Origin of the sequence: Gordonia sp. UBA5067, from assembly GCF_002414845.1 — a bacterium.
In the GTDB taxonomy this organism is placed as follows: Bacteria; Actinomycetota; Actinomycetes; order Mycobacteriales; family Mycobacteriaceae; genus Gordonia; species Gordonia defluvii.
Window position 1 is genome coordinate 1 of record NZ_DIAX01000048.1, and the last position, 45,128, is coordinate 45,128.

The 45,128-nt window shown below is 66.9% G+C and carries 43 protein-coding genes and 1 pseudogene; 20 read left to right on the top strand and 24 right to left on the bottom strand.

Annotated elements, in window-relative coordinates; all coding sequences use genetic code 11:
* Positions 1-246: 246 nt before the first annotated feature.
* Positions 247-330, bottom strand: a pseudogene (locus tag B4M62_RS07840) (hypothetical protein); the annotation flags it as partial.
* 124 nt (positions 331-454) lie between these two features.
* On the opposite strand from B4M62_RS07840, the gene B4M62_RS07845 reads away from it, so the two are divergent.
* Complete coding sequence (locus B4M62_RS07845) at positions 455-1,456, top strand: NAD-dependent epimerase/dehydratase family protein (RefSeq protein ID WP_290706429.1); 1,002 nt, start codon at positions 455-457, stop codon at positions 1,454-1,456.
* A gap of 56 nt (positions 1,457-1,512) precedes the next feature.
* Here B4M62_RS07845 and B4M62_RS07850 read toward each other — a convergent pair whose 3' ends face one another.
* Positions 1,513-1,827: a hypothetical protein gene (locus tag B4M62_RS07850; RefSeq protein ID WP_290706430.1), complete on the bottom strand. Its 315-nt coding sequence runs from the start codon at positions 1,825-1,827 to the stop codon at positions 1,513-1,515.
* 245 nt (positions 1,828-2,072) lie between these two features.
* On the opposite strand from B4M62_RS07850, the gene B4M62_RS07855 reads away from it, so the two are divergent.
* The gene (locus B4M62_RS07855) at positions 2,073-2,861 is read left to right on the top strand and encodes an SDR family oxidoreductase (RefSeq protein ID WP_290706431.1); all 789 of its coding nucleotides are present in this window, start codon (positions 2,073-2,075) and stop codon (positions 2,859-2,861) included.
* Positions 2,862-2,869: 8 nt separating this feature from the next.
* Positions 2,870-3,355 carry a nuclear transport factor 2 family protein gene (locus B4M62_RS07860; protein WP_290706432.1) on the top strand — a complete coding sequence of 162 codons (486 nt, stop codon included), beginning with the start codon at positions 2,870-2,872 and terminating at the stop codon, positions 3,353-3,355.
* On the opposite strand, the gene B4M62_RS07865 is transcribed toward B4M62_RS07860, so the two are convergent.
* Together B4M62_RS07865 and B4M62_RS07870 are read right to left on the bottom strand one after the other, a co-directional pair.
* Positions 3,349-4,383: a TIGR03617 family F420-dependent LLM class oxidoreductase gene (locus B4M62_RS07865; RefSeq protein ID WP_290706433.1), complete on the bottom strand. Its 1,035-nt coding sequence runs from the start codon at positions 4,381-4,383 to the stop codon at positions 3,349-3,351. The two genes, B4M62_RS07860 and B4M62_RS07865, sit on opposite strands and share 7 nt — an antisense overlap.
* Positions 4,384-4,396: 13 nt before the next feature.
* Positions 4,397-4,891, bottom strand: a complete 495-nt coding sequence (locus B4M62_RS07870; protein ID WP_290706434.1) for a hypothetical protein — start codon at positions 4,889-4,891, stop codon at positions 4,397-4,399.
* 290 nt (positions 4,892-5,181) lie between these two features.
* On the opposite strand from B4M62_RS07870, the gene B4M62_RS07875 reads away from it, so the two are divergent.
* Positions 5,182-6,828 (top strand): acyl-CoA synthetase, encoded by a 1,647-nt coding sequence (locus B4M62_RS07875; protein WP_290706435.1) that lies wholly within the window; start codon positions 5,182-5,184, stop codon positions 6,826-6,828.
* Between the two features lie 23 nt (positions 6,829-6,851).
* On the opposite strand, the gene B4M62_RS07880 is transcribed toward B4M62_RS07875, so the two are convergent.
* Together B4M62_RS07880 and B4M62_RS07885 are read right to left on the bottom strand one after the other, a co-directional pair.
* The gene (locus tag B4M62_RS07880) at positions 6,852-7,937 is read right to left on the bottom strand and encodes a dihydrodipicolinate reductase (RefSeq protein ID WP_290706436.1); all 1,086 of its coding nucleotides are present in this window, start codon (positions 7,935-7,937) and stop codon (positions 6,852-6,854) included.
* On the bottom strand, positions 7,934-8,977 hold the full coding sequence (locus B4M62_RS07885; protein WP_290706437.1) for a Rieske 2Fe-2S domain-containing protein: 1,044 nt from the start codon (positions 8,975-8,977) through the stop codon (positions 7,934-7,936). The genes B4M62_RS07880 and B4M62_RS07885 overlap by 4 nt, the downstream gene beginning before the upstream one ends.
* Positions 8,978-9,048: 71 nt before the next feature.
* On the opposite strand from B4M62_RS07885, the gene B4M62_RS07890 reads away from it, so the two are divergent.
* Positions 9,049-9,699: a TetR/AcrR family transcriptional regulator gene (locus B4M62_RS07890; protein ID WP_290706438.1), complete on the top strand. Its 651-nt coding sequence runs from the start codon at positions 9,049-9,051 to the stop codon at positions 9,697-9,699.
* Here B4M62_RS07890 and B4M62_RS07895 read toward each other — a convergent pair.
* Positions 9,683-11,098: a DUF1254 domain-containing protein gene (locus B4M62_RS07895; protein WP_290706439.1), complete on the bottom strand. Its 1,416-nt coding sequence runs from the start codon at positions 11,096-11,098 to the stop codon at positions 9,683-9,685. The genes B4M62_RS07890 and B4M62_RS07895 overlap by 17 nt on opposite strands.
* 122 nt (positions 11,099-11,220) lie before the next feature.
* Between B4M62_RS07895 and B4M62_RS07900 the strand changes: the two genes are divergently transcribed.
* Positions 11,221-12,234, top strand: a complete 1,014-nt coding sequence (locus B4M62_RS07900; RefSeq protein ID WP_290706441.1) for an AraC family transcriptional regulator — start codon at positions 11,221-11,223, stop codon at positions 12,232-12,234.
* A 13-nt stretch (positions 12,235-12,247) separates the two neighbouring features.
* A complete protein-coding gene (locus tag B4M62_RS07905) occupies positions 12,248-13,288 on the top strand; it encodes an LLM class F420-dependent oxidoreductase (protein ID WP_290706445.1) in 1,041 nt (346 codons plus the stop codon).
* Here the strand turns inward: B4M62_RS07905 and B4M62_RS07910 are convergent.
* Together B4M62_RS07910 and B4M62_RS07915 are read right to left on the bottom strand one after the other, a co-directional pair.
* Positions 13,285-14,745: a WS/DGAT/MGAT family O-acyltransferase gene (locus tag B4M62_RS07910; RefSeq protein ID WP_290706446.1), complete on the bottom strand. Its 1,461-nt coding sequence runs from the start codon at positions 14,743-14,745 to the stop codon at positions 13,285-13,287. The two genes, B4M62_RS07905 and B4M62_RS07910, sit on opposite strands and share 4 nt — an antisense overlap.
* Before the next feature lie 24 nt (positions 14,746-14,769).
* Positions 14,770-15,063 (bottom strand): hypothetical protein, encoded by a 294-nt coding sequence (locus tag B4M62_RS07915; RefSeq protein ID WP_290706447.1) that lies wholly within the window; start codon positions 15,061-15,063, stop codon positions 14,770-14,772.
* A gap of 49 nt (positions 15,064-15,112) precedes the next feature.
* Here B4M62_RS07915 and B4M62_RS07920 point away from each other — a divergent pair, with 49 nt between their 5' ends.
* Both B4M62_RS07920 and B4M62_RS07925 read left to right on the top strand, forming a co-directional pair.
* Positions 15,113-15,826 carry a CPBP family intramembrane glutamic endopeptidase gene (locus tag B4M62_RS07920; protein ID WP_290706448.1) on the top strand — a complete coding sequence of 238 codons (714 nt, stop codon included), beginning with the start codon at positions 15,113-15,115 and terminating at the stop codon, positions 15,824-15,826.
* 36 nt (positions 15,827-15,862) lie between these two features.
* Positions 15,863-16,492, top strand: a complete 630-nt coding sequence (locus B4M62_RS07925; protein ID WP_290706449.1) for a hypothetical protein — start codon at positions 15,863-15,865, stop codon at positions 16,490-16,492.
* Positions 16,493-16,496: 4 nt separating this feature from the next.
* On the opposite strand, the gene B4M62_RS07930 is transcribed toward B4M62_RS07925, so the two are convergent.
* Positions 16,497-16,841: a hypothetical protein gene (locus B4M62_RS07930; RefSeq protein ID WP_290706450.1), complete on the bottom strand. Its 345-nt coding sequence runs from the start codon at positions 16,839-16,841 to the stop codon at positions 16,497-16,499.
* 139 nt (positions 16,842-16,980) lie between these two features.
* Here B4M62_RS07930 and B4M62_RS07935 point away from each other — a divergent pair, with 139 nt between their 5' ends.
* Positions 16,981-17,316 carry an RNA polymerase-binding protein RbpA gene (locus B4M62_RS07935; protein WP_290706451.1) on the top strand — a complete coding sequence of 112 codons (336 nt, stop codon included), beginning with the start codon at positions 16,981-16,983 and terminating at the stop codon, positions 17,314-17,316.
* A 39-nt stretch (positions 17,317-17,355) separates the two neighbouring features.
* On the opposite strand, the gene B4M62_RS07940 is transcribed toward B4M62_RS07935, so the two are convergent.
* From B4M62_RS07940 to B4M62_RS07955, 4 genes are read right to left on the bottom strand one after another with little or no spacing between them, the layout of a single operon-like run.
* A complete protein-coding gene (locus B4M62_RS07940) occupies positions 17,356-18,111 on the bottom strand; it encodes a polyprenol monophosphomannose synthase (protein ID WP_290706452.1) in 756 nt (251 codons plus the stop codon).
* Positions 18,104-19,729 (bottom strand): apolipoprotein N-acyltransferase, encoded by a 1,626-nt coding sequence (gene lnt / locus B4M62_RS07945; protein WP_290706453.1) that lies wholly within the window; start codon positions 19,727-19,729, stop codon positions 18,104-18,106. The genes B4M62_RS07940 and lnt overlap by 8 nt, the downstream gene beginning before the upstream one ends.
* The gene (locus B4M62_RS07950) at positions 19,726-21,369 is read right to left on the bottom strand and encodes an amidohydrolase (protein WP_290706454.1); all 1,644 of its coding nucleotides are present in this window, start codon (positions 21,367-21,369) and stop codon (positions 19,726-19,728) included. Before B4M62_RS07950 ends, lnt begins: the two co-directional genes overlap by 4 nt.
* 31 nt (positions 21,370-21,400) lie before the next feature.
* Positions 21,401-21,880 (bottom strand): FxsA family protein, encoded by a 480-nt coding sequence (locus B4M62_RS07955; protein ID WP_290706455.1) that lies wholly within the window; start codon positions 21,878-21,880, stop codon positions 21,401-21,403.
* 76 nt (positions 21,881-21,956) lie between these two features.
* Between B4M62_RS07955 and B4M62_RS07960 the strand changes: the two genes are divergently transcribed.
* Positions 21,957-22,793, top strand: a complete 837-nt coding sequence (locus tag B4M62_RS07960) for an alpha/beta fold hydrolase (protein WP_290706457.1) — start codon at positions 21,957-21,959, stop codon at positions 22,791-22,793.
* A gap of 28 nt (positions 22,794-22,821) precedes the next feature.
* Here the strand turns inward: B4M62_RS07960 and cobN are convergent, their stop codons facing one another.
* Positions 22,822-26,448, bottom strand: coding sequence for a cobaltochelatase subunit CobN (cobN, locus tag B4M62_RS07965; RefSeq protein ID WP_290706459.1), 3,627 nt, complete (start codon positions 26,446-26,448; stop codon positions 22,822-22,824).
* Between the two features lie 81 nt (positions 26,449-26,529).
* Between cobN and cobG the strand changes: the two genes are divergently transcribed.
* The 3 genes from cobG to B4M62_RS07980 are packed head-to-tail and all read left to right on the top strand — an operon-like array spanning position 26,530 to position 29,843.
* Positions 26,530-27,702, top strand: a complete 1,173-nt coding sequence (cobG, locus tag B4M62_RS07970; protein ID WP_290706461.1) for a precorrin-3B synthase — start codon at positions 26,530-26,532, stop codon at positions 27,700-27,702.
* A gap of 21 nt (positions 27,703-27,723) precedes the next feature.
* A complete protein-coding gene (locus tag B4M62_RS07975) occupies positions 27,724-28,356 on the top strand; it encodes a precorrin-8X methylmutase (RefSeq protein WP_290706463.1) in 633 nt (210 codons plus the stop codon).
* Positions 28,353-29,843: a precorrin-2 C(20)-methyltransferase gene (locus B4M62_RS07980; RefSeq protein ID WP_290706465.1), complete on the top strand. Its 1,491-nt coding sequence runs from the start codon at positions 28,353-28,355 to the stop codon at positions 29,841-29,843. The genes B4M62_RS07975 and B4M62_RS07980 overlap by 4 nt, the downstream gene beginning before the upstream one ends.
* Here B4M62_RS07980 and B4M62_RS07985 read toward each other — a convergent pair.
* From B4M62_RS07985 to B4M62_RS08000, 4 genes are read right to left on the bottom strand one after another with little or no spacing between them, the layout of a single operon-like run.
* The gene (locus B4M62_RS07985; protein ID WP_290706467.1) at positions 29,818-30,594 is read right to left on the bottom strand and encodes a cobalt-precorrin-6A reductase; all 777 of its coding nucleotides are present in this window, start codon (positions 30,592-30,594) and stop codon (positions 29,818-29,820) included. The two genes, B4M62_RS07980 and B4M62_RS07985, sit on opposite strands and share 26 nt — an antisense overlap.
* A complete protein-coding gene (locus B4M62_RS07990; protein WP_290706469.1) occupies positions 30,591-31,382 on the bottom strand; it encodes a cobalt-precorrin-4/precorrin-4 C(11)-methyltransferase in 792 nt (263 codons plus the stop codon). Before B4M62_RS07990 ends, B4M62_RS07985 begins: the two co-directional genes overlap by 4 nt.
* On the bottom strand, positions 31,379-32,578 hold the full coding sequence (gene cbiE / locus B4M62_RS07995; RefSeq protein WP_290706470.1) for a precorrin-6y C5,15-methyltransferase (decarboxylating) subunit CbiE: 1,200 nt from the start codon (positions 32,576-32,578) through the stop codon (positions 31,379-31,381). Before cbiE ends, B4M62_RS07990 begins: the two co-directional genes overlap by 4 nt.
* Positions 32,575-33,324: a decaprenylphospho-beta-D-erythro-pentofuranosid-2-ulose 2-reductase gene (locus B4M62_RS08000; RefSeq protein ID WP_290706472.1), complete on the bottom strand. Its 750-nt coding sequence runs from the start codon at positions 33,322-33,324 to the stop codon at positions 32,575-32,577. The genes cbiE and B4M62_RS08000 overlap by 4 nt, the downstream gene beginning before the upstream one ends.
* A 54-nt stretch (positions 33,325-33,378) precedes the next feature.
* Between B4M62_RS08000 and B4M62_RS08005 the strand changes: the two genes are divergently transcribed.
* From B4M62_RS08005 to B4M62_RS08020, 4 genes are all read left to right on the top strand, one after another.
* On the top strand, positions 33,379-33,798 hold the full coding sequence (locus tag B4M62_RS08005; protein ID WP_290706474.1) for a pyridoxamine 5'-phosphate oxidase family protein: 420 nt from the start codon (positions 33,379-33,381) through the stop codon (positions 33,796-33,798).
* Positions 33,799-33,808: 10 nt separating this feature from the next.
* Positions 33,809-34,930, top strand: a complete 1,122-nt coding sequence (locus tag B4M62_RS08010; RefSeq protein ID WP_290706476.1) for a M24 family metallopeptidase — start codon at positions 33,809-33,811, stop codon at positions 34,928-34,930.
* 15 nt (positions 34,931-34,945) lie between these two features.
* Positions 34,946-35,593: a hypothetical protein gene (locus B4M62_RS08015; protein ID WP_290706478.1), complete on the top strand. Its 648-nt coding sequence runs from the start codon at positions 34,946-34,948 to the stop codon at positions 35,591-35,593.
* Between the two features lie 93 nt (positions 35,594-35,686).
* Positions 35,687-36,265, top strand: coding sequence for an SHOCT domain-containing protein (locus B4M62_RS08020; RefSeq protein ID WP_290706480.1), 579 nt, complete (start codon positions 35,687-35,689; stop codon positions 36,263-36,265).
* Between the two features lie 89 nt (positions 36,266-36,354).
* On the opposite strand, the gene B4M62_RS08025 is transcribed toward B4M62_RS08020, so the two are convergent.
* Complete coding sequence (locus tag B4M62_RS08025) at positions 36,355-36,519, bottom strand: hypothetical protein (protein WP_290706482.1); 165 nt, start codon at positions 36,517-36,519, stop codon at positions 36,355-36,357.
* A gap of 10 nt (positions 36,520-36,529) precedes the next feature.
* Between B4M62_RS08025 and B4M62_RS08030 the strand changes: the two genes are divergently transcribed.
* Positions 36,530-36,700, top strand: coding sequence for a hypothetical protein (locus B4M62_RS08030; protein WP_290706484.1), 171 nt, complete (start codon positions 36,530-36,532; stop codon positions 36,698-36,700).
* Positions 36,701-37,084: 384 nt separating this feature from the next.
* Here the strand turns inward: B4M62_RS08030 and B4M62_RS08035 are convergent, their stop codons facing one another.
* Positions 37,085-37,672 (bottom strand): RES family NAD+ phosphorylase, encoded by a 588-nt coding sequence (locus B4M62_RS08035; protein ID WP_414651809.1) that lies wholly within the window; start codon positions 37,670-37,672, stop codon positions 37,085-37,087.
* A 38-nt stretch (positions 37,673-37,710) separates the two neighbouring features.
* Positions 37,711-38,343, bottom strand: a complete 633-nt coding sequence (locus tag B4M62_RS08040; RefSeq protein WP_290706490.1) for a hypothetical protein — start codon at positions 38,341-38,343, stop codon at positions 37,711-37,713.
* Between the two features lie 174 nt (positions 38,344-38,517).
* On the opposite strand from B4M62_RS08040, the gene eccA reads away from it, so the two are divergent.
* On the top strand, positions 38,518-40,293 hold the full coding sequence (gene eccA / locus B4M62_RS08045) for a type VII secretion AAA-ATPase EccA (RefSeq protein ID WP_290706492.1): 1,776 nt from the start codon (positions 38,518-38,520) through the stop codon (positions 40,291-40,293).
* A 54-nt stretch (positions 40,294-40,347) separates the two neighbouring features.
* On the opposite strand, the gene recD is transcribed toward eccA, so the two are convergent.
* Together recD and B4M62_RS08055 are read right to left on the bottom strand one after the other, a co-directional pair.
* A complete protein-coding gene (recD, locus tag B4M62_RS08050; protein WP_290706494.1) occupies positions 40,348-42,207 on the bottom strand; it encodes an exodeoxyribonuclease V subunit alpha in 1,860 nt (619 codons plus the stop codon).
* A partial coding sequence (locus B4M62_RS08055; protein ID WP_290706496.1) for a UvrD-helicase domain-containing protein occupies positions 42,204-45,128 on the bottom strand: 2,925 nt, incomplete at its 5' end. The genes recD and B4M62_RS08055, both read right to left, overlap by 4 nt.

The following is a 45,128-nucleotide window of genomic DNA, read 5'->3' on the forward strand; positions in this document are numbered from 1 at the left end:
CGGCATCACTGTCGGATTGGTCATCGGATACACCTCCCCTGAACTGCGAGAACAACCTGTTATTCGAACTAGTGTTCACTCTACGTCGACCCTCTGACAACCACCACACCAGATTTCGGTTGATTCACAACCTGGCTTGATGGTCGCGAAACACCAGCATGAACACGGAGCCGCCGAACGACGGCGCCATGCCCGATGAAGGAGATCTACTCATGAGTCTTTGGGTCGCCAATGACTTAGGTTGGGTCAGAGCATGCTCGCAGCGGACCGACCGGCCGTGCGTCCGGTGAACAGGCACCCACCGAGGAAGGTCCCTTCCAGCGCTCGATACCAGCCGTGCCTCCGGTCAATGCGTGGCGGCGCGTAATCGCCTGCCGCGGTGTATCTGTCACGTTCGCGGTACACCCTTCATCCCCGAGAACCGTAGCCGATGCCTGCGACCTACGATGGCGAGATGTTGACGAGCGGCACGAACGTGGTCATCGGCGCGAGCGGGTTTCTCGGCGCACATGTGGTGGCGGATCTAGTCGGTCGAGGCCAGAAAGTGCGCGCGGTAGTTCGGGAGACGAGCGATACCCGTGGAATCGACGGACTCGACATCGAGCGCGTCACTGGCGATATCTTCGATGTCGAGTCGATTCGCGCGGCTATCCGCGGCGCCGACGTCGTCTACTACTGTGTCGTCGATGCCCGTCCGTGGCTTCGCGATTCGACGCCGATGTGGCGGACCAACGTCGACGGATTGCGGGGCGTTCTCGACGTCGTCGCGGAGGCAGATCTCGACCGGTTCGTGTTTACCAGTTCGGTGGTCACCATCGGCATTCCGGAGTCCGGGCTCGCCACTGAGGAAATGCAGAACAACTGGGCGCGCAAAGGGGGCGAGTACGCCCGAACACGGGTCGCTGCCGAGGATCTGGTGATGTCGTACGCGCGGACGAAGGGCCTACCCGCCGTCGCCATGTGTGTCGCGAACACCTATGGCGCTGGCGACTACCTGCCGACTCCACATGGCGGCATGGTCAAGGCAGCGGTGCGCGGGAAGATGCCGTTCTATGTCAAGGGCATCGGCGCTGAAGTCGTCGGCATCGACGATGCGGCCCGAGCGATGACGTTGGCTGGCACTCGCGGTCGAATCGGCGAGCGGTACATCGTCGCGGAGCGGTTCATGTCTCCGCGCGAGATCTTTGCGGTGGCATGTGGTGCGGTCGGCGTCGAACCGCCCGCCCGAGCGATGTCGCGTCAAGCGCTCACCAGGATGGCAGTCCTGTCTAGCCTGGGTGCCCGGCTGCGTCGCACCGACGCATTGCTGACTCCGACGACGGTGCGCCTCATGCACCTCATGCCAGCCATGGACCACGGCAAGGCCACTCGCGAACTGGGCTGGAATCCCTCCCCTACCCCCGATGCCATTGCCGAGGCCGCTCGCTTTTTCGCCGCTGACCGTCGGCGTCGATAGCGGCAGCGGTAACGGGTATCAGCGGCGACAACGATGGACCGCGGTCCACCGACTAGTTAGGCCGAACCGCCTGCCCCCTGCGTCTTGCGTAGCGCCACTTGTTCCCAAAGCCCGAACGCGGCAACGACCATCGCCGCAGCGAATGCTAGCGGCCGGAGCGTGGTATCGGGCGTCGCCAGCCCCCCCACAATGAACAGCGCGATCACGACGAGCAAGTTGACCGCGATGACGACCGTAAGCACGGCGCGCAAGGGCCAGCGCCGCGGGGCCAACCAAAGCCCGATGCCCCAGCCGGCGATCAGCACGCCGAGTACCACCTGCAGGACCGCTGGCATCACCGTGTGCACAAAGCCGAGAACGACCAGCGCCAAGCCGACCAGGACGCAGACCACAGCGTCGGCTTGAACAGCTAATCGCCCTGACCGGAAGCCGCCACATCGACCAGGCCGATGCGTGGGTAGCGCTGGGGTAATCACCTTTGTCCCGCAGTGTTCGCAGTCCGCGCAGCAGGCCATGACGTGATGAATCGACGGATCTCGGTGGCACGGGCAGACACATTCGTCGCCGGCGACAGCATCAAGACTGGCGGTCATACGCTAAGCGTAATGTGTGACCGGTGATACTCGACCTGTTCCGCCTTGACGGAAGAACCGCCATCGTCACCGGCGCCGGCCGCGGCTTGGGAGCCGCCATCGCCATCGGATTTGCCGAGGCCGGCGCCGACGTCGTCATCTCCGCCCGTACCGCCGACGACCTCGAGTCCGTCGCCGAAGCTATCGCCAAAGCCGGCCGACGCGCGATCGTCGTGCCCGCCGACCTGTCGGCCGCCGAGCCCGACCTGTTGGTGAACGCCGCGATGAACGAACTCGGCCGGGTCGACATTCTGGTCAACAATGTTGGTGGCGCCTACCCCAAGGCGTTGATGGAAACCCGCGGCAAAGACCTCGACCGCGCATTCAACTTCAACGTGACGGTCGCGCACGAGATTCTGGTGGCCGCGGTACCAGCGCTGGTGAAGAGTCCTCACGGCGGCTCGGTCATCAACATCACCTCTGCGGTGGGCCGGTTGCCGGGCCGTGGCTTCGGGGTCTATGGCACTGTCAAGGCCGCGCTCGCCCACTACACCCGGGTCGCCGCACTCGACCTGAACCCGCGCATCCGAGTGAACGCCATCGCCCCGGGCGCGATCCTGACCTCGGCCCTGGAGATGGTGGCCGCCGACGATGCGATGCGCAAGCCCATCGAGGACCGCACCCCGCTGCACCGCCTCGGACGGCCCGAGGAGATCGCTGCCGCGGCCCTGTTCCTCGCCTCTGACGCTGGGGCGTACCTGACGGGCAAGATCCTCGAGGTCGACGGCGGCCTGCTCGCACCCAACTTCGATCTACCCCTGCCAGACCTGTGAGGACAACCGTGACCATCACCCCCGAAACCCTCCTCGACATCCACGAGATCACCACCCTCAAGTACCGCTATGGCCGTTGCCTGGACAATCGGTTGTGGGAGGAATTCGGGGCGACGCTCAGCGTGGACGCCACGGCCCGATACGGCACCGTGACGCAGGGTGAGCACCTGCACTTCGACGGCCGTGACGCCATCGTCGGCTACATGAGCGAGTCGCTGGCGGGCAGCATTGTCAGTACCCACACGTTCAGCAATCCGGAGATCACCGTCGACGGTGACACGGCGACCGGCAGCTGGTCGATGTCCGATATTGTCATCGCCCCCGAGTACGACACGGTGATTACCGGGACGTCGTATTACTCCGATCGGTATCGCAAGATCGAGGGTCGCTGGCATATCAGTCACACCGAGTACTACCGCCTCTACGAAGCGGTATCTCCGATGAGTGCGAGCGGGATGCAGCTCATCGCAAACCGCTGGACCAATCCTCACTGAGGAGGATGCTTGGCCGCCTGCGGCGCATGTAATTCCTGAACCAGCGCGGCCACCGTGGCCGCGTCTGGCTCATACGCCGGGAAGTAGCAGCACACCTCGTCGGCGACGTCACCAAAGCGGCGGCCGATCTCGGCGGCGCATTCGGAGGGGCTGCCTACGACACCGATCCGTTCCACCATTTCGTCGGTGATCAGTGCCCGCATCCCCGCGAAATCACCGATCTTCGATAGCCGGTTCAATTCGTGATGCGCCCCGCCCCACCCCTCAGCGTCGAGGACAGGGCGATAGGCCGGCGTCGAACCGTAGAACGCAATCAGGAACGCGACCCCGTCGACGGCGGCGCGCAGCTGTTGGTCAGTGTGGCCGACGGCCACCATCATCTGCGGGATGATCGGGAACTGCGCCATGGTGCGATCGGAGCGGCGCAGTCCCTCCTCGATCGCCGGCAGTGTCCGATCGGTGAAGTGGCGGACGGTGTTGAAGGGCATGACCAACAAACCGTCGGCGACCTCGGCTGCGGTTCGTGTCATTATCGGCCCCAGTGCGCCCATCAGTACCGGTGGTGGACCAAACGGGTTGGGTCCCGGATTGAAGTTCGGTGGCATCAGCGTGTGCGTGTGGAACTCCCCGCGAAAGTCCAACGGGGACTGGCCTTCCCACGCAGCGAAGATCGCCTTCACTGCGCGGACGGTCTCGCCCAGGAACTTGGCCGGCGGATGCCACACCGCCCCGTACCGATTCTCTATATGGGGTCTGATCTGCGACCCTAAGCCCAGCCGGAAGCGGCCCCGCGAGTAGGCCTGCAGATCGTAGGCGGCATGGGCCAGGTGCAGCGGGCTGCGCGGGCCGGCAATCGCGACGTTTGTCATCAGCTCGAGGTCGGTCTCCTGAGCTGCCACCAGCAGCGGAAGCATGACGTCGTACTGCCCTTCGAAAGTGAATGCGCCATCCGCCCCGATCGAGACCGCCTCTTGTGCGCTGGCTGCAGCCAACGCGGGATCGCCCTCGAGCGCGACATGGACCTTCAACCGGCGATGAGCCTCAGTGTCCGCGGCAGATGCTGATCGGGCCGGTCGGGCCGACGTTGTACGGGTTGAAGAAGTTGTACCGGGTCACCTGGACGAAGCGTGAACCCATGACTCCGCCGCCCAGCCGATGGAACTCGACGCCATAGCCAAGCGAGACGTTACTGCGCCAATTGCCGGTCGCCGTCCCGCCGCCGAACACTGTCGGGCTGCCCGGTGAAACGCGTTGGAAGCGCGACCAGGCCGACTGAGCAACGAGCTGACCGTTGGTCACATTCTGTGTCCTGATGCGAACGTTGGCCGCGGTGCGGCCCGGCGCAGTCACCGTGACCGGTCCGCTGCTCGCGGTGACGTTGCCGCCAGTGTCATGCTTGCACCGGGCGGGCTCTGGCACCGAGACCCCGCCGGCCTGCCCCACCGAGCGGCCGACGAGGGCCTGCGCCGGTGGCGGTGAAACCAGCCCGGTAGTGCCTACCAGTGCCAAACCGACAAGTGCGACTCGCGCGTGCATGTTTCTCCCGATCACCCGGCAGGATGTTCTTCGATGCTACCCAACGGGAGTGCCCTACCGGGCGCGGTTCGGCGGCGCCGATGTCAGAGCTTGAACCGTCCGGCGAACGCTCGTGAACGCGCCGTCGATGCCTGCGGCCGCCATTTCGTGGGCGTGACTGGCGGCGCGCGGCAATGGGCCATCGAGTTGCAGGTGCGCCTTCATCAATCCATCTCGACCCCTTGACACCTCCCCTAGGCTAGAGGAAACCAAGCAAATGCTTGGGCAAACAATGAGGACTCCGTCGCCCGATGCCTGCACAACTGTTCAACCTGTCGTCCGTCTTTCACGGCATTGCCGAGGCCATTCCCGATGTCCCGTTGCTCACCTGGCGGGGGCGCCAGTACAGGTACCGCGACGTCGATACTCGCGCCGACGGGATTGCCCATTACCTTGCCTCGGTCGGCATGGGTTGCCACCGCGAACGCGCCGACCTGGCCACCCACGAGTCCGGGCAAGATCATCTGGCCCTCTACCTGCTCAACGGCAACGAATACGTCGAGTCGATGATTGGCGCCTACCGGGCCCGCGTCGCACCGTTCAACTGCAGCTACCGGTACATCGAAGCCGAACTCGTCCACATGCTGTCGGACTCCCGGGCCACCGGCATCGTCTACCACGCCCGCTTCGCACCGGTCCTGGCCGCGGTCCGCGACCAACTCCCCGATCTGCGGGTACTCATCCAGGTCGCCGATGAATCCAGCAATGATCTCTTGCCCGGTGCCGTCGACTACGAATCGATTGTCACCACGGCGGCCCCCGCCGAACCGCTGCCCACTCCGCAGGGCGAGGACCTCTACCTGCTGTATACCGGCGGTACCACCGGCATGCCGAAGGGCGTGATGTGGCGCCAGCACGACATCTTCGTCTCCTCGATGGGTGGGCGTCCCTTCGGCAGTGAGCAGCCGTACGAGTCGATTGATGCCATCGCCGACGTCGCCCGCCAGGCCGCCGGCGGCGTTGCGTCCATGTTGCTCGCGCCGCTGATCCACGGTGCCGCCCAATGGGCCATGTTCAACCTGATGACGATGGGTGGGCGCCTCGTGCTGCCCGACACGGTCGACACGCTGCAACCCGCGGAGGTGTTGCGCCTGGTCGAGAAGGAGAAAGTGATCAACATCCCGGTCGTCGGTGATGCGATGGCCCGGCCCATCGTCGACGAGATCGAGCGTGGCGACTATGACTTGTCGTCGCTGTCGATGATCAGCAACGGTGGCGCAGCGGTCTCCCACGGCGTCCGTGAGCGCCTCCGGGCTGCCGTGCCGGGGATTTTCATCCTCGACGTGATGGGATCCTCCGAGGGAGGTCTCCAGATGTCAGCCGCCGCAGACGCCGACGACGCCCCTACCTTCGCGCCGCAGTCGGACACCGCCGTGCTGTCCGACGACCTCGATCGCATCTTGGCGCCCGGGGAGGGCGAGGGCTGGCTGGCCCGGCGCAGCCTGGTCCCGCTGGGATACCTCGGCGATCCGGACAAGACCGCGCGCACCTTCCCCACCATCGACGGAGTCCGCTGGTCGGTGCCCGGCGATCGTGCGGTCATTCGGGACCAGGGCCACCTCCAGATGCTCGGCCGCAGTTCCTCGACGATCAACAGCGGTGGGGAGAAAGTCTTCGCCGAGGAGGTTGAGCGGGCGGTGTTGACGCACCCAGACGTCACTGATGCCGTTGTCGTCGGCCGGCCGTCAGAGCGGTGGGGCTCGGAGGTGGTCGCGATCATCACCACCGCCGCCGGGACCGACCCGTCGCACAGCGAACTCGTCGCGGCCTGCCGTCAGCACATTGCGGGCTATAAGGTGCCCAAAGGGTTCATCAGGGCCGAGTCGCTGGTGCGCTCACCGGCCGGCAAGATCGATCTGCGCTGGGCCAAGTCGGTCGCCGCCGCCAACGACAGCTGATGGCGCGACCCGGGCGGGTTTGATCAGAGTTTGAATCGCCCGGCGAAGGCCCGCAACGGAAGATCGTTGCTGGTAATGATGCCCGGCCGCGCCGCGCGGACCGCTCGCAGCGCGTTCAGCGCCGGCAGACCGGTGACGGTCATCCCGATGGCGGCGAAGCTCGCCGGATTGGACAGATCCACCCCCTTGGCGGGGAACACCATGTGTTTGTTGTAGATCATCGGGTCGCCGATGATCTGCGTGATGTAGCAGCCCCGGATCTTCCACGCCGGATCGGTGTACGGAGTCATCTGCCACTCCAGATGGGATTCGACGCGCGGCACGCCGTCGACCATCCCCTGGTATTTGATGTAGTTGGCGCCGAGTGATCCCTTCGGCAGGAAATACCATCCCAGGTCGACATCCTGGGTGCAGGCGCCCAACTCGTAGCTGAAGGCCACCTCGTCAAGCGCCAGGTCGAAGGCGTCGGCCATGAGATACACCGAGTCGGCGAAGACCGCGGTGTACTTGTGCAGCGAGTCGGGAATAGTCGGATCGTCAACCGGGCGTCCATATCCGACCGCCTTCCACGTATCGACCGAGTGGTGGCAGGACACATCCACCGACTCGGTCACGGTCACATTCTCGATGTCGGCGACGTCGGCGGAGTTGGCAATCGCAAGGATCTGATTCAGCCCGGGATTCATCCCGGTGCCGTAGAACGTGGCCTGCCCGCGTTCGCAGGCGTCCGCGATCACCTCGCTGACCTGGCGTCCCGATGGGTGTGGGTGGTTGGTGTCGCGATGATAGCCGGTGATCCAGTCGGCGGTGGTGACGACGTTGATCCCGGCTTCGAGCACCGCAACGTAGAGGTCCTCGTCGGGAAAGACGCCGTGGAAGGTCAGCACGTCGGGTTTGGCCGCGATGATCTCGGCGACGGTTCCGGTCGCGGTCACGCCGATGGGATCGATTCCGACGATCTCGCCGGCGTCGCGCCCGACCTTATCGGCGGTATAGCAGTGCAGTCCGACCAACTCGAGATCCGGGTGCGCGACGATGCGTCCGATCATCTCGGTCCCCAGGTTGCCGGTCGCAACTTGGAATACGCGGACCTGGTCGGTCGAGGTCATGGTTGTCCTTTCACAATGGCGCCACTGTGCGGGCGCGCGGGATCGAGACCGACGGTCTGGCCGTCGGGGTAGAACTGCTGGGCCCACCGTCGTAGGGCGGTGAATCCGGCAAACTCTTTGGGCGAGAGTGCGGGTGGATCGGAATAGCGTTGATGTGACCAGATCTCGATGTCGGCCTCGAACTGCTCGATGATGAGCCCGGCCATCGTCGTCCCGTACTCGGTGATCGGCCCCGACTCCTCCCCCGGTTTGCGGCCGATCCACACGGTGAAGCGGACGTCGCAGGTGTACTGGTCCACCGGGGTGACCGCGGGCATCGTCCGGTTGTCGATCATTCCGAAACTCTTGGTCACCGAGCAGCCGAGTCCGGCGTTGATCGACTCAACTCGGCTGCTGGTGGATTCCAGCGTGGCGCCCTCCTCAAAGGCGATGGTGAAGTCGACGTAGGACACCGGTCCGCTGAAGTCATGCCGGGTGAACTCCGGCATGAACGGTGTCTGATGGACGAAGGTGAAGTGCGCAAAATCCACGCCATTCTCCAGGACATACTGCGGATGCAATTCCAACCCGGGTCGGTACAGGGTCGCCACCGGGACGGGTGGATAATAGTTCGCCGCCGTCTGGTCGTCGTCGAAGTCCGCGAAAATATCGGGAACCTCGAAATACGGTTCGCGTCCCTCGGTGTCGAACCAGATCCACACCGCCTCGTTGCACTCGACGGACTGATAGCTGCGGATCCGTCGCCCCTTGTTGGGGCGCTTCTCATAGGGGATGCAGACGTTGCGGCCGTCCTGGTTCCACTCCCAGCCGTGAAACGGGCAGACGAGGTTCTCGCCGTCGACCCGGCCGCCGTACCCCAGGTGGGCGCCGAGGTGCTCGCAGTAGGCGTCGAAGACCGATATCCTCCCCGACGCGGAGCGCCAGGCGACCAGGTCGCGGTTGAAGTACTTCATGGTGTGGACCGCACCGGTGGCGATCTCGGTGGACCAGGCGACCTGGAACCACCCGGTGGGCTCCATCGATAGCGGTGTTCGTGCCATGACGCGAAGAATACAAGAACCCTCTATGAAACTGGCCGGAATCGGCGACCCCTGCCGATACGATGGTGACCATGACCGAAGTCGCCGGTGGCCGTCGCGCAAACAAGCGCGGCCTGGCCACCCGCGAGAACATGATCACCGCCGCCATCACTTCCCTGGCGACCGGCGATCCGGCGGCCGTATCGGGCAACCGGATCGCCCGCGACATCGGCGTGACCTGGGGTGCGATCAAGTACCAGTTCGGCGACATCGACGGCCTATGGGCCGCGGTACTCCGGCACACCGCGGAACTGCGCGGCGATCTGCCGGCCAATGCCCCCCCGGGCGGCACGCTGCGTCAACGGGTCACCGGCCTCGTCGACCTCATGCTGGTTGGGTTGCGGACCCCCGAGTCGCTGGCGATCGAGACGCTGCGCGCCGCGCTCCCCCGCGAACTCGACGAACTCGAACGCGAATTTCCGCTGACCGCAGCAGAATTCGCGTCCTGGAAGCCGACATGGGATGAGTCGTGCGCCCGCGCCTTCGCCGATCTCGATGTCCCGCCGGCACGGATCAGGCAGATGGCGGCCCTGATCCCCGCGGCGATGCGCGGACTCACCTCCGAGCGAATGCTGGGCACCTATGGAAATCTCGCGGATGCCCGACAGGGCCTGATCGACGCCATCGTGGCATTGCTGAGCGTCGATCAGGCCCCCGATCGGCCCCCTACTGCACCTGCTTGACCGCGGGGATCTGCCACGATCCGTCCAGGATCGTCGGTGCTGTCGGACTCGGCCAGTACATCCGCAGCATCAGGACAAAGTCGCCCTCCGGTGCGGGCAGCCAGTTCGACTCCTTGTCCTTGCCCGGCGAATTCGCCTGCAGGTAGAGGTCGACCGACCCGTCCGCGTTCTTCTTCAGTTCGTTGCGCTCACTGAGCGTGTACCGGTTGAGGGGGTTGTCGACGAAGAAGTAGTCCTTGTCGTACATGGTCAGCGACCAGAAGCCCTTGACCGGCGGCATGACAGCGAACCGCAGGACGTACTTGTTTGCGCCGCTGTACTTCTGTTGCAGCGCAGGACCTTCAGAGGTCGGATAGACCGCGTCCTGCGGAAGGTTGGCACCGAGCCCGATCCAGGTGACATAGGCGCGCTGGAGATACTCGGTGCCGTACGTCCCGGTCTTGGTGGTGAAGAGCCAGCCGTTCTCATTCTTGTTGGTCCCGGCTTTCACTCCGCCCTCCTGCCAGGCGAGGATGCGATCCTGTCCGGCTTTCGGGGCCGCTGCGATCGCCGCCGCACCGTCCTTGGTTGGCGCGAAGTCACGGCCGGGGACCAGTCCGAGCCGGGCCATCTTCGCAACCATCGGTGCGTCCGCGGCACTGGGCGGATTGGCCTTCCACAACGCGGCGAGCCGCTGGAAGTACGCGGTGCCGTCGAGCGCGTTGACCTGCTCACGGACTGCTGTCTTCGTGTCCACCGCGGGATCGACCCGGCCGGGCTGCGGGGTGTAGGGCTTTCCATAGTTTGAGAGTGGGACGGCGTTGATCTTGTCCTGAATTGCGTGGACCGCCGCATAGTCGGCCGGCGTCCCAGTGCTGTAGATGCGGCCCAGCAGCCAGACCATCGACGTCGGCGACTTGTACTCGGTGACCCCGGCGGGCAGCGTCCCCTTCCAGCCCGGCCCCGTGATCGCGAAAGTCTGCGCCTTGCCGCCGGTGGTGCGACTGCCCGGAGACGCGATGACGTTGGTCCACCCGTCCAGGATCGGCAGCAGGAAGTAGCGGCTACCCATGTCGGGCACGCTGATAACCCACGGCTGCTGCGAGACATCGAACCAGCCGGTGGTGTAGAGGGTATCGGCGTTCGGCGCGGTCACCGCACGGAACTGTGCATTGGGATACTGCCGCATGCGGACGAACTGCCCCTCGGGAGCCATATTTCCCTGCGGAGCGACCGTATTGGTGAGCGACTTCCGCGTGTAGTCCATGGTGACCAGCGGATAACCGTAGACGTATGCATCGACGGCGGCACCGGCGAGATCGCCGTGGTCTTCGGGTGTGGCCTGGTCCTTCCCGCAGCCCACTGCGGAAACGACCAGTAGTAGCGTTGCGGCGGCCAAGCCGGCTCTTCGCAATCTCATCAAGGGATACCCTTCGGTGTGGTGGGAAAGTAGTTGGTAGCGAAAGCATTCGCGGTCGAGTCAACTCCAGTCGAGGCCCAGCAGTCTTGACTCGGCGGGACATCTCCTTGACTCTGTAGGACGTGCATCTGATCCGCGCCACCTCCCTGATCCAATTCCCTGAATTGGTTGCCGAACTCGGCGGGAATCCGGCGAACCTCCTTCGCCCGGCCGGGATCCGCGTCGAGGACATTGGCCATTTCGAGACCTTCATCGTGCTACGCGGCGCGATCGCCGCACTGGAGGCGGCCGCCACCGCCACGTCCACCCCCGATATCGGCCGACGACTGTCCTGCCGACAAGGAATCGAGATCCTCGGCCCGGTCGGGGTCGCCGCACGCAATGCCGGCACCTTCGGCGAGGCGCTCACCACCTTCAACCGATTCATGGCCGCCTACAGCCCGGGCCTGTCCGTGGCCGTGCACCCGCTTCCCGACCCGGAAATCGTGTTCTTCGAGCATCGGATTGAGCTTTCTCCGACGCCCCCCCATGGACAGACCGTCGAACTGTCCCTCGGAATCATGCTGCGGGTCCTGCGCATGCTCCTGCAGCCCGACTACGCGCCGGTCGAGGTCCATCTGCCCCATCGGCCACTAGCCCCCGAGTCCGACTATCGACGCTTCTTCGGGACCCGGGTCCTATTCGGGCGACCGGCCGCGGGTCTGGTGATCCGCAGCGACGATCTCGAGCGGGAGTTGCGCTGCGACACCCTGACGCACGAGACCGCAACAAGCTATCTTCAGACCATTGTTTCGCAGCGGCCGCCAACGACGGCCCGTGCCGTCGCCGACATGGCCCGGCACCTGCTGCCGGCCCGCATGGCGTCCATCGAGATGATCGCCGAACAGTTCGGCCTTCACCCGAAGGCACTGCAGCGCAGGCTCGCCACCGAGGGCACGAGTTTCTCCTCGGTCATCGACGGCCTTCGGCGCGAGATGGCTGAGCAGTATCTTCGCGATCCCGCCATCACGCTGGTCCACCTATCGCATCAATTGGGGTTCGCCGAGCAAAGTGTGCTGAGCAGGGCCGCACACCGCTGGTTCGGCATGAGTCCGATGCAATATCGCCGACAGCAGGGGCAGTCAGCCAGGAGTTGATACGTTTTCAGCCATGAAGCTGGGACTGCAACTGGGGTACTGGGGCACGGGTCCGGTGGCTGATCACGGCCAACTGGTAGCGGCGGCGGAGGCGGCCGGCTTCGATGGGGTCTTTACCGCGGAGGCCTGGGGCTCAGACGCGTACACGCCCCTGGCCTGGTGGGGTTCGCAGACGCAGCGCGTCCGCCTGGGTACGTCGGTGTTGCAATTGTCGGCCCGTACCCCCACCGCCTGCGCCATGGCTGCCCTGACCCTCGACCATTTGTCCGGCGGCCGCCACGTCGTCGGGCTGGGGGTGTCGGGCCCGCAGGTCGTCGAAGGCTGGTATGGCCAGCCCTTTCCCAAGCCGCTCGCGCGCACGCGCGAATATGTCGACATCATGCGCAAAGTCTGGGCCCGGCAGGCCCCGGTCACCAACGACGGCCCGCACTACCCGCTGCCGCTGACCGGAGCGGGTACCACGGGATTGGGTAAGCCGCTCAAGCCGATCACGCACCCTCGGCGAGCCGACATCCCGATCTTCCTCGGCGCCGAAGGACCCAAGAACATCGCACTGACCGCCGAGATCGCCGACGGTTGGCTGCCCATCTTCTACACTCCCCGCTTGGCCGACATGTACAACGAATGGCTCGACGAAGGGTTCGCCCGACCCGGCGCCCGCCGCAGTCGCGCGGACTTCGAAATCTGCGCCACCGCCCAAATCGTCATCACCGACGACCGGGCCGCATCGATGAGCGCAATCAAACCGTTCATCGCGCTCTATATGGGCGGCATGGGCAGCGAGGATACCAACTTCCATGCCGAGGTATACCGCCGAATGGGGTACGCCGACGTCGTCGACGAGGTGACCAGCCTCTTCCGAAGCAACCGCAAGGACGAGGCCGCCGCCATCATTCCGGACGCCGTCGTCGACGACGCCGCGATCGTCGGCGACGTCGACTACGTTCGCGGAAAGATCCGCGAGTGGGAGGCCGCCGGCGTGACGACGATGCTGGTCACCGCGAAGTCGGTTGCGGAGATCAGCGAACTCGCCGACATCGTGCTCGCCGTCTAGGTGATCTGATCGGCCTCCGCCCGAAGCCGGTCGAGTTCCTTCGGGAAGTAGTCCACCAGCCGATCCGGGTCGGGGAGGGCATCGGGGCACGCGATAATGCCCACGTGGACGACGCCGTTGTTGGACAGCACGGTGATATTGAGCCCCGCGCCGTGGAAGATTGGGCCGAGCGGGTACATCGCGTCGACCTTCGCGCCCATGAAGTACAGCGGCATCTGTGGACCCGGGACATTGGAGATCACCAGGTTGTGCACCACGGGGCCCCGTTCGGACAGGCGCAGCCCCGCATATGTCCGCATGGCCAACCCGAAGGTGCGCGGCGGGGCGAACTCGGCCCAGTCCTGCAACGCGTCGGCCGGAATCGCCCGCTGGTGGTCCTTGGCGTTGCGATTCGCCTCGGCCATCGCGATCAGCCGCTCCCACGGGTCGTCGATATCGGTGCCCAGTCGAGCGAATAGGGCCGACACCTTGTTCATCCCTTCGGTCCGCTTGCTTTCCTCGCGAACCGAGACCGGCACCGTCGCCAGCAACGGCGTGTCGGGCAGCTCGTCATGATCGTTCAGGTAGGCCCGCAGCGCACCGCCGGCGACAGCGAGCACCACGTCGTTGACCGTCGCCCCGCTGGCCCGGCGGATCACCTTGAAGTCCTCGAGCAGCATGTCGGCAAAGGCGATGGACCGTTGCCCGGTGATATTGCCGTTGAAACGCGTGCGCGGCGCCTTGAAGGGAGGTGGCATCGCCGTTCCCGCGATGGCGCGCTGAACAGTCTTGACCACCAGGTCGACCGACGGCTGAACAATCCGGGTCAACGCCAACGGCCGCGTGATGCTGGCCACCACTCCGCGACCGAAGATCTCCAGCGAACCCGGTTCCTGCTCCTCGATGCCGACGGGATCGTTGTCCATGGTTGGCGAACCTGGCAGCGCGTCGGGTTCGAGCGAGCACAGATGGGCCAAAATGCCCGCCCCGGACGCGCCGTCAACCGTCGCATGGTGCATTTTGGCGAAGACAACGATCTTCTCCCGCGCCGACTGCGTCTGGGCCGCCTTCCCGCCATCTGCCCCACGGCCGGTGTCCTTGTACCCTTCGACGACCCACATCTCCCACAGGGGGTGGCGGCGGTTCACCGGCAACGAGGCCAGGTGGCTGCAAAGCTCGGTCAACTCGCGGTAGCCGCCATCGCCGGGCAGCGCGACGCGGTGCACATGGCGATTGATGTCGAAATGGTTGTCCCGGACCCACACCGGATGCGCGATATCGAGCGGAACCCGGCGCACCTTCTGTCGGAACTGCGGAATCCCGGAGGCGGCGACGTCTAGCGCATCACGAAACCTGTTGAACGAATAGCCGCCCGGGATCGTCTTCGGGTCTAGCACGAAAACAGCACAGACGTGCATCAACTGTTCGGGAGTCTCAAGGTAGAGGAAGGTGGCGTCAAGTCCACTCAGGCGTTCCATGATTGTGAGCCTAGTGCCCGTCGATCAGTTCGGCCCGCGACTGGTGATATGCCACCAGCCGCAGCGGCAGCGGTACACGTCGAGGCCGGGTTTGCGCAGGGTTCCCGCACGCAGAACCGCGACGGCCAACCACGCGTCGTACTCGTTGATGTGGGCCGATTTGTCCGGTGTCGGGCAATCGCCGCCTATCCGCGGTTGATCCCGGGACCGATTGTCGCGGGCCCGCCGCACTTGCCCCTGCGGGCCCGGACCGCCGCTGGTCCGGGCCTCGATCCGCTGGTAGAACCGCTCCAGCTCGGCATCGTCGAAGGGCTGCATCGTACTGCCAGTCTGCCACCGGCCGCACCGTGCCGATAGCATCGGCGAGATGGCCCAGCTGACGGCGATCGACCGCCTTCATCCCGCACTGATCGCAACGATCATCTTCGTCATCGCCAGCGCGAATCTCATCGCCCACTATGCGCACGGCCGGGCCATCTTCCTCGTCATTCCGACGACGGCACTGCTCCTTGGTGCGGCCGCGCTGATCAGTGGCCTGAAATGGCGTGATCTGGGTATCACGCTGCCCCAACTGCGCGCCGGGCTGCCGTGGGCGGTCGCGGTGGTCGCGGTGGTGGTCCTGGTCATCGCTGTCGCAGTGGCGATTCCGCCCCTGCGGGAGTTCTTCCTCGACGAACGTTTCCGCTCGGCGCGCACGGCGTTGTTCGCGGCCTTTGTCGTCATCCCGTTCCAGACAGTGCTGCCCGAGGAACTGCTGTTCCGCGGCGTGCTGCAGGGGGCGCTGATACGGACGTGGTCGATTCCGGTCGCGCTCACCGTCGGTGCCGTGCTTTTCGGGCTGTGGCACATCACCTCGTCGATGAACCTCGCCGGCGGCAACCAAGGGCTCCGCGATGTCGTCGGAAGCGGTGATGCGGGAAAGATTGCCGGTGTCCTCCTCGCAGTGGTGGCGACAACGGCCGCCGGCCTGGTCTTCGGCTGGCTGCGCTACCAGACCGACAGCCTGCTGACTCCGATCGCGCTGCACTGGGCCCTCAATGCGACGGGAGCACTCGGCGCGGCCGTGGCCTGGCGGCTTTGACGCCCCAGCCACAGCAAGATATGCAACAGTATCGGCATGACCAATGACGACTCGGCGCATCTCCCGCCCAGCGCCGACCCCGCGACTGTCGCACCGATCGACGAGCACCAGGCGCCTGTCGCCGAGCCACACCGAAGGAGCTTCGGCGACCGGGCCAACAGCGTCGTCAAGCGCACCCTGCTGGCCCTGATCGGGGTCGCGATTCTGGTGATCCTGTACTTCGTCTTCCGCACGGTGGTCCCGCGCCAGTGGGCAGACTACTTAGAGGGCCTGGTCGGTGCGCATGCGAGTCTCACGCGCGGAATCATCTTCGGGCTGGCCTTTGGCATTGTCTTCACCCTCGTGCCCGTCGTCTGCTTCGCGTTGGCGGTCGCTTCGTGGGATCGGCTCAGGCATGCTTTTGGCATCCTGTTCCTGCTGCTGGGCGTGGCATTCGCGATCCCCAACGTGCTGACCCTCGCAATCAATACCAGCCATCCGACCGAACCCGGACCGATCTGGCAGGCGAAGAACACCCTCAACGGCATTATCGGCTTCCAGGGCGCGACCCTGGTCGGAGCCGTCATCGGTGGCCTGATCGGACTGGTCATCGTCTACTTCATCGTCACTTACAAAGTGCGCGGGCGAAAGCTCAAGGCGGCGGCACTCTCCGCCGATGAGGACTAGGCGCTCATCGAACACGGTCCGCGGCGACGGCCAGATCAACGACGGACTGGGCCAGCTCGCCGAGCGTCGCCGAGTCAGCACCTTCAGCCACCGCCGTCTGCAGGTCCTCCGCGGCGCAGCGCAATTCGAAGAGCCGGTCGGCCAGCTCGCGCACGTCGGCGGGGCGCAGGATCACCGCGTCGTCGGGAATATTGGTACCGGCGGTGAGCGTTCGCTGCTCATAGGCGCGTTGCCGACAGGACTGACAGCAATACTTGCGCCGCCGACCGAGCGTCGAGCCGACGATTTCGCGCCCGCACCAGGTGCAGGCGACTGGGCGGTCGCGTCGTCGCGCTGTGTCGGCCGTCATGGCCGAAAACGCTACCCGATACCGCGACACCGGCGTTGCTCGCCGACACGGCACCCTCGCGTAGAATGGGTGGTCGCACGGCGCTGGGAGCGCAAGCGAGCGGGGCCGGGTTCGGCCCAAACTGGGAGAGGACACCACCATGGCAGATCGAGTGCTTCGCGGAAGCCGACTCGGAGCGGTCAGCTACGAGACTGATCGCGATCACGATCTGGCTCCACGCCGCATCGTCCAGTACAAGACCGACAATGGCGAGATCTTCGACGTGCCGTTCGCCGACGACGCGGAGATCCCGTCGAAATGGCCGTGCAAGAACGGCATGGAGGGCACTCTGCTCGAGGGTGCCGCCCCAGAGGAGAAGAAGGCCAAGCCGCCGCGCACCCATTGGGACATGTTGCTTGAGCGCCGCAGTGAAGAAGAACTCGAGGTTCTCCTCAACGAACGGCTGGACCTACTGAAGAAGCGCCGGCGCGGATAGCGTCGGACTCCACTTACCGCCCCTGGGGCGCACTGCGTGTTACGACGTGGTGCGCCCCAGTCGGCTGTCCAGCCCCCATCGGGCCACCTGCAGGAAGGCCTCGGTGATAACGCCGCCGTCCATCTTCGACTCGCCGATGGCACGCTCGGTGAATGTGATGGGGACCTCGGTCACGGTGAAGCCGCCCTGGATCGCGCGCCACGCCAAATCGATCTGGAAGCAATAGCCCGCCGAATCGACCGTGTCGAAGTCGAAGCTCTCCAGCACCGCGCGGCGGTAGGCGCGGAACCCTGCGGTGATATCGCGGATCTTCGAACCGAGGGCCAGTCGGGCATAGGTGTTCGCGCCGCGCGACAGAATCTCACGCCGCTTGGGCCAATTGACCGTCGAACCGCCGGTGACATACCGCGAGCCGATGGCCAGGTCCGCGCCGCCGTTCACCGCGTCGAGCAATCGGTGTAGCTGCTCCGGCGCGTGGGAGCCGTCGGCATCCATCTCGACGAGTACCGCGTACTCGCGCGCCAACCCCCACGTGAACCCGGCGAGGTAGGCCTTCCCCAACCCATCCTTCTCAGTCCGGTGCAGCACATGGATCCGGCCGTCCGCATCGCCGGCAGCGAGCTGATCGGCGACCTCACCGGTCCCGTCGGGGCTGGAATCGTCGACGACAAGCACCTGCACGCCGGTCAACGCCGACAGCAACCGGTCGACGATGATCGGGAGGTTCTCCCGCTCGTTGTACGTCGGGATGACCACCAGCACGTTCTCGCCGGCCGGGCCGATCACGTTACTCATCGAGCTCCTTCGATTTGTCCGTCCGCGTCCCAGTGGCGCGCAACGGGTTCCGACTGAATTTAGTATGCGTGGCTAGAGCGACCAAAAGCGCCACTACTGCGGCGGCGCACAGGATGATGGTCGGGACGGGTCCCAAACGTGTGGCGAGGGTGCGTTCGCTGCGCAGTGGGACCTTGTCGGCAAGGATGGCCGGGGTGAACACTTCGGAGCGTGAAGTGATCGTCCCGTCTGGCGCCACAATGGCGCTGACCCCCGACGTCGCCGCAACCAGCACGGTTCGACCATGCTCCACTGCGCGCACCTGCGACATGGCCAATTGCTGGTAGGTCATCGCGGTCCGCCCGAACGTCGCATTGTTGGTTGGGACGATGAGCAGTTGGGCACCCTCGTCCACCGACGCCCGAGCAGCACGGTCGAAGGCAACCTCCCAGCAGGTGGCGACGCCGGCGATGACCGGGCCCGAGCGGGTCGGAATCCGCACCACCGACGGTCCGCTCCCCGCCTCGAATGTGCCGGCGAGATCAGCGTAGGAGGAGAACATCCGGAAGAATCCGCGCCACGGCAGGTACTCGCCGAATGGCTGGATGATGTGCTTGTCATACCGGTCGGTGATCCCCTGCTGTGGATCCCACACCAGGACTGAGTTCACCGGATTCCCGTCCGAGCTGATCAGGATCGTACCGAGCACGACCGGCGCGTTCACCGCCCGCGCCGCGGCCTCGATTTCGGCGGCCGCATCAGGGTTGTCCACCGGTGAAATGTCCGAAGCATTCTCGGGCCACACCACGAAGTCGGGTGCCGGGGTGCGTCCCTGCGCGATGTCCTCGGCCAACCGGCGGGTTTCGCGTACGTGATAGTCGAGGACCGCCCGCCGTTGCGCGTTGAATTCGAGGCCCAGGCGCGGCACGTTCCCCTGCACGATCGCTGCGCGTGCCGTTGTCGGCGACAGCACGCGATCGAGGCTGGTCGGGGTGACCGCTATCGCGAGCAGTGGTGCGGTCAGGGCCAGCAGGACGGTGACCACGGCAGCAATCACCCCGGCGGACAAGGCACGCGGGTCTTCGCTGGACGGTTTCGGACCGCGCCGCCAGGCCCGCACCCCAACCACGAATACCCAGGCAACCGACGAGCCGAAGAGTGCCACGCCGAAGGACAGCCCGGTCGCCCCGGCAAGAGAGGCCAACGGCAGGAGCGGCCCGTCCGCTTGGCTAAATGCGGTCCGCCCCCACGGGAACCCACCAAAGGGAAACACCGATCGCAGGGTCTCCACGAGAATCCAGCTCAGCGCGAACCACAGCGGCGGAATCGGCAGCCGCATACTCACCGTCGCAATTACTCCGAGCAGCGCCGTGTAGGCGGCGAGCACCCCGGCCAGCGCCAGCCACGGCAAGGGTCCGACGTATTCGCCGATCCACGGCAGCAGTGGCACGAAGAAGCCGAGCCCGAACAGCAGCCCGGCCACCGCACCGTCGCGGACCCGGGGCGCCCCCGCCCCCAGGACGACGGTCAGCAACCCGAGCGAGACGACGGCCAGGAACCACAGGTTGCTCGGCGGGAAGGCAGCCCACATGGCCAAGCCGGCGACGACTGCGGCCGCGAGCCGGATGAACCGGATCATGCGACTCCTGCTGCCGAAAGCGCCCCGGAATCGAACAGCACCGCTCCGCGGTGCACGGTCCGCACACATACCGGGGTGGTGGCCCCCGGCGACACGTCGGGCAGAGCGGGTACGCGCGAACGCGGGTCGGTGGACCAGCGCTGGACTTTGTCGTCGGACCCAGCGACGACGAGTTCGTCGACGTCGAAGACGGCGTAGCTGGCCGGCGCGCCGGGCACTAGGACACCGGCGAGGCCATCATTGCGTCCCGCTGCACGCCATCCTCCCCGTGTGCACGCGCCATAGGCTGCCCGCGCCGACACCGCCGACTGCGAACGGTGATGGCCGACGGCGGCGCCGACCGTCGCCCAGGGCGAAACCGGGGTCACCGGCGAATCCGACGAGAACGCCAGTGCCACGCCGGCCTTTGCCAGTGCGGCGAAATCGTTCATTGCTGCCGCGCGGGTCTGCCCGAGCCGCTTCTCGTACAAGCCGCCCGCCCCGCCCCACCGTGCGTCGAACGTCGGCTGCATCGAGGCAATGATCCCGCAGCGTGCCAGCACGGCACGCTGGCCGGCGGTGACCATCTCGGCGTGCTCAAGCCGGTGCGCGCAGGCGGCCAGGGTGGGAGTCCCGACCTCGAGCGCTAGCCGCTCGAGGGCCTCGGTGACCGCAGTCATCGCCGCGTCGCCGATGACGTGGAAACCGCCTTGCCGGCGCAGGGCCGTCAACGCCCGCAGGTGCGCGTAGACATCGTCGGCGTCGAGGTAGGCCACCCCCCGAACGGCCGGGGCGTCGGCATACGGCTCGTGCAACCATGCGGTGCGCGAGCCGAGGGCTCCGTCGACAAACAAATCCCCGGCCAGACCGAAGGCCCCGGTGGCGGCGAAGAGGTTGCGCGCATGCTCGACATCGCTTACCGGTTCGCCCCACAAACCCGTGATCTCGACCCCGACGTCGCTGGCGAGCACCTCCTGAAAGTCTTGGAGTCCGCCGATGTTGGGGCCGCCGTTCTCGTGGACTGCGACGACACCGAGCGCGGCGATACCCTGCAGGGCCCGTCGACGCGCCGCCTTCCGCCGATCGGTGCTCACCAGCACGCGTGCCGCGCCGCGAACGCCGTGATGCGCGTCCTGCGTCAGCGGACCCGACGCCGAGAATCCGGTCAACCGGCCCAGTCCGTCGACGTGGGTGCGCAGCGCCGACGATGCCAGCGCAGAGTGCTCGTCGGCCCGGATCAGGTAGGCCGGTCGGGTTCCGACGGCCGCGTCGATCTCGGCGACGGTTGGGGGTAGGTGCTGTTCGGCATCGACGGCGACCCAGGCAGATTCATCCCAGCCGTGCGCCCAGATGACGTCATCCTCAGGTACGCCCGCGGCATATGCGGTGAGCAGCGCGAGCAGGTCGCCACGGTGGTGGGCGCCCGATAAGTCCAACCCTGATTGGGCGAGGCCGGTGGCGGTGAGGTGGACGTGCGAGTCGACGAATCCGGGGCCCACGAAGCGCCCGTCGAGATCGACGACCTCCGCCTCGGGATGCAGGCGACGACCGATGTCGTCATAGCCGACCCACACGACGGTGTCATCGGTTACGGCCATCGCCGTCGCATCTGGGTTCGCCGGCGTGTGGATGCTGCCGCCGAGGAGCAGTTGCGTGGCCATGACGGCTATTTTGCCGGGTGGACGACGGGCCTCAGTGCGCGGGCGGCAATTGGCGCTGATCGGTTGGCACCGTGACGGCCTCCTCGACGACCTCGCCGTCGACCACGTCGCCGGCGAGAAAGACCGTCCGACTGCTGACGACCGTGACCAGACCGGCCAGTCGCCGGGCACCGAAAGCGGTCACGATGGGCCGGGCCGCCCGCCGGGCCGGCCCCGCCATCAAGGCGACACCGAGCACCGTGGTGACCACGCCCGGTGCGATCACCAGCACCGACGACAGCCCGAGGAGTGCGGTATCGGGCAACGGCTCGGTCGGCCGGATCTCGTTGCGGGCGGCGCGGGTCAGATCGTGGACTACTCGGCGACCGCGCGCGACGAGGAACACATAGCCCGTTACGGCGGTGAGCAGGGTTATCAGGATGGCCCAGCCGACGCCGAGCCAGACCGACAGCCCGACGAACGCGGCGATCTCGATCGCGAGATAGCTCAGCAGGATCGAACGAATCCTCATGGGGGTTTCCTTCCGTCTGCCTACTCAACGTCGCAAACCCCCATTTTGCTCCCGCGCCCGGGTACGTTGGGGATTCATGCCGCCGATCACAGAGTTCACCAATGAGGGTTTGACGTTCTCGGTCACCGAAGCCGGGCCTGCCGACGGCGTGCCCGTCCTGCTGCTGCACGGCTTTCCTCAGCGCGCCAGCGCGTGGGCCGGTGTGACGCCACTGCTGAACGATCGCGGATTTCGGACCCTGGCCCCCGATCAACGCGGATACTCCCCCGGTGCCCGGCCGACGGGTCGTCGACAGTATTCGCTGCGGCACCTGACCGGCGACATCGCGGCCCTGATCGATGAGATCGGTGCACCGGTACACCTCGTCGGCCACGATTGGGGCGCTATCGTCGCGTGGGCGGTCGCGTCGAACCATCCCGACAAAGTCGCGAGCCTGACCGCGGTGTCGGTCGGCCATCCGGGTGCCTTCATGCGTTCGTTGCGCACGAGCAGCCAGGCATTGCGTTCCTGGTACATGGTCTTCTTCCAGATTCCCTGGCTGCCCGAACGACTGCTGACGATGCGCTCCGGTGTCGGCGAGAGGATGCAGGCCAAGTTGGGGATGACACCGGCGATGGTCGAGCAGTTCCGGACCGGGATCGTCGACGACGGTGCGCTACCAGGTGGGGTGAACTGGTATCGCGGACTGCCGTTGACCTCTCCGTCGTTCGTGGGCCCGGTGTCGGTGCCGACAACGGTGGTGTGGAGCGACGGCGACCACTTCCTCAGCAGGGCCCAGGCCGTCGAGTCTGAGCGCTTCGTCCGTGCGCCGTTCGACTTCGCGCCGATGGAGGGTGCCAGTCACTGGATCCCGGAGGAGCGCCCGACAGAATTGGCCGAGGCCATCCTCGCGCGTATCGCGTCGGTTGTCTGATTCCGCCGACCGTGCCCGGAATTGCGGGTTAATCGTCAGCGCGACCCTCGATATCACCTTCGGTTTCTAAGAAGATACGGCGCAACTCGTCGAGCATCGCCGGCGGCGGCGCCTCCCACAGCTCCCGCTGCGCCGCCTCGAGCAGCCGCTCGGTGATGCCATGCAGCGCCCACGGATTCGACTTCTCGAGGAACTCGCGATTCGTCTCGTCCAGCACGTAAGACTCGGTGAGCTGCTCATACATCCAATCGGCCACCACGTTGGTCGTCGCGTCGTAGCCGAACAAGTAGTCGACGGTTGCCGCCATCTCGAAGGCACCCTTGTAACCGTGGCGCTGCATCGCCGAGATCCACCGCGGATTCACGACGCGGGCACGAAAGACGCGCGACGTCTCCTCGGAAAGAGTGCGGGTGCGCACGGCGTCGGGGCGCGTCGAATCACCGATGTAGGCCTCCGGATCGGATCCCGTGAGCGCACGCACCGTCGCGACCATGCCGCCGTGGTACTGGAAGTAGTCATCGGAATCGGCAATGTCGTGCTCGCGGGTGTCGGTGTTCTTCGCCGCGACGTTGATGCGGCGGTATGCGCTGCGCATATCGTCGACAGCCTCCTTGCCGTCCAGGTCACGGCCGTAGGCGTAGCCTCCCCACGCGGTGTAGACCGCGGCGAGATCCTCATCCGATCGCCACTGCTGTGAATCGATGAGTTGCAGCAGGCCCGCGCCGTAGGTGCCCGGTTTGGATCCGAAGACACGCGTAGTCGCACGACGCTCATCGCCGTGCTGGGCGACCGATTCGCGGACGTGGGCAGCGACGAAGTTCTGCTCGTCGGGCTCATCCGCGGTGGCAGCCAACTTCACCGCATCGTCGAGCATCGTCACCACGTGGGGGAAGGCGTCGCGGAAGAACCCGGAAATGCGCACCGTCACGTCAATGCGCGGACGGCCGAGTTCGGCGAGGTCGATGAGATCAAGGTCAACGACCCGCCGCGATGCCTCGTCCCACACGGGCTCGACGCCGAGCAGGGCCAACACCTCGGCGATGTCGTCACCGGAGGTCCGCATGGCGCTGGTCCCCCAGACCGACAGCCCAACCGACCGTGGGTACTCGCCGTGGTCGGCCAGGTAGCGTTCGAGCAGCGAATCCGCCATCGCCCGCCCCGTCTCCCAGGCCAGGCGACTCGGCACGGCCTTGGGATCCACCGAGTAGAAGTTGCGTCCGGTCGGCAGGACGTTGATCAGACCGCGCAGTGGCGATCCACTGGGTCCCGACGCGATGAAGCCGCCGTCGAGGGCGTGCAGCACCTGTGCGACCTCACCACTGGTGGCGCGCAGCCGCGGCACCACCTCGTGCGCGGCGAAGGCGAGGACGTCGGCGACCGCGCCGGGCAGCCCGGCCGCGGCCTCGGCGACGGTCTCGTCGGTCCACCCGCCCTTGTGGCACCGGGAAATCAGTTCGCGCGCCTGAGATTCCACGGCGTCGACGGCTTGAGTTCGCGCACCGTCGGCCTCCCCCGGCGCTTCGTTCAACCCGAGGGCCTCGCGCAGCCCGGGTAGGGCCATCGAACCGCCCCACAGTTGACGCGCGCGGAGCATGGCGAGGACCAGGTCGATCTCGCCCTCGTCGACGGGCGCCTCGCCAAGGATGTGCAGGCCGTCGCGGATCTGCACATCCTTGATCTCACACAACCAGCCGTCGACGTGCAGCAGTATGTCGTCGAACACCTCTTCAGCAGGCCGCTCGGCAAGCCCGAGGTCGTGATCCATCTTCGCCGCGGTGAGCAGTGTCCAAATCTGTTGCCGGATCGCCGGGAGTTTAGCGGGATCGAGCGCCGCGATGTTGGCGTGCTCGTCGAGGAGCTGCTCGAGGCGCGCGATATCACCATAGGACTCGGCGCGGGCCATCGGCGGGATCAGATGGTCGACGAGGACCGCATGGGCTCGACGCTTTGCCTGGGTGCCCTCGCCCGGGTCGTTGACGAGAAACGGATACACCAGCGGGAGGTCACCCAGCGCGGCATCGGTGCCACAAGACGCCGACATGCCCAGCGTCTTACCCGGCAACCATTCCAGGTTGCCGTGCTTGCCGAGGTGCACGACGGCGTCGGCACCGAAACCCCATCCGTCCGAATCGGGAGCAGAAGCCAGCCAACGATATGCAGCGAGATAGTGGTGTGACGGCGCAAGATCGGGATCGTGGTAGATAGCGACGGGGTTCTCGCCGAACCCACGAGGCGGCTGCACCATCAGCACAATGTTGCCGAAGTTCATTGCCGCGATAACGATCTCACCCTCCGGGTTCGAGGACCGATCGACGAAGAGCTCTCCCGGCGCGGGCCCCCACTTATCCTCGACGGCTCCACGCAGATCGGCGGGCAGGCCGACGAACCAGTCGCGGTAGTCGGCGGCGGCAACACGAATCGGGTTGGCGGCCAACACCTCGTCGGTCAGCCACGCCGGATCCTGTCCGCCAGCCTCGATGAGCGCATGCATGAGCGCATCGGAATCGTCGTCGAGCAAGCCAGGGATCTGCACCGGGTCGCCGACGTCGTAGCCGTGGCCCCGCAGCGCAGTCAACAAGCGCAGCAAGGACTTCGGGGTATCGAGGCCGACGGCGTTGCCGATCCGGGCGTGTTTGGTTGGGTACGCCGACAACACCAGGGCGATTCGCTTGTCGGCCTGCGGCAGGTGGCGAAGCCGTGCGTGGCGCACCGCGATTCCAGCGACGCGTGCACAGCGTTCGAGGTCGGGTTGGTACCAGGGCAGACCGTCGTCGTCGAATTCCTTGAAGGAGAACGGCACGGTGATAATGCGCCCATCGAACTCGGGCACCGCGACCTGGCTGGCGACGTCAAGCGGCGACAGCCCGTCGTCGTTGGCCGCCCATTGTTCCCGCGACCCAGTTACCGCCAGGCCTTGCAGAATCGGGATATCAAGGGCGGCAAGACGTTCGACGTCCCATGCTTCGTCATCCCCGCCCGCTGACGCGTTGGCAGGGGTGGTGCCGCCGGCGGCGAGCACCGTGGCGATCAGGGCGTCGGCCGTCCCAAGCACCTCGATCAGTTCGTCGGGTGCGGTACGCAGCGACGCGCAGTACACGGGCAGGGCCGTTGCCCCGGCGGTCTCGATCGCCTCGCACAGCGCATCGACATAGCGGGTGTTCCCAGCGAGATGTTGCGCGCGGTAATACAAGATTCCGATGGTCGGAGCCTCGTCGGGCAGCGCCGCAACGTTTCGCTCCAACACACCCCACATGGGGGTGACCACGGGTTCACCGAAGCCCAACCCGGTCAGCAGCACCGTGTCGGACAGGAAGTTGTGGGCGTTGACGAGGTTGTCGACGCCACCGGCAACGAAGTAGTTGTGCGCCTGTGCGGCGACGCCGGCCGGCACCGTGGAGCACGCCATGAGGTCGGGGTCGGGTTGTTGTTCGCCGGAAAGGACGACGACCGGTTTCCCGGTGGCCAGCGCCGCGTTGATCCCGGCCTCCCATGCGCGTCGACCGCCAAGAATGCGAACGACGATAAGATCCGCGTCGCGGGCGAGTTCGGGGATCTCATCGACGAGGATCCGCGACGGATTGGCTCCGCGTATAGGCGCGCCACTCGCGGCGGCAGTGATGAGGTCGGTATCCGAAGTGGACAGCAGCAGGATCACGGGCTCCACCCTAGGCGAGGTGCCCACTGGGCGGGGTCGAGGTGCCCACTGGGCGGGGATGGCCGTCGTAGGCTGGAGCCCGTGCCCCCCGTCCAGCCCCGCACCGGCGCCGATCGTTGCCCGGGCGTCCTCAGCACGCACGAGGCGCGCGACGGCGCACTCGCGCGCATTCGCCTACCTGGTGGACGAATTCGTCCTGACCAGTTGGCCGTCGCGGCGCGCGTAGCGCAGGACCACGGTGACGGTCACCTCGAACTGACCAGCCGGGGCAATGTGCAGCTGCGCGGACTCCACGATCCCGACGCGGCTGCGGACGCACTCTTGGCCATCGGCCTCGGCTCTCCCGGGGCAGCGGACACGATCCGGAACATCATCGGCTCCCCCCTGGCCGGGCGCATCGGCGGACACGGCAGCATTGACGAAACGATCACCACCCTCGACGAGGCCCTGCGCGGCGCACCCATCACCGGGCTGTCCGGCCGCTTCCTCTTCGGCGTCGACGACGGCCGCGGCGACGTCCTGGCCCAGCACCCCGACGTGGCCGTGCAATGGCGACCCGATGGGCACGTCACCCTCATCGTCGCTGACACAACTGTCGGTGTGCTCCCCCGAGTGGAAGCCGTGGGTGCCCTCCTGGCGGCTGCCCGGGCTTTTGCTTCGGCGGCGTCAGGTTCTTGGCGCATCCGCGAACTGGACGACACCGGCCGCGAAGCACTCATCGCCACCCTCGTTGGTGGACTACCCGCGATGACGGACCAGGTGACCCCGGGCCAGCCGGTGACGGCAGACGATGAGTCCCCGCTGGTCGGCTGGTTCGGTCAAGACGATGCACAAGTTCTGCTGGGCGCAGTCACGCCGGCGGGCCGTCTACCCGCACGGACCGCCGAGTTCCTGGCGGCCGTGCAGGCGCCAATCATCATCACGCCGCGCCGCGAGATCCTACTAGCCGATCTGACCGAACCCGTGGCCGAGACCGCACTCCGGGTGTTGGCCCCGATCGGCCTGATCTTCGACGCCGAGTCGCCGTGGGCCCGACTGTCCTGCTGCACCGGACAGCCCGGCTGCGCGAAGTCTCACACCGATGTCCGCATCGACACGGCCGGCCACGCTGCTCGAGACCGGGCTGACCTCCCCCCCAACGGCCTCCGCGAGCACTGGGTCGGCTGCTCACGCGGGTGCGGGTCCCCCACCGCACCCCATCTGCGCGTCGAGGCCCAACCGGACGGCACCTACCGCCGCACCAGGATCGACTGAGCGCCACTAGGCTCAACCCTCATGGCTGAGTACGAGTACCTCCGCGATGGCGCCGCTATTTATGAGCGCTCCTTCGCGATCATCCGCGCCGAGGCCGATCTCAGTGCTTTTGCCACCGATCTGGCCACCGTGGTCGTCCGGATGATCCATGCGTGCGGGCAGACCGACCTGCCAACGGACGTCAGGGGCACTCCTGGAGTGGTGGCCGCCGCACGTACGGCGCTCCAGCATGGCGCTCCCGTCCTGTGCGACGCCTCGATGGTCGCCGCCGGCGTGACACGCAAGCGACTGCCCGCCGATAACGAGGTGCGCTGCCTCCTCTCCGATCCCCGCGTCCCCGGTCTTGCCGCCCAACTCGGCACGACGCGCACTGCGGCGGCCGTACACCTGTGGCTGCCGCACCTGGATGGCGCGGTGGTGGCGATCGGCAACGCGCCGACGGCGCTGTTCGCCCTGCTCGAACTTATCGACGCCGGTGCGCCGCGGCCGGCCGCCATCGTCGGCGCCCCCGTCGGATTCGTCGGTGCGGCCGAGTCGTGCGCGGCGCTGGCCGAGCGCACCGACATCGATTTCCTTACCGTGCTGGGCCGCCGTGGCGGTTCCGCGATCACCGCGGCAGCGGTCAACGCGCTGGCTACGGCGAGCGAGCGATGAGCGGCACGCTGTACGGCGTCGGTCTTGGTCCCGGCGATTCCGAACTGGTCACGGTGAAGGCCGCGCGCCTGATCGGTGCCGCCGACGTCATCGCCTACCACTGCGCCCGCCATGGCAACAGCATCGCGCGCGGTGTCGCCGAGCCCTACCTGCGCGCGGGACAGATCGAGGAACGCCTGATGTACCCGGTCACAACGGAGAGTGTCGAGCACCCCGGCGGCTATGCCGGCGCCATGGCCGACTTCTACCGGGACAGCGCCGAACTCCTCGCCGATCACCTGGCCGCCGGCCGTGATGTGGTGCTACTCGCCGAGGGCGATCCGCTTTTCTTCAGCTCCTACATGCACATGCACAAGCGTCTGGCACCACGGTTTTCCACCGAGATCGTCCCGGGCGTCACCTCGGTAGCGGGCGCGAGCGCGGCCCTCGGGATTCCACTGGTCGAGGGCGAGGAGAGCCTCGTGGTGCTGCCCGGAACCGCGCCCGCCGACGAGTTGATCGCCCACCTCGCCAGTGGATCGGCGATCGCGGTGCTCAAACTCGGCCGCACCTTCGAACGGGTCCGTGCGGCCCTGCAAGCAGCGGGCCGACTTGGGGAAGCGTGGTATGTCGAGCGGGCGAGCACCCCGCAGCAGCGGGTCGCCCGAGTCACCGATGTCGACGCATCGACGGTGCCCTACTTCTCGATGATCGTGGTGCCCGGCGCCATCAACAACCCGCTGGCGCGGCTCGACGCCAGCCCGCCGCGCGGGGTGACGGTGGTCGGTCTTGGCCCTGGCCCCGGCGATCAGCAGACCCCGCAGGTACGTGCCGCCCTCGCATCGGCCACCGATCTCATCGGATATACGACCTATCTCGCTCGAGTCACCACGCGCCCCGGACAGCAGGTGCACGCCAGCGACAACCGCGTCGAATCCCAGCGGGCCGAGTTTGCCCTGGACCTGGCCCGACGCGGTCGGCGGGTCGTGGTCGTCTCCTCCGGGGACCCGGGGGTCTTCGCCATGGCGGCGGCCGTCGCCGAGGTTGCGGCCGAGGAGCAGTACGCCGACGTGCCGGTGCGGGTTCTTCCCGGCGTCACTGCGGCGTCGGCGGTGGCCGCGGCGTTCGGTGCTCCGCTTGGCCACGACCTGGCACTGATCTCACTGTCCGATCGGCTCAAACCGTGGGACGTCATCGCCCGCCGAATCACCGCCGCGGTCGACGCGGATCTGGTCCTGGCGATATACAACCCGGGCTCGGTCAGCCGCAACCACCAGGTGGCGGATCTCAAGAGCCTCCTTCTCGACCGGGTCGCACCCGACCGGGTTCTGCTGCTTGGTCGCGACGTCGGCGGGCCAACGGAATTGTTGACCGTGACCACCGTCGGCGAATTCGACCCGACCGTCGTCGACATGCGAACGCTGATCATCGTCGGCTCGTCCTTGACAACGGTCGTGCAGCGTCCAGGCGGCCGACTCGTCTTCACCCCGCGCCACTACGGTCGGTGAACTTCCTCGCGCGTGCCAACCGATCCACCCACGAAACCGCATCGTCGACGGTGGCGACAGCCTCGGTTGCGGACTCGCTGGGGCGCTCAACCAGTACGACGGGGATACCCAGTTCACGCGCCGAATCCAGCTTCGCGCGCGTGAGTTCGCCGCCGCTATTCTTGGTCACGAGCAGGTCAATACCGTTGTCGACCAATACCTTCCGCTCATCCTCGAGACGGTAGGGCCCGCGCGATCGCAAGATCTCGTGCGCGGGCGGTAGCGCAGCCGTCGGCGGATCGACGACGCGGATCAGGAACCAGGCCGAGTCGATGCCGGCGAACGCGCCGACGTCTTGACGGCCCGTCGTCAGCAAAACACGGCGTGCACCAGAGTCGCGGACCGCCGTGGCGGCCGCGTCGATGTCGGGGACCATCGACCAGGAATCACCAACGACCGGCGCCCACTCCGGTCGCACCAACCTCAGCAACGGAATCCCCGTCGCCTCGGCAGCGGCGACCGCGTTGGCCGAGATTCGTTGCGCAAACGGATGCGTCGCGTCGACCACCGCGGCCGCCCGGTGCTCGCGCAACCACGCCACCAGACCGTCGACGCCCCCGAACCCCCCGACGCGGACCTCGCCGTCGGGCAACTGCGGGTTGGCCACCCGGCCCGCCAGGGAACTGATCACCGGCACATCAGCGCCGATGAGGCGGCCGGCCAGGTCGCGTGCCTCGCCGGTACCGCCCAGGATGAGCACTGGCGCGCTCACGGTGCGTTTTCCGGTCCCAGATGCCCGTTTTGCGTATCACGGATCTTGGCCACCCGTGCCGCGGAGTACAGGTAACTGTCGGTCGCGGCGGGATCGGCGGTGAGCACCCGGCCGACAAAGATCACCGCAGTGCGCACGATTCCCGCGTCGGCGAGGGCGCGCGGCAGTTCGTGCAGCGGACAGCGAACGATCTGCTCCTCGTCGCGGCTGGCGAAGGCGACGGTGGCGGTCGGGCAGTCGGGGCCGTAGAAGGGGGCGAGCGCGGCGACGATCGCGTCAGTCTGACGAGCCGCCAGATGCAGTGCGAGGGTGACACCGGACGATGCCAATTCGGCGAGCGTCTCCCCCGGCGGCATGTCGGTGGACAGCGTGGCGATGCGCGTGATCAGCAGACTCTGCCCAACGCCCGGCACGGTGAGTTCGGTTCCCAATGAGGCGGCGGCCGCGGCAAAGGCGGGGACACCGGGCACGATCTGCGTCGGTACGCCATGGTCGTGCAATCGTCGTTGTTGCTCGGCGACGGCCGAATACAGCGACGGGTCGCCCGAATGGAGTCGCGCCACGTCGAGCCCGTGCCCTTCAGCGGCAACCAGAAGCGACACTATTTCGTCGAGCGGCATCCGCGCGGTGTTGATCTGTTGGCCCGCCGGCGGGCACAACGCCAACAACTCCGGCGGCACCAGGGACCCCGCGTACAGGCAGACCCGACACCGTCGCAACAGTTCAGCGCCCCGCACGGTGATGAGGTCGGGGGCGCCCGGACCGGCGCCGATGAAGTACACGGTCATGCGGTCGCCACCCATTCGACGATGGGCAGCGCCGGCCGCCACGCCGTGACGGTGCCCAGCGGAGCCACCTCTTCGATGCTGATCCGCCGCAACGCACCGCCATGCCGAGCGGCCAGGTCGACGAGGAGTTGTTGAGTCGGAATGCTCACCGCGTTCGCCACAAAAGTCCCGCCGGCACCCAACGCCGACCACAATGAAGAAAAGACCTCGGCAGTCAGGCCGCCACCGGCGAAAACAGCGTCTGGCGCAGGCCCATCGAATACCGGAACGGTTTGTGCGGCATCGCCGGCGACGACGGTGAGCCGCGCGGCGACCCCATGACGAATGGCGTTGCTGCGGATCCGGGCGATGCGATCGGAATTCCGTTCAAAGGCCACGACCGACCCCGTCGGGTTGACCCGCAACCACTCGATCCCGACGCTGCCCGATCCGGCGCCGACATCCCACAGCACTGTCCCGCCGGTGGGCGCAAGAGCGGCCACCGTCAAAGCCCGCATCGCCTGCTTGGTCAGCTGGCCGTCGTGGGCGAATTCGTCGTCGGGCAGTCCGGGCGTCAACACCCGCGACGGCCCAGCGCATTCGAGCGCAATGACGTTCAGCGCGTCACCGGGTGCGACTCCCCAAGCCCCGGCAACTCCGGCGAACACCCTCTCATCCGGGCCGCCGAGCTGTTCGAGGACCGTCATCGTTGAATCACCAAATCCGTTGTCCCGCAGCATCTCTGCCACGGTATGGGGTGACGACGCATCCCGGGACAGCACGAATAGTCGTCGGCGGTCACCCGCTTCGCCGAGCACGTCGCCGATCTCGCCGGTGACCAGTGACACGACACCAACCGTCGACAGGTCCCACCCCAGGTGCGCGGCGGCGAGACTGACGCTCGACGGGTGCGGCAGAATCCGGACGTTCTGCGCGCCAACCGCGGCGGCGACGGTCGTGCCCAGCCCGTGAAACATCGGGTCGCCCGATGCCAGCAGATGGGTCGGACCGCCGCCAGTCGCGGTGAGCACCGCGCGCAGGTGTTCGCTCATCGGGCTGCGCCAGGCTGTCAACTCGGCGTCGAGCACCGACCCGAGGAGGTCTAGCTGGCGCGCCGAACCGAACACCCGAACGGCCGAGCCCAGCTCGCGCTGCGCTGCACCCGACAGCCCCGCCCAGCCATCGGCGCCGATTCCGACGACGACAAAGCGGCTCATCGCGGCATCCGGCGCCAGATCGCGCGCGGCAAGAGGCGGAACACCAGGGTGACCGGCGCCAGTGCCCACGGCACCCAGACGACCGCCTTCCCGCGGCGGTAGGCGCGGACAACAGCGTCGGCGACCTGATCGGCGGTCTTCGACATCGGTGCCGGTTTCACGCCGCCGGCCATCAATTCCTTGGTCATCGCACCGATGACGAATCCCGGGCGAACCAGGAGCAGGCGCACCCCACTACCGTGCAGTGCATCGGACAAACCCGACGCAAACCCGTCGAGCCCGGCCTTCGTCGAGCCGTAGACGTAGTTGGCCCGCCGGACGCGTTGTCCGGCGATCGACGAGAAGACGATGATCGTGCCGCGGCCCTGCTCGCGCATGGCGCCGGCGAGCAGGGTGATGACGGAGATCTGCGCGAGATAGTCGACGCGTGCGATCTGAAGTGCGTGGTCGACGTCGGCCTCGGCCCTGGCCGCGTCGCCGAGAATGCCGAAGGCGACAACTGCGGCCTCCACCGGCCCGCGCGCGAACAGTTCGCCGATCAGCGCCGGATGCGAGTCTGTGTCGTCGGCGTCGAATTCGATGCAGGTGACGCCGGCGGCCCCGGCGGAGAGTAGGGCGGCCTCCTCCTCGTCGAGATCGTCGGCGCGGCGCGCTGCCAGGACGACATCGTGTCCTGCGGCCAGCCGGGTCGTCACGGCCAGGCCGATCTCGCTGCGCCCACCGAAAAGCAGGATTGATCCAGTCACGGCAGTCAGTATCCCATCCGCGCATCGAAATTCGGCGCGACTACCGTTGGCCGGGTGAGCGGACCTGACGACCTGACCGACGATGCCCTGGATTTCTTGACGGAGCGTCACCTCGCGACGCTGGCGACGACCCGTGCCGATGGCAGTCCGCATGTGGTGGCCGTCGGCTTCACCTATGACCCCGACAAGAAGCTGGTGCGCGTCATCACCCGCGAGGGCAGCCACAAGGTGCGCAACGCCGATCGCGGTCAGCGCGCCGCCGTCACCCATGTGGACGGTCCGCGCTGGCTGACCTTGGAGGGCCCGATCAGCGTGTCGCGCGATCCCGGGCGCATACGGGAAGCCGAGCGACGATACGGCCTGCGCTACCGGGAGCCGCAGCCGAACCCGCGGCGGGTGGTCATCGAGATCGCGGTGGATCGTGTGCTGGGATCGGCGGTCTTCCTCGGCCGTCCCGTCACCCCGCACGACTAGGGTTGCCGTTATGGCTGCCCGCTTCCCCACCGCCGTCTACGACCAGCGCTTGCTCCGCGCGGCCGCGCTCGCCGCCAACGCGGGCGTCGCGGCACTGATCGTCACCCCCGGCCCCGATCTCGCCTACCTGATCGGTTCTGATGCGCAGACTTTCGAGCGCTTGACCGCGTTGGTGATCCCGGCCGCCGGGCCACCGCGCCTGGTCGTGCCGCGGCTGGAGGTCGCCACCTTCGCCGACTCTGCAGCCGGCGAACTGGGCGTCGACGTCTCACCGTGGGTCGACGGTGAAGATCCGTACGCGCTCGCGCTGGCCGATCTGCCGTCGAATCCAACTGTCGCCGTGTCTGATTCGATGTCGGCGGGACATCTGGTCCCGTTGATGAATGCGACTGGGACCGCACCGCAGTTGGCCACCAGCGTTCTGCGCGACCTCCGGATGATCAAGGATGACGACGAGATAGCGGCGCTGCGCCGCGCCGGCACGGCAATCGACCGGGTCCACGCCCGGATGGCTGAGTGGCTGCGCCCGGGCCGCACCGAGGCCGCCGTCGCCGCCGATATCGCCGACGCGCTGGTCGCCGAGGGACACACCTCCGCCGCCTTCGTCATCGTCGGATCCGGACCGAACGGCGCCGATCCGCACCACGAGCATTCCGAGCGCGTCATCACCGATGACGACATCGTCGTCATCGATATCGGCGGTCCGGTTGACCCCGGTTACAACTCGGACTGCACCCGCACCTACTGCTTCACCGAGCCGAGTCCCGAGGTCACCCGCGCCTATGCGCAGCTGAAGGCGGCCCAGGAAGCTGCGATCGCCGCCGCCCGTCCCGGGGTTACCGCCGAGTCTGTCGACGCGGCCGCCCGCGACCGGCTCGCCGCAGCCGGACTGGCCGACCGGTTCATCCACCGCACGGGCCACGGAATCGGGTTGTCGGTCCACGAAGAGCCCTACATCGTTGCCGGGAACAGCCTCGTTCTCTGTCCGGGCATGGCCTTCAGTATCGAACCCGGGATCTATTTCGACGGCGATTGGGGCGCTCGGATCGAAGACATTGTGATCGTCACCGACGACGGGTGTGAATCGCTGAACCGCCAGAGTCATGCGCTGACCCGACTACCCGCCAGCTGACCGGAGGATGCGCACATGAAAAGTATCCGGATACTGACTCTCGCGATGATCCTTCCCCTTGTCGCACTGGGATTGTCCGCGTGTGATCGGGTTGTCTTCGGCGACCCGGAAGCTGACCCGAACGCGCGGGTCACCGTTACGACAACGGTTTCGCCCGATACGCCGACGACGACCGGCGAGACCCCCACGCCGACCACACCACCGCGGACCACGGCTATTCCACCCGACGGCCCCGCGGCGTATCACGCCGTCGACCCGTCCCGCTTCCTGCTGGCACCTCCAACGCCGGTTGCCACGTACGCGTTCAGCGTGCCCAGCGGCAATATCGCGTGTTTCGCCGGGTCGGAGTTCATCTGCGAGATCCACGACGGACCCAATCAATCGGCCGCGCAGTCGCGGTGCGGCTTCTACGGCGACAACGCCGAAGAACACGTGCGGATCGCCGGATGGTTCAAGTACGACCGGGCGCCCTGCTCGACGATTCTGCAGGGGGTTTGGCGCGATCCGGGGCCGGCGCTGAACTACGGCGAGTCCGTCCGGCTATCCGTGCCCGGTGCCGAGTTCAACTGCTACTCGTCTATCGAGGCGCTGTACTGCACCGGACCCCAGAATTACGGATTCAAGCTCTCGCGCACCGAGTTCATCCGCTCCCCATTGTCCTGACACGGAGGAAGAGATCCGGTGACCCGTCCCACGAAATCGCCGATGCTCAGCAAGGGCAGGGCGAAGCGCTGCGAAGCAATACTCAGGTCCGTCATGGCGCCCGGCGAACGCCTCATCGCGCTGGCCGACGTCACCTCGGTTACGCCGCTGTCCATCGGGCTCGCGGTGACCGACCAGCGCCTCATCGCGGTGCCCAAGACATCGGCGCACACGGTCGAAATCCAGATCCACCGCGCGCAGTTCAGGGGCTATCGTTTCGAGCGGAAACTCGTCTTCAGCTATCTCCTCGGCATCACCGACGCCGAGGAGAAGAACTTCGGGGTCGTGGTGAGCGAGGTGCGCAAGTTCCTCGCTCCCTATCTGGACCAACTCCTGGTGCCGATCCCCGTCGCTGGTCACGTGCCTGACGAGCCCGCGAGCCGAGTCGATCCCTCCCTCCGCGATCCCGCTGGTCAGGCGCCGCCGCCACTGCAGGGCATCAGCCTGATTAAGAGGAAGGCTCACCCGACGGATCCATGCGCATCCCAGTCGACCCCCGGGGCACCGACTACCCCAGTGGAACCGACGATCGCCGACGAATTGGTGAAACTGGCGGACCTCCACCAGCGCGGACTACTTACCGACGCCGAATTCCAGACCGCCAAGGCCGCCGTCATCAGTCGCCGTGACTGATCCGCCGACCGTGCCCTGGCTTCCGCCGACCGTGTCCGCGGGCGTCGGGAAAAGCGACTGCGGGCATCGTGCCGGTCGGCTGGTACCGCCTACTGGACCTGCTTGACGATGCACGACTGCTCGGCAATGTCGCACGCGTCGCTGGCGCTGCTTCGCGAGTACTCGCGCTGAGCCACGATGTATTGGCCGGGCTGGCCGAATTCCTCGCCGTGGTAGACCTCGCCCCCCACCCGTGATGCGAGTTCCTGTGCCATCTCCAGAACCGTGAAGGAGCCGAATTGGGCGTACCACCCCGGTGCGGCGGTGGCTGCCGTCGAATCATTGGGGCTGTCCGACGGCCGGGCCGAACGCGAGGGCGTCGATGTGACGGTCGTCGTCGTGGTCGTCGTCACCGACTCGGTGACCGTGACCGTCGATGTGGGCGGTCCCGCCTGATAGTTCTCTGCTTTGCGAGCGCGACTGTCATTGACCGCCAACACCGTGCCCCCGACGGTGATCGTTGCCAGAAACACAGTGACTCCGACAACCGCTGCGAGGATCCATGGATGCCGGGGCGGACGCCCATCGCCCACAACACCATCGCCCACAACACCATCGCTTCCCGACTCCTCGGGTTCCCCGGGTCCGAACCGGTAATCCGACTCGGGCGGAACGGCCCGCGCGCGGAGAGGTTCACCGCGGGTCGGCGCATACGGGCCTGTCGTATAGGCCGTTGTCTTGATCAGATCAACGGGATCGGCGCCCGCTGAACGGTGTCGGCCACCCCCGGGAAATCCGCCGGTCCCGGGATACTGTCCGCCGTATGTCATGGTCTATTCCTTACAGCACCGTGTAGCCGAGTTCGAGCGCGGCCGTCGCCACTCCGGCGTGCAACCCTGGGTGCGACAACGGCAACGACAACTCCGGCCGATCCGGCAACGCCTCGGCGCCACGCTCGAACAACGCCACGCACGGCCCGCCCGCGAACCGCCCGCGGTACGCGATCCCCTCGACCTCGCCGTATGCCTCGTGAATCGCCTGCGCCCACTCCTGCGCAATTCGGTGCGGCGCAGAATCGAGCGCGAACTGTCCACCGGCACGGGTCAGCCAAGCGCCCGTGCCGATCCCGCCGACGTCGAGCAGTCGTACCTTCCGGGTGAACCGTGCCGCCGTCAGATAGGGCGTGCCGTGGAATCTGTCAATCAGACGCGTCTCCTGGAACACTTCTGCCAGCGCCCCGCGCGGGTTGGCGGCGCCATACCAAATCCCGGCTTCCGGGTGCATCCCGAGTGGCTGCGGGTGATGGTCGAATCGCAGGACCGGTCCCCACGTGCGCGGAAAGTTCCACGGCAGCACATGCTCGCCGGCCGTTGCGTGGACGCGCCACACAATCTCCGACGACAAGCCGATGACCTCTTCGCGCCGCACCCCCCGAGATCGGAGTTCCTCGATGGCGGGCGGCCCCCCTAGACCGTCGACCACGATGCCGCATTCACCAAGTCGAGCACCTGCGCCAACTGCTCGGCAGAGACGGGCGCCCGACTGAGATAGTCGGCGATCGACTGCGGGCTTCCGTTCTTGCGAGTCAGCGACGGCTGCGGAACGGTCAAAATCTTGTGCACCTCCAGCGGATGGGAGTCGGGCCGCAGGACCGAAATGACTTCGTCCATATGCGGCACCACACCGCTGGGGGTGAACTGGGCGGCCGGCATCAGCCGACGCTCCCCCCACAGGTAGGACCACAGCGTGCGCGCGGCGATACGCTGGCGAACACGCGCGGTGGAGACCCCAAGGCGCTCGGCGACCTCGTTGACGGTCAGCGACTCGGAGATGATCTGCTGCAACTGAACGTCGCGCTGCACCGTCATCACCGCGACGGCACCCGGCTTCTCGTGAAATCCGGACTCAGAGAGCAACTTCTCGTCGTGGTAGGACAATGAGGCATTGGCCAGCCCGCCATCAGCAGCGAGGGTCTCCAAGACTCCGACCAGCGCAGCACGGTCGACGCTGAGCCCGGTAACCGCATGCAACGCGTCCTCGAATCCCAACTCGCCCGAAAGATATCGCTGAATCGGCTCATACGATGATGCCGAGGTCATGACTCCTCCAACCCGTGAATCAACCGAACTAACATCACTAAGGACGCTAGCACTCCGGTCCGTGCGGACCGGGCATCCGCAGCCGGCGACCGGTCCCGCAATATCGCTGAGGACAAGCCCGCCGCTGCGATATCGTCGCAACCAACTTCGGACTTTGGGGGAGGTCTGGCGGTTATGACTGTCGAAAGTTTCTTACAGGCGCGCCACATCTTTGACGCGGGGGTGCTGGCCTCTGGGATCCGGGTCGACGGCCAGGAGGCCGATCGGGACGAGGATTACGCGAGGCGGGCCTTTGTGCGCGCCACCGAAATGGTCCCGGAGATGGCCGATGCCTGGCTGGGCCGCATTGCGACGGGCGAGAACTCTCCCGACATCTACTTCAACCTGTACAAGCACCGGGGCTCGCTGTTCGTCGAGCAACGCCGCCTCGGACTGCCGCCGCGCACACTGGCCGGCCGGTTCTCCACCGGCTTCTACATCGACTACCCGGTATCGGATCCCGCGGAGGCCGCCGCCGCCTACGCCTGCACGATGCTCGATGCGCAGGACTATGACGGTGCACAGGATGCTCTCGATGCGGTGGCGGCTGGCGAGAAGACGCCCATCGTCGACTTCGCACACGGATGTTTGCACTTCCGGACCCAGCGCTGGCCCGACGTGTTGACCGCCCTCGCCGGATCTGCCACCTGGGCCGACGGGCACTTGACCGCGGCCGCCAACGTCATGGTCGGCACCGCGTGTGCGCAACTCGGGCTGTTCGGGGAGGCGGTCAACCGCCTCGAAAGGGCCGAGGGCGGGCCGATCCCGGCAGCGCGAACGGCCGCGATGTTCACCCGCGGTCTCTGCCTGCGCGAGATGGGCAAGGAGGACGAGGCTCGGGCGGTGTTCGAGGCAGTGTATTCCCTCGAGCCCGGATTCGCCGACAACGCCAACGCAATGAACGACCCCAAGTTTCGTCTCGTCGTCACCTCGCAGCAGATCATCGATTCGCGCACCGATCGCTGGGATCCGGCTTCGGTGCCGCAGGAGGATCCCGTCGACGCCGATGCCGGCCGCACCCTGTTGGCAAAGGCCGAACGTGAATTGGCCGAGCAGATCGGCCTCGAGTCGGTCAAGACCCAGGTCGGCAAGCTCAAGTCCACAGCGACCCTGGCCCGAGTACGTGCGGCGAAGGGACTGACCAGCGCAGCGCGCAGTCAGCATCTCGTCTTCACCGGCCCACCTGGCACCGGCAAAACGACAGTCGCGCGCGTCGTCGCCAAGGTCTATTGCGGGCTGGGCGTCCTCAAGACCGACACGGTCATCGAGGCGTCGCGCCGCGACTTCGTCGGCGAACACCTCGGCTCGACGGCGATCAAGACCGGCCAGCTCATCGATCGTGCACTCGACGGCGTGCTGTTCATCGACGAGGCGTACATGCTGATTCAGTCCGGGCTCTCCGGAGGCGACGCGTTCGGCCGCGAGGCCGTCGACACCCTGCTGGCCCGGATGGAGAACGACCGTGATCGGCTGGTCGTGATCATCGCCGGATACGACGGTGAAATTGACCGTTTCCTCGGCGCCAACGATGGATTGGCGTCGCGATTCAGCAAGCGGATCCGGTTTGAGTCCTACTCGCCGGCCGAACTCGCCCAGATCGGCACGGTGATCGCCCGCAAGCGGGATTCGGTCCTCTCCCCCGATGCGATCGCCGTGATCGAGCAGCACTGCGCCCCGCTGTACGAGATCACCGAGATCGATCAGACCGGCGAGCCGCGCCGGGGCATCGACCTGGCCGGCAACGGCCGCTTCATTCGCAACGTCGTCGAGGCGGCCGAGGAAGAGCGCGAGCACCGTCTGAGCACCGGTGACGCTGACATCGCCGCCCTCGCCGCGGATGCGCTCATGCGCATCGAAGCGCCCGACGTCCGTGCCGCCCTGGACAATGTCCTGGGTATGCGCGCGCGGTAGATACTCGCGGCGCTGCCCACCGACGCACCACGCGAGCCGCGGGACATTGCTCCGTCAGTCGACCTGCGGCGACCATTCGGTCACCTCGCCGCGCAGGCCGCTGGCCCGGGCAACTCGCCGATCCACGGCCGCGCGCAGCCAGTCGGCCTTTCCAACGATGCGTACTCGCTTCCGGGCCCGGGTGGTGGCGGTATACAGCAGCTCGCGGGTCAACAGCGCCGACTCCGACGGTGGCAGCACCACGGTGACAACGTCGAACTGGCTTCCCTGACTGCGGTGGATCGTCATCGCGGCGGCCGGCATCGCATCGGCGAGTTGCGAAGGGTGCAGTGTGACGATCTCGCCGTGCTTGTCGAAGGCGACGCTCACCCCCCTCCCACCGTCGGCGATCACCACACCGGTGTCGCCGTTGTAGATGCCGACGCGCTTGTCCGTCGACGTGACCAGTAGCGGCTCCCCGATGGGCCACGGACCACTGCGGCGGACGGCATGGCGCCACGAATCTATCGTTCGTGACCACCATCCAACGCCGTAGCGACCATCGCGATGGGCGCAGAGCACGCGATAGGCGCCCAGTTCGGTGACAGCGGTTCGCGCGTCGCCCGCGGCTCCGGCCGTGCGCAAGGCTGATAGCCAGGTCACGGTGTCGTTGCGGACATCGTCGAGCGCCTCGGGTTCCACCAGCTCGATGCGGTCCCCGCAATCTTGCTCGATGAGCCGCAACACCTCGTCGGCGTCGCCCCGATTGACCGCCGCGGCGACCGACGCGATCACCGTCCCGAACCGGTATCCCCACGTCAGCGTCAGCACGCTGCCGCCGAGTTGGGCCTTCTCGGCGCTGGAAAAGTCAGAATCACCTAAGTCCGCTAGGTCGGCAAAGCCGGGTGGCAACGTGGCGGTCGAGCGCAGCGCACGGTCGGTGAGGTCGGTGAGCACCGCACCGGCCTCCACCGATACGAGCTGATGAGGATCACCGACGAGGATCAGCCGCGTATCGTCGCGCACCGCAGCCAGGAGCAGACTCATCGCGGTGACCGACAGCATCGACGTCTCGTCGACGACCACCACGTCATAGGGGAGGCGATTGTTCGGCCCGTGCCGGACGGTGCCGTCGCGCCAGATGCCGAGCAGCGCGTGCACGGTATGTGCGACCGGCATGGCCGCCAATCCGTCGTAGTCGTTGATCGACGCCTGTAGTTGCGCCGCTGCACGTCCAGTCGGCGCGCACAGACCGATGCGCACACCCCCGCCCAGGACACGCTCGAGGACCCCGAGAATCCGGGCCACGGTGTGCGTCTTGCCCGTCCCGGGCCCGCCGACCAGCACCGTCGTCCACGACGTCGCCGCCAACGCCGCCGCGGCGCGCTGCCTGTCGTAGTCCGGTCCACCGTCATCGGCGGCCGCCGGCGCGAACACGTCGTCGATGGCGGCCCGAGCCCGCGCCAGATCGACTGGCGGCCTGCTGGCCGCCCGCCCGTCCAGGATTCGTCGGATAGTCTGCTCCTGCTCGAAATACTTGCGCAGGTAGACCAGCGGACCGTCGTCGGAGTCGACCAGCGCCAACGGCTTCAGCGGTCCGAACCTACCGCCGATCACCAGACTGCTCACCCGCAGAGCCGCCACCATTGCGTCCGTGCTCGGCCAGGGCAACGGATTCTCGGGGTCGGGATCGAGGTCGGCGATCGTCTCCAGCGCGACGCAGATCGATCCGGTCCGCACCGCCCGCACGGCCAGCGCCGCGGCAAGGAGGACCTCGTCGGCAGCAGTCTCGTCGGACAGCTTCGACAACCGCCGGGCGACCTGCACATCGGCTGACGTGATCAAGCCCGATTCGTTGAAGGCCCGGAGGAACCCAACCTCCCCGACGGCCAGATCCCCCGATGCCGGATCGAACTCCCGGATGGCTCCGCTCATGGCCGCACCCCCGCCAACAGATCGGACAGGCCGACGACGAGCCCCGCCGGAATTTTCCACTGGAAGACGCCGCACCCATCGGGGGTCGCCGGCCCGACCATCCCGCGCACGAACTGATACTGCACCGGCCCCAGACTGTGCTCCGGCGCATACCGGGGCAACCGCCAACGCAAATATCGGTGCAGCGCAACGGAATACAGCAGCGCCTGCAGCGGATAGTGCGCGGCCATCATCTCCTGCGCCATCGCCTCCCGCGAGAATGTCTCCGCGACAAGATCACCCGGCCGGATGCGATTGGTCTTGTAGTCGACGACAACGAACCGCGGCCGACCGTCATCACCGGGCACCCGCAGGACCGAGTCGATGCTGCCGGTGAGGAAGCCGTGGAACCTCTCGTCGGAGACTCCGGCGACTTCGTCGGCGTACGGCCGCAGTGGATCGTCGCCGGACAGATGCCGTCGCATGAGTTCGGCGACAGCGGCCAGGCCAAACCCGCCATCGACGTCGGCGAGCGGCAATTCGAAGTCCATCTCACTGAGCCGATCGGTGCGTTGGATGCTCCACAGATCGTCGGCCCCGGGATCGTCGACGAGTCCCAGCGGCGTTGTGAGGACGCCCTCGAGCGCGGCGCCCAGCACGTCGACGTCGATGTCGAACGCGGCCCGCCGGGCACCCGTAGCGCACAGTTCCCGGATATGCGCGGCCCGGTCGGGCACATCGGTGTCGACGTATTCAAGTACCTGGTGGACCAGGGTGCCGAACCGCGCCCCGAACGGCAGTCCATTCATCAACGATGGTGTACCCGTTGGCGCATCCACGCTTTCGATGGTGGCCCCCACCTCATCGGCCGGTTCGTCGAGGAGCTCCCCCGCGCGCACGGCCTGATCGTCGGGTTCGCTGCCGACCGCCGGGACGGGATCGGCCGCCGCGTGGGCCGCATCGTGCGCGGCCCGCACGATCGACGAGTACGACGATCGCCGGAACTGGTCGTCGATTGGCCGATCGAAGCTCGCGACCACCATTTCCGCCGCACCGGATCCGGCCGGCGCCGGCGGACGCCAGCGCGGGACGTCACCGCGACGGCCGGCGGCCTCAAGGGCGATGGCCGGGTGAAAGTCGGCGACCTCGCGCAGCAGCATCTCCTCGCGGGCATCGTCGAGCAGCGCGATCGTATCGGGAATCGGTGACCGGGTACCCGATCTCATCGCCGCCATCCGGTCGAGCGTCGAGAACAGGACCCGGTGCAGCGGGCCGCTGGTGGTCGTCGTGCTCGGCGCCCACCAGGCGACGACCTGCGAGCGGGCCCGCGTCAACGCGACGTAGAGCAGGCGCAAATCCTCGCCCGCCGACTCCGCGTCGGCGATCCGCTTGCGCTCGTGGTATCCGGCGGCATCCTCCCCGCCGACATCGAGGTAGCGCACCTCGCCCTCGTGGAAGGTGAAGGTCTTCGGCCGACTCGGCCGCCCGCCATCCCAGCCAAACGGCACATAAACGATCGGGAACTCCAGTCCCTTGCTGGCGTGCACGGTCATCAACTGCACAGCCGCGGTGTCGCGATCGAGCCGCCTCGTCTGATTGGCCCGTCGCTGCACGGCCTGACCGTCCGCGACGCTCTCGGCCAGCCACGCAACCAGCCCAGATAGCCCACATCCGGTGTGGGCGACCTCCTCGACCAGGAGGGCGGCGACCTGCAACAGGTCGGTGAGCAGCCGCTCACCGTCGGCCATTGCGAGGACGCGCTGCGCAACGTGCCGCTCGCGCACGAGTTGCGCGGTCATCGCCGCCGCGCCACCCTCTTCAAAGGTGCGCGCCCACGACGCGAGGGCGCCGGCCAGACCGCCGATGCCGGCTTCCCCGCGCGCATCGAGCTCCGCAGGCGTGACACCCAGCAGCGGGGTCACCGCAGCGAGCCGCACCCGGCGAGAATCCGACGGTCGATCCAGCGCCTGCATGACGTACCACCAGTAACGCGCGGCCTCACTGGCGAAGACGCTGCGGCCACCGGCGACGACGGTGACGATGCCATGGGCACTGAGCGCTCGCTGCAACGGTTCGATGGTGGCATTGGCCCGCAACAAGACCGCGATATCACCGGGCTCGAGGCGGCGCTCGATCTGTCCGCCGGCCTCGTCGTCGACGACGATTCGCGCATCGCCGGCGAGCGTGGCCGCAATGTCGGCCGCGACATCATCGATGACTCGGTCGCGGACGCCCGGCACGAGCGGGGTCGAGCCGTCTTTCGTGTGACTGGTGAAGTCGCGCCGGTTGAAATGGCGCAGGCGCAACGGCGCGGTATTGCGGATCCGACCCTCCGCGTGGCGCGCGTGGACCGGCCGGACCGCGATCTGCGGGTCGCCGAGTTCGGCGTCGACGAGGATCGCGCCCAGCGCGTCGACGAGTGGTGCGTCCGAGCGCCAGTTGACGGTGAGGTTGCGCTGCTCCTGGGCCTCCCGCGAGGCCTGCAGGTAGCTGAACACATCGGCGCCGCGGAAGGCGTAGATCGACTGCTTCGGGTCGCCGACCAGCACCAGCGGGCGATGACCATGAAAGCAGCGGCGCAGGATCTCCCACTGCTGCGGGTCGGTGTCCTGGAATTCGTCGACGAGGACGACCTCGAACCGGTCGCGGATGCGGGCACAGGCCGCCTGCCCCCATTCCGCGTCGGCGATGATCTCGTGCAGCCGTCCCTGCAGGTCGTCGTAGGTACGCAGCCGGGACCAGCGCTTGCGGGTGCGGACCCGGTCGCGGACCGCGTGGGCCAGCCGCACCCAGGACACCCCGCCCTCCGACATCGGATCGAGCGGTGCCAACTTCGTCGACGCGTTGCGCACCGCCTCGCACGCCACCACTTCGGCTGTGCCGAGTGAAACGCCGGGATCGGGTTCCCCGGCGTACTTGGCGACGAAGAGATCGCGGGCGGT

What these genes read in the sequence shown, in the direction of transcription:
- B4M62_RS07845 (WP_290706429.1), top strand. Translation starts at nt 455, where the DNA reads ATGTTGACGAGCGGCACGAACGTGGTCATCGGCGCGAGCGGGTTTCTC.
- B4M62_RS07870 (WP_290706434.1), bottom strand. Translation starts at nt 4,891, where the DNA reads ATGCACGCGCGAGTCGCACTTGTCGGTTTGGCACTGGTAGGCACTACC.
- B4M62_RS07875 (WP_290706435.1), top strand. Translation starts at nt 5,182, where the DNA reads ATGCCTGCACAACTGTTCAACCTGTCGTCCGTCTTTCACGGCATTGCC.
- B4M62_RS07880 (WP_290706436.1), bottom strand. Translation starts at nt 7,937, where the DNA reads ATGACCTCGACCGACCAGGTCCGCGTATTCCAAGTTGCGACCGGCAAC.
- B4M62_RS07885 (WP_290706437.1), bottom strand. Translation starts at nt 8,977, where the DNA reads ATGGCACGAACACCGCTATCGATGGAGCCCACCGGGTGGTTCCAGGTC.
- B4M62_RS07890 (WP_290706438.1), top strand. Translation starts at nt 9,049, where the DNA reads ATGACCGAAGTCGCCGGTGGCCGTCGCGCAAACAAGCGCGGCCTGGCC.
- B4M62_RS07895 (WP_290706439.1), bottom strand. Translation starts at nt 11,098, where the DNA reads ATGAGATTGCGAAGAGCCGGCTTGGCCGCCGCAACGCTACTACTGGTC.
- B4M62_RS07905 (WP_290706445.1), top strand. Translation starts at nt 12,248, where the DNA reads ATGAAGCTGGGACTGCAACTGGGGTACTGGGGCACGGGTCCGGTGGCT.
- B4M62_RS07910 (WP_290706446.1), bottom strand. Translation starts at nt 14,745, where the DNA reads ATGGAACGCCTGAGTGGACTTGACGCCACCTTCCTCTACCTTGAGACT.
- B4M62_RS07915 (WP_290706447.1), bottom strand. Translation starts at nt 15,063, where the DNA reads ATGCAGCCCTTCGACGATGCCGAGCTGGAGCGGTTCTACCAGCGGATC.
- B4M62_RS07920 (WP_290706448.1), top strand. Translation starts at nt 15,113, where the DNA reads ATGGCCCAGCTGACGGCGATCGACCGCCTTCATCCCGCACTGATCGCA.
- B4M62_RS07925 (WP_290706449.1), top strand. Translation starts at nt 15,863, where the DNA reads ATGACCAATGACGACTCGGCGCATCTCCCGCCCAGCGCCGACCCCGCG.
- B4M62_RS07930 (WP_290706450.1), bottom strand. Translation starts at nt 16,841, where the DNA reads ATGACGGCCGACACAGCGCGACGACGCGACCGCCCAGTCGCCTGCACC.
- B4M62_RS07935 (WP_290706451.1), top strand. Translation starts at nt 16,981, where the DNA reads ATGGCAGATCGAGTGCTTCGCGGAAGCCGACTCGGAGCGGTCAGCTAC.
- B4M62_RS07940 (WP_290706452.1), bottom strand. Translation starts at nt 18,111, where the DNA reads ATGAGTAACGTGATCGGCCCGGCCGGCGAGAACGTGCTGGTGGTCATC.
- lnt (WP_290706453.1), bottom strand. Translation starts at nt 19,729, where the DNA reads ATGATCCGGTTCATCCGGCTCGCGGCCGCAGTCGTCGCCGGCTTGGCC.
- B4M62_RS07950 (WP_290706454.1), bottom strand. Translation starts at nt 21,369, where the DNA reads ATGGCCACGCAACTGCTCCTCGGCGGCAGCATCCACACGCCGGCGAAC.
- B4M62_RS07955 (WP_290706455.1), bottom strand. Translation starts at nt 21,880, where the DNA reads ATGAGGATTCGTTCGATCCTGCTGAGCTATCTCGCGATCGAGATCGCC.
- B4M62_RS07960 (WP_290706457.1), top strand. Translation starts at nt 21,957, where the DNA reads ATGCCGCCGATCACAGAGTTCACCAATGAGGGTTTGACGTTCTCGGTC.
- B4M62_RS07975 (WP_290706463.1), top strand. Translation starts at nt 27,724, where the DNA reads ATGGCTGAGTACGAGTACCTCCGCGATGGCGCCGCTATTTATGAGCGC.
- B4M62_RS07980 (WP_290706465.1), top strand. Translation starts at nt 28,353, where the DNA reads ATGAGCGGCACGCTGTACGGCGTCGGTCTTGGTCCCGGCGATTCCGAA.
- B4M62_RS07990 (WP_290706469.1), bottom strand. Translation starts at nt 31,382, where the DNA reads ATGACCGTGTACTTCATCGGCGCCGGTCCGGGCGCCCCCGACCTCATC.
- cbiE (WP_290706470.1), bottom strand. Translation starts at nt 32,578, where the DNA reads ATGAGCCGCTTTGTCGTCGTCGGAATCGGCGCCGATGGCTGGGCGGGG.
- B4M62_RS08010 (WP_290706476.1), top strand. Translation starts at nt 33,809, where the DNA reads ATGGCTGCCCGCTTCCCCACCGCCGTCTACGACCAGCGCTTGCTCCGC.
- B4M62_RS08015 (WP_290706478.1), top strand. Translation starts at nt 34,946, where the DNA reads ATGAAAAGTATCCGGATACTGACTCTCGCGATGATCCTTCCCCTTGTC.
- B4M62_RS08020 (WP_290706480.1), top strand. Translation starts at nt 35,687, where the DNA reads ATGGCGCCCGGCGAACGCCTCATCGCGCTGGCCGACGTCACCTCGGTT.
- B4M62_RS08025 (WP_290706482.1), bottom strand. Translation starts at nt 36,519, where the DNA reads ATGGCACAGGAACTCGCATCACGGGTGGGGGGCGAGGTCTACCACGGC.
- B4M62_RS08040 (WP_290706490.1), bottom strand. Translation starts at nt 38,343, where the DNA reads ATGACCTCGGCATCATCGTATGAGCCGATTCAGCGATATCTTTCGGGC.
- eccA (WP_290706492.1), top strand. Translation starts at nt 38,518, where the DNA reads ATGACTGTCGAAAGTTTCTTACAGGCGCGCCACATCTTTGACGCGGGG.
- recD (WP_290706494.1), bottom strand. Translation starts at nt 42,207, where the DNA reads ATGAGCGGAGCCATCCGGGAGTTCGATCCGGCATCGGGGGATCTGGCC.